Below are 57,671 nucleotides of genomic sequence, written 5' to 3'. Positions count from 1 at the left end.
CGCGGGCCATCGATGACACGTGTTGTGCGTGGCAAACTCGCGGGCGCCGATTGGAATGCGATGCGCTGGACCGACGAGGAAGTCGTCTTCGAGGCGCCCCTCGACACCTACCGCGACACGCAGTACCACTTCGGCTCCCGCATTGTCTTCGATCCGGAGGGCTTCCTGTATTTTGCCATTGGCGATCGCGGTGTGCAAGACGACGCGCAGCGCCTCGACAGGCCGAACGGCAAAGTCTACCGTGTCCGCCCGGACGGCTCGGTCCCGGCCGACAACCCGTTTGCCGACGAGGCCACGGCGATCCCCGGCATCTTTACGCTTGGCAACCGCAACCCGCAGGGCCTCACCGTAGACCCTCGGACAGGCGCCGTGTGGGCGGTCGAGCATGGGCCGCGCGGCGGCGATGAGCTCAACCGCATCGAGGCAGGCGCCAACTACGGGTGGCCCACGGTGACGTACGGCATCAACTACAACGGGACGGTGATCACAGAGCGCAGGCAGGCGCCCGGACTGCAGCAGCCCGTCTACTATTGGCGCCCCTCACCCGCGGTCGGTGGCACCGAGTTCTACACAGGCCGCCTCTTTGAGCGCTGGACCGGACAACTCTTGGTCACGGCGCTGGCTTACAAACAAGTGCGGCTCCTGACGCTGGAACGCGGCGATGCCGTGGGCGCGCGCGTCCTGCACGACGAAGTCATCCTGGAAGACTTCGGGCGCGTTCGCGAGGCCGTTAATGGCCCCGATGGAGCGATCTATGTCGTGACGAACGATCCTGGGCGGGTGCTGAGGCTGAGCCCCGTAGGTGGATGGGACCCGAACTGACGCCCGGCTTTTCTACCAAGCTTCGTCAGTGTACGACGTGGCGAGCCTCGACGTGTAAGCGTAGCCATCTAGGCTGGCAGCGACTTTTCCTCGGCCTTCTTTCCGCAGGTGGACGGGTACGAGCGGGAAGTCCGCATCCGTTCGGAACCTTCGAGGGCCTGTTTACGCTCTGTACTCTACGCCTCCAGCTTGCCGTGTCGATGCGTCTCTTTCTTCTCCTGTTCGTGCTCCTCGTCTCCACACCGGCCCTGGCGCAGTCGCCCGGAACGAGGACAATCCAACCAAACGACCGCGAGCGCTCGGACGACCGTACGGTGGCGGCGAAGTTCAGGCTTTCCGACCAACTGATGCGGTCCGGTCAAGCCGAACGCGCTATCGCGCTGCTGGAAGATCTCCAGGCCGACGACCCCGTGTCACAACCGATCTACCTCAAGCTCAAGTACGCCTACGTCCAGACGAAGCAGTACGACGACGCCATCGCGCTCGTGCAAGACCGCTTGAACCGTCTGGGTACCTCAGCGGAATTGCTGGGCGAACTCGGGAGCCTGCAGTTTCAGGAAGGCGACGCCGAGACGGCACGCGCAACTTGGGACCAGGCCCTCTCCCTCTCTCCCAACGAAACGGGGACGTACCGCGCGGTCTACGTCGGCATGACGCAGAACCGGCTCTACGAAGAGGCCGCTGCCGTGCTGGAACAGGGGCGCGCTGCACTGGGACAACCCTCCTTGTTTCGTGGCGAGCTTGCGCAGGTGTATGACCTGGCGGGCAACTATGCGAGCGTAGCCCGGGAATACCTCGCCATCGTACGGGAGCGCCCGGACCGCGTGCAGGTCATCAAAAACCGTTTCGCGCGCTCCCTCGACGACCCCGAAGCCGCGGCCGCCTACCGCTCGGCCATTGACACCGCCATCCGTGAGGCGCCGCTCGACCTCGTCTTCCGGGACCTGAGCGCTTGGCTCGCGCTGGAATTGGGCGACTTCCGCACGGCATTCAATGCGAGCCGGGCGCTGGACCGCTTGGGACTCCAGGACGGCCAAGCCCTGCTCGCCTTCGCGCGCGCTGCTCAAGACGCCGCCGATCCGTCAACGCCCAACAACGCGCCGGACGATGCGCTCTCGTTAGCCCAGGAGGCGTACCAACTGCTGCTAGAGACGTCCTCGGCTAGCCCCATCGCAGACGCGGCCCTGTACAGCCTCGCGACCCTCTACGAACAGCGGGCAGCGGCCGAGAACGAGCGTGCGTTCGACGCAATGGGCGATCGGGTTGTAGCACCCAATTTCGAGGCGGCGCTGGATAGCTACCGGCGGTATGTCCAGCAGAACCCGACCGGCCCCTTTGCCGAGAGCGCCCTGCAACGCAGGGCCGCGCTCCAGCAGACGGTCTTTCGCGACTATGCGCAGGCCGAAGCCCTGCTGCGCGACCTAGCCCGCACGTCTCGCGTCCCGGAGACTGTTGCCGAGGCCCGGCTATCGCTTGGCACCCTCGCGTTCCTGCGCGACGACCTCGCCCGTGCGCGGATCGCCTTCCAGCAGGTCGAGGAAGAAGTGCGCATCGGCGAGGCGGCCGAACGCGCGCGCCTGGAACTGGCTCGCCTCGATTTCTATGTGGGCGACCTCGACGGCGCACTCTCCCGCGTGCGGGCGATGAACGAGAACACCGCCACCCAGGTCGCCAACGATGCGATCACGCTGAAGCTGCTCTTGACCGAGCACAAAGGCCCCGACTCGGCAAACGTGGCGCTAACCACCTACGCCGAGGCCGCTCGCTACGCGCGACAGCAGCGGCCAACAGAAGCCCTGGTTGTCCTCGATCAGATGGCTGCGGACTTCGCCCAACACCCCATCGCCGACGAAGCCACGTTCCTCAGAGCCGAGGCGCTCCGCGAAGCCGGCCGTACCGACGAGGCCCTCGTCATTCTTGACGCCCTACCTGAGGCGTTTCCCCGGAGCTACCTCGGCGACCGTGCGCTCTTCCTGCGGGCGCAGATTCTTGAACTTGACCGGCGCGACCTCGACGCAGCACGGCAAGCGTACACGGATCTGCTGACGCGTTACCCCGGCTCCCTACTTTTGCCTGAGGCGCGGTCCCGTATCCGCGCCCTCCGTGGCGATGGGGTGTAGGGCCGAAGCGCCTACAGAGCGCTGCTTCCACATAGCACACCGACGTCTTCCATCTCACTGACAGCACCTCCGTTTGATGCGCGTTTTTCTCTTCCTTCTTGCGTTGCTCGTAGGCGCACTCCCGTTGCGCGCGCAGGATGTCCTCGTGCCGATGGACGAGGGCCAGACAGACCACCTGAAAGCATACGGGGCGATGTACTGGTACCTCGCGCAAGGCCACGACGCCGACTGGTTGCTCAACTACCGGGGGGGCTCGTTCCTGATGACCGAGGTGCCGGGCTTGCTGGACGAACTCCGCATCCGAGACGTAGCGTTCGAGTCAGTCTCGGCGGGCGCAGCGGCCCAAATCGTTGCGGAGGTCGAAGCCGAGGGATCGAACACGAGCCTGGTGCGGCTGGAAACGGCTCCCAAGGTGGCAGTCTATGCACCTGACCAGTCGTTGCCATGGGACGATGCCGTCACGCTTGTGCTCACCTACGCCGAGGTGCCCTACGACATGATCTACGACGCCGAAGTCCTCGACGGCGAGTTAGCCGAGTACGACTGGCTCCACCTCCACCACGAGGACTTTACGGGGCAGTACGGCAAGTTCTTCGCGGCCTATCGCAACGCGCCGTGGTACCGCGAGCAGCAGCGCCGCGCCGAGGCGGATGCCCGTGAGCGCGGCTTCGCCAAGGTCAGCGACCTCAAGCTCGCCGTTGCGCGCGGCATCCGCACCTACGTCGCCCAAGGCGGCTTCCTCTTCGCAATGTGTTCCGGTACCGACACCATCGACCTCGCGCTCGCGTCCCACAGCACCGACATCGTCCCTTCTGAGTTCGACGGCGACTCCGTCGACCCTGACGCGCTCCAGCAGCTCGACTTCAGCGGCACGTTCGCCTTCCAGAACTTCACGCCGAGCTTCAACCCCATGGAGTACGAGCACTCCGACATCGACGTCACGCCACCGCCTGCGCTCCGCAACCCCGCGACGGACTACTTCACGCTCTTCGAGTTCTCCGCCAAGTGGGACCCTGTGCCGACGATGCTCACCCAAAATCACGTCGCGAGTGTACGCGGCTTCATGGGACAGACGACCAACTTTAAAAAGGCGCTCGTCAAGCCCGGCGTAGTCGCCCTCGCCGAGACCCCAGGCCGCACCGAGGTGCGCTACCTCTACGGGCCGCTCGGCCAGGGCTTCTTCGCATTCTACGGGGGCCACGATCCTGAAGACTATCAGCACTTTGTGGGCGACCCGCCCACGGACCTCGCGCTGCACAGGAACTCGCCCGGCTATCGGCTCATCTTGAACAACATCCTGTTCCCTGCTGCTAAGAAACAGAAGCAGAAGACGTGACGCACGACACCGCCAGCCAACGAGTGATAGCGAGAATGGCCCCTCGATCGCTGACCGCTACGAAGGTGAGCATCGACACGGCAGCGGCCGCAGCGGATGCGTCGCCTGCCCGGCCTGGACCATGAGAGCTGAGCAGGAGGCAAGGGGCCGCCCATGCAACGAGCGCGTGTGATTGTGCTTGCTGGCACCCTCGGTGCTGTTGCACGCATTCACACGCGCTCGTCTCTGAACCGGGATCGATTTGCTGTGTGCAACCCTCCTGTGCATGGAAGGCTGTCTACTCCTATTTTGAACGACGTCGTTCCACCTCAGCCCCACAGTCCTATGCCTCGCGCCTCGCGTGTGCCTTCGTCGCGCGCTGAGACCGCTCTAGCCAACGGCACCTCGGCGAGTCTGCCGAGCGGCCCTGGGTCTCCTCTCTCAGGAGACGGCGCGCAAGAGGACGCACTGCCGTCGATTCACCTCAGCAGCAGGCCTTCGGTGCTCCTGGTAGGTGGCACGCTGAATCAGACGAAGATGATGCACCGGATCGCCGGGGCACTCGGCGAACGTGCACGATGCTGGTTCTCTCCGTTCTATGCCGACGGCTACGTACGCTGGCTCGCCGAACGAGGCATGCTCGACACCACCATCCTCGGCGGGCAGGCCAAAGCTGCCACGGAGCACTACCTCGCCGAGCACCACCTTCCAATCGATGACCGAGGCGCGAGCCGCGTGTACGATCTCGCTGTCATGGGCACCGACCTCGTAGTTCCGCGCAATGTAGGCGCGACACGCTTCGTCCTCGTGCAGGAGGGCATGACCGACCCGGAAGGCTGGCTCTACCGTATCGTCAAGGGGTTGCGTCTCCCGCGCTTCTACGCCAACACGGCGATGACGGGCCTCTCGCACGCCTACGATCGCTTCTGCGTGGCGGGCGAAGGCTGGAGAGACCGCTTCGTTGCAAAAGGCTGCGGCTCGGAGAAGATTGTCGTGACTGGCATGCCCAACTTTGACGACTGCGCGGCCCTGCTGGACAACGACTTTCCTCATCGAGGCTACGTGCTCGCTGCTACGAGCAGCCTCCGGGAAACGTTCAAGTATGAGGACCGCGGCGCCTTCATCCGCATGGCGCAAGAGGTTGCACGTGAGCACGGCAAGCCATTGCTCTTCAAGCTGCACCCCAACGAGGACCACGCCCGCGCCCGCCGTGAGATTGAGTCGCTCGCGCCGGAAGCGCTGATTTTCGAGCACGGGCACACCGACCACATGATCGCCAACTGCGACGTGCTTGTGACGCGCTACTCGTCGGTGGTCCTGGTTGCTGCGGCGCTGGGCAAGCACATCGTGAGCGACCTGGAGCCGGAGACGTTGGCTCGGCTGGCGCCGCTGCAAAACGGCGGGACCTCGTGCGAGGCCATCGCCGACGTGTGCCTGAAGGTATTGCAGGACCGGACGGTCACGGCCTAACCCATGGCAGGGACCGACACTCCGCAGCGGCCGATTTTGATCGCAGGCCTCGGCTCCATCGGACGCCGGCACCTACGCAACCTGGTTGCCCTCGGCGGCCCCCCGCCGCTCCTCTACCGCACTGGCAAGGGACAGGCGGGCGACCTCGACCAGGACGTTCCGACGATCTACGACCTCGGCGCTGCGCTCGCGCAGCACCCGCAGGCCGTCGTGGTGTCGAATCCGACGGCGCTGCATGTCGAGACGGCCCTTGCGGCAGCGAAGGCAGGGTGTCACTTGCTCCTCGAAAAGCCCATCTCGCACACGCGAGACGGCGTTGACGCCTTGCGCGGCGCAGTCGAGGCACGCGGGCTCACCGTGCTCGTCGGCTTCCAGTTCCGCCTCCATCCGACGCTCGCGCAGGTGCAGACGTGGCTCCTCGACGGCGCCATCGGACGGCTCGTCTCGGCGCAGGTGCACTGGGGCGAATACCTCCCCGGCTGGCACCCCGCCGAAGACCACCGCCTCGGCTACAGCGCCCGCGCTGACCTCGGCGGCGGCGTCATCCACACGCTCAGCCACCCACTCGACTACCTCCGCATGCTCCTTGGCAATATTGAAGGCGGCGGCGAGGTAATACGCGTCTCGGCGATGACGGCTCAGCAGGGCGGGCTCGGCATCGAGGTGGAAGACGTGGCATGCCTCACGCTCGGGCTCGCCAACGGCGCCATGGCCCAGGTCTACCTCGACTACGTGCAGCGCCCACCAAGCCACACGCTCCGCATCGTTGGTAGCGCAGGCCGTATCGACTGGGACAACGCCACGGCGACAGCTAGGCTCTACCGAGCTACCACAGGCTCATGGACTGAGGCGCTGCCAACCGACGGATTCGAGCGCAATGATCTCTTCCGAGAAGAGATGCGCCACTTTCTCGCCTGTCTTGATGGCTCTGAGTCCCCACGCTGCACGCTAGAGGACGGCGTGCGTGCTCTTGACATCGCGTTGGCAGCATACGAGTCGGCGGCCGCCGGTCGCATGATCGTGTTGGCCTAGCTCGCCTACGACGCCGCTACACACGGGGTGCGATCTTGGACTCGCCCCCCTCGCCAACAACTTCGAATGTCATGCCGCCACCGTCCCCCCTCCCCATGTTCGACGTCGAAGGCCGTGTGGTCATCATTACGGGTGGGGCCGGATTGATTGGAACCGCCTATTCGCAGGCGCTCTCCGAGGCTGGAGCGCATGCCGTCGTGGCCGACCTCGACCTCGACGCGGCTCAGCGTGTTGCTGACAGCGTCACCGGCGCTGAGGCCCTGGCCATCCACGTCGATGTCACCGACCCGGCCTCGGCGCACGCCATGGTCGAGGACTGCCGGTCCCGCTTCGGTCGCATCGATGCGCTTGTCAACAACGCCGCCATCGACCCGAAGATGGACAAGGCTAGCGCCGGCCAACATCTCGTCACGTTTGAAAACTACCCGGTGGACGCCTTCCGGCTATCGCTTGATGTGGGGGTCACGGGTGCGTTCCTCTGCACACAGGCCGTTGTACCGCTCATGCGGGAGGCCGGACGAGGCGTCATCGTGAACGTGGCCTCGACCTATGGGATGGTCGGTCCCGATCAGCGGCTTTACGTCAAAGACGACGGGAGCCATTCCATCAAGCCGGTCGCCTACTCGGTGAGCAAGAGCGCGATGTTCGGTTTCACGAAGTATCTCGCTGCCTACTTTGCCGACTCGGGACTCCGCGCCAACACGCTCACGCTCGGCGGCGTCTTCAACGACCACGACGACGACTTCACGACCCGCTACGCGTCCCGCACTCCGCTCGCCCGCATGGCTAGGCAGGACGAGTACGTCGGCGCGCTGCTCTACCTCGTCTCCGATGCCTCCGCCTACATGACCGGCGCGAACGTCGTTATCGACGGTGGCTGGACAGCCTGGTGAGGTTCGTTGGTTGACTGCTGAATTCTGATGTGACGAGGTCTCACACGATGGATACGCTTGCTTCTGGATCGAACCCTTCCACTCAATCATCGAACATTCTCGCGCTGATCCCGGCCCGAGGCGGGTCGAAGTCGATTCCGCGAAAGAATGTCAAGCGACTTGGCCGCCACCCCCTGATCGCATACAGCATTGCTGCCGCGCAGCAGGCGATGGTACGGCCAGGTAGCGCGATCCGGATCGTCGTCTCGACGGACGACGAGGAGATCGCCGAGGTGGCTCGGGCCTATGGCGCCGAGGTGCCTTTTCTGCGCCCTGCCGAGCTGGCGCGGGACGACACCACCGACTTTCCCGTGTTCGAGCACGCGCTCCGGTGGCTTGCTGAGCAGGAGGGCTACCGCCCTGACCTCGTCGCACAGCTGCGCCCGACCTCGCCGCTCCGCCCGCCAGGCTTGCTTGCCGATGCCGTAGCCGCGATGGCCGCGCGTCCGGACGCAGATAGCCTGCGCGCGGTGATTCCATCGATGCAAAATCCGTTCAAGATGTGGAAAATCGAGGGGGATGCCGGGGCCGCGACCCTCAGGCCCCTACTGTCCTCAGCGCAAGCCGGCGGGCATGCCGAGCCCTACAACCAGCCCCGCCAATCGCTTCCGTCGACCTATTGGCAGACGGGCCACCTCGACCTGATTCGTCCTGCGACGATCCTCGACCAACGGTCCATGTCAGGTCGCACGATTCTGCCGCTCGTGCTCGACCCGCGCTACCTGCACGACCTCGATACGCACCAGGACTGGCGGCGCACGGAAGAGGCGCTGGCGACCCGCGACCTGCCCGTCGTTCTTCCCGAAGATCATACCGACCGTGCTTTTGACCCGGGCACGTTTGATCCTCAGTCTTATGACCTCGTGGCGTTCGATTTCGACGGCGTGTTCACCGACAACCGGGTCTACGTCGACCAAGACGGCGTCGAGTCCGTCGCGTGTCATCGAGGGGACGGCCATGGGATTGGAATGCTAAGGCGCGCGGGCGTGGCCATGATCGTGCTCTCGACCGAAGTCAATCCCGTCGTGACTGCTCGCTGTCAGAAGCTCCGGCTGGAGGTGCAGCAAGGTCTCGGGCTACGTAAGGCCCAAGCCCTCCGAGCCGTCTGCGATGACCGGGGCATCGATCCTGCCCGCGTGTGCTTCGTCGGCAATGACGTGAACGATGCGGACTCGATGCGCCTTGCAGGCCTCGCTGTCGCTCCGAGCGACGCTCATACAGCGGTGCTCTCGCTTGCGGACTGGGTGCTGGGTGTGCCAGGTGGTTATGGCGCAGTCCGCGCCTTCGCCGACGCATGGCTCGCTCGACTTAACGCCGTACATTCCGCCTAGGACCCCACTCTTCGCCACCATCGCCACTCCCCCATGGACCGCATCCCCACCGTCGCTCTTGGCGAACGCCTCGTCGGCGACGGACAGCCCGTGTATATCATTGCCGAGATCGGCATCAACCACAACGGCAGCCTTGACCTGGCCAAACAACTGATCGACGCGTCGAGGGAGGCCGGCTGCGATGCGGTGAAGTTTCAGAAGCGTACGCCCGAGCTATGCGTGCCGGAGGAGCAACGCTCGAAGATGCGGCAGACGCCGTGGGGCTACATCACCTACTTCGAGTACCGCGAGAAGGTCGAGTTTGGCTGGGACGACTACGAGCAGATCGACGCCTACTGCAAGCAGCAGGGCATCCAGTGGCTAGCGTCGTGCTGGGACGAGGAATCCGTCAAGTTCATCGAGGCGTTTGACTCGCCCGCCTACAAAATCCAGTCGGCGGCGGTGACCGACGGCCCGCTCTTACAGGCGCTCAAGGACACGGGGCGACCGTTGGTCCTCTCGACGGGCATGTCCACGATGGAGCAAATCCAGGAGGCCGTCGACTTCCTCGAAATGGACCAGCTCGTACTATGCCATTCAACGAGCAGCTACCCGTGCGCGCCCGAGGAGATCAATCTCCGCATGATTGACACGTTGCGGGACGCCTTTCGGTATCCGGTCGGCTATTCCGGTCACGAGGTAGGTCTGCCTACCACTGTGGCGGCGGCAGCGATGGGCGCGTGCTACGTCGAGCGGCACATCACCCTCGACCGCGCGATGTGGGGGAGCGACCAGGCAGCCTCGGTGGAGCCCGGCGGCTTTAAGCGACTCGTGCACTACATCCGCACCGTCGAGACAGCCATGGGCGACGGGCAGAAGCGCGTTTACGAGAGCGAGCTCTCGTCGATGAAGAAGCTCCGCCGTTTCGCGCGCGTCTCGGATGGAATGACAGGGTGAGGTCCGCCGCCTAGCGGTTGCCGACAAGCGGCTGCTTGTGTACAGCCTCGGCGCGATCTTCGCTCATCTCTGCGTCGTCCATAGGGTCTCTGCCATCGATGCGCGAGGCCACAACGCGTTGGACCGTAGCCGCGGTGTTGGCCGCACCGAGGACGAGGATGAGTACGTAGTCGAGCGATCGCCACAAGAGCAACACAGGTGCTTTCAGTGCACCGACGATGAAGGCGCCGTAGAACAGCAAAAACAGGCCTTCCACCCCGCCAGCCCCGCCGGGCGTAGGCATGGCCAGTGCGATGAGCCAGAGTACGGCGGCGCGAGCCGCCGCAAGGAGCGCTGGTACGTCGGACACGAAGCTCCAGAGCACAGCCACGACCAATACATAGCGGCTCACGTTGGTGAGCGCTGCGTAACCAAGGCTCGCGGCATAGAAACGCGCCGAGCGTCCACGGAACCGAGCAGCCTGCGTCTCCAACCGCTCCATGACCCCCTGAATCTTCCCACGGAATCGCCTCAGCCCAGGCAGCCTTGTCACAGCGCCGATGGCGTTGCCCAACCACGCCGTGCGTACGATGGTAGCATAGGCTAGCAGGCTCGTCCACGCAGCCAGGCCGACGCTGTAAACCACCAGTACGCCAACTCCCAGATCGCTTGCAGTTGGAAAGAGCGGGACGAAGCTGCTCGCCAGCAGCACGCCGAATGCGATGAGGACATACCACACGTGGTCCATCACCATCACAAACACCAACAGCGACGCGGCCTCCCCGACACTTAGCACCGTGGACTTGCCGACCGCCGTGGCGGCGAGTGGGGCTCCACCTACTGCGGAAGGCGTAACGGCAGAGAAAAACTCACGGGCGAGGTACGACCTCGTCCCCTGCCACCAGGTCAGGCGCCGGTCGCTGAGGAGACGTACCCATGCTCCGCCGAACCCTAGGCGCGCCAGAGCTGCCCCCAACGCGACCACCACCCAAGGCCAGCGTATCGATTCGACTACGGTGCCGGCCAAGCCCGGCTCGTAGGTGAACCACAAAACCACCGCCATGGTAGCGAGGCTGACACCGAGAGGCAGCGCGGCCCTCCGCAATAGCGCTGCAGGTCTTGGAAGCGAGGAGGAAGCCACGTGGCTGGATAGCAAGACCGAAGGAAAGACGCGCCATCAACGAGCCAACAACTCGGAGCTTCCAGCAGGCCTGCATTTTCGCCGAATCGTTACCAGCCGCAGCTCTTTGCGTACAGTCTTAGACGAGCCGTTCTGACCCATCGTACGTCGTCTTACTCCGACGCAGTGTTTCGCCGGAGCTCCTGCTGACGGAAGAGTGCTGCACGCTGGACGAGTTCATTCGCGTGTTTCAGCCCCAGCTTCGTCTTGATGCTTTCGCGGTACGAATCGACCGTTTTCGCACTAACCTGCATGCGCTCTGCAACCTCGCGCGTCGCGAGGCCCTGGCCTAGCAGCTCAAACGCTTCGAGCTCGCGATCAGTGAGGCGCGACGTCGGTAGCATCACCTCCTCGCCATCGAGCGTCCGCTCGATCAGGTATTGCCGGAGCGAGTCGCTGTAGTACGTACGTCCGCTTAGGACGGTCTCTACAGCATTGAGGATCGTGGATGCAGCAACCTCTTTCATGACGTACCCTTGGGCTCCCGCTCTTAGGACGCGTTCGGCATACCGGCGCTCGTCGTGAATCGAAACGACGAGGATGCCCATTTCAGGTCGCAGCGCCCGCAACCGCTTGATGAGTTCCAGCCCGTGCATGTCCGGGAGGTTCAGGTCAACCACAACGAGGTCGGGGTTGGCTTCCTGGATCAGTTCGAAGGCCGTGGCGCCGTTTCCGGTCGTCCCGACTATCTCCAGCGCCGGGACACCAGCGAAAAGTCGAAGGTATCCCTCGCGGGTAATCGGATGGTCGTCTACGACGAAGAGGCTAGGCATGACTAGCTGGTGACGCAGCGCCCACCCGCTACATCAAAAGAGAAAGGGTGATTGCCCAGGAGTGGCTCCACAAGTCTACTTCTTCAAATTTGTGTATTCCAATATATGTATTTTTTGTATCAGCAGTGCACGAAAATTTATACCCCATATAAACTTATTACACTTATTACCCAAACACCATCAACTATGAATGACGCACGTGCTGTGCATGACGAGACGTGAACGCGCGCCAAGGTCCGTAGCTTCTCCTCATGCCTTCTCATTCCTCGTCGGCCTCACCCTGGGATGGCTCCCCGCGACGGATCGCCCCCCTCTTCGCAAGCGAGACAGACGCCGCCACCCGTGCTCCGACGTGCCTACCTACGAGCCTTCGCGCCCGCCTGCGCTTCACCGCGATGCTTGGGTCTGCCTTCTTGCTCATGGTGCCTTTTGGCCTTGGTATGGGCATAGACTCCCTCGTACGACCGGGTAGGCGCACCATCCTACGATGGTACCGCCGATGGGGCGGTGGCACCGCTGCCTGCGGCGGGATACGTGTCCATGTAGATGAACGTGCTGAGCTTGATCCCGCTCAGCCCGTTGTGTTCGTGGCGAACCACCAGGTAGCCATCGACATCCCGGTCATGATGCGTACCCTGCCCCTTCCGTTTGCCTTCGTGGCAAAGAGTACCGTGCGGGCACTCCCTGTTCTCGGTTTCTTTGCCCAGCGCACTGGTAGTGTATTCGTTGACCGATCGAATCCGCGTCGCAGCCTAGCCGACTTGGGGCGCGCCGCAGAACTATTACGGAATGGGAGGTCGATCCTATTTTTTGCCGAAGGGACGCGCTCGTTTGCTCCAGTGGTGGGACCGCTCCACTCCGGTGCCTTTCGCTTAGCAATCACGACGCAGGCACCGATTGTCCCGGTCACCTTGAGAAACACCTACCGTTTGGCTGACGAACGCGCATTTGCCTCCCATCCGGGTATTGCCCAAGTCGTCGTGGGGAGCCCTATCCAGACTCAAGGTCTGACTCGTCGCCACATTCCCATGCTCATGGAAACCGTCGCGACCATCATACGTGGGGAGCTCGCAGCCGAACACGACCACTGGGCAGCCAGCCAACACCCACAAGACACGTTCTAACCGCACCGTCTACTATGGCACTCAACCGAGCGGAAGTGCACCGTCTCGCCCGCCTCGCCCGGATCGCTCTCACCGACGAGGATGAACACCGGATGGCTGACGACCTCACGCAGATCTTGGCCTACGTCGAACACCTGCAGTCTATCGATACGGATGGGGTCCCACCGATGTCGCACGGGCTCGCAGAGAGCGACGATGCGTTGGCCGCGCGCTTGCGACCAGACGTCGTTTCACCGCGAGCAGGCCTCGCAGATGCGATGCGCAACGCGCCCGACTCGGACGGCACGTTCGTTCGTGTCCCCAAAGTGATCGACTAGCCCGGCTCGCACCCGCCTCCACCAGTGACTCGCCCCTTACCCCTACTTCGGCGTGTGCTTCAGCGCCTCCTGCCGTTTGAGACGACGCTGCGCATCCTTTCGGCAGGCTTCCTAGCACCCGATCGGGTTGGACTCCACGCGCCCATCCATCACCGCGTGCGATTCCTCCGCCAGTTCATTCGCCCCGGCGACGTTTGCATCGACGTGGGGGCAAATCTTGGCTACTTCACCGTGCCGCTCTCTAGGCTCGTCGGCAAGCGCGGACAGGTCTACGCGGTCGAGCCCGTCACCATCTTCGTAGACGTGTTGCGGGCCAACATCCGACGCTTTGGCATCGCAGAGCGCGTCACGGTGCTTCCGGTTGCGCTCGGTGCGGAGGACGGAGCAACCGTGCAACTGGCGACAGCAGAGGTGGGTGGTGTGGCTCGGCACGGCATGACTCGGGTCGTACCTGAAAGCGCACGCAGTGCCTCCGCGTTGGTCTACGATGCACCGATGCGCAGGCCGGACTTGCTCTTCGCGCACCTGGACCGCCTCGACTTTCTCAAGGTAGACATTGAGGGCTTCGAGACGGAGGTGATGCCGCTCTTTGCTCCACTCCTGGAGCGGCATCGGCCGGTGCTCGAAATCGAGGCAGGCAGCTCTGAGAGCATGACGGTGTTGCGCGCACTCTGTGAGCCTCTGGGCTATGCTGCGTGTACGCTCCACGAAAACGGCCTCGTCCCGCTCGACGAAGCGGCGCGGCGTGGGATTCCGGAGGACGCGGAGGTGTACTTTTGGCCGAGCGGTCGCAGGTCCTAGGTCGCGGTCCACGATGGGCCACACGAAGCTGAGGGGCCTGGATCGTTGGACTTCCTCGCCAGCCCTCTCGCCTCGCTCCCTAGCTCGTGGCTTCGAAACGCTCCCGCTCCCGCAAGAAACGCGCTGCAACTCCCTCGCGCGCGGCGGCTACCCCGCAAACCGTCCGTCACCCAAAAGTCAGGTCCGCAACAGGGACCGCGAGGCTGGCGATGTGGGCCGACCGGCCGGTCTGGGTCCGCGACCTCCTCTGCCTAGGCCTACTTTTGCTCATTGCGGTGGTGTTCACCTGGCCGACCACCTTCGGCGGACAGGCGCCGATCCCAACGGACGTGGAGCAGTATCGCGGCATGGCGGAGGCAATGCTGGACTACGAGGAAGCGACCGGAGACGATGCGCTTTGGGCACCCAACCTGTTTGGAGGCATGCCCGGTTACCTGATCCACTACAAACAGGAAGCCCCGCAGTTAGACGACCTCCCCCGGCTCCTACGCATGGGCGGCATGTGGCCCGTGCAGTACCTCTTCGTACTCATGGCTGGGATGTACGCGCTGCTCGTCTTCCTGACGCGTACCCGGCTTGCGGGCCTTGTGGCTGCCGTTGCGTTTGCCCTGACGACCTACCTCCCAATCATCATCGTCACCGGGCACAACACCAAGTTTATCGCCCTGGCGTACGCTCCGTGGCTCTTGCTGGCGTTCGCATTCGCGCTCAACCCGAGCGACAAGAGAGGCTGGCAACGCTGGGCGGTGGGCGCTCTCATTTTCGCCATTGCATTGGCCATCAACCTACGAGCAAAGCATGTCCAGATCACCTACTATGTGGCCTGGATGCTGGGCATCTGGTGGGTCACCGAGGGCATCGGCGCGGTCCGCGAGGGGCGAACAAAGACGTTCGGCCTCGCTACGGCCGCGCTCGCCGTTGGCTCAGTGCTGGCATTGCTGATGGTAGCGCAGCCGTTCCTGCTAACCTTTGAGCACAAGGCCTTCACGATTCGCGGTGCCGTTGCAGGCGATGGAGGCGGTCTCGCTTGGGAGCGCGCGATGGCGTGGAGCCAAGGCGCCAGCGAGCTTCTGACACTGGTCGTAGCCAATGCCTTCGGCGGGAGTAGTGTGTCGAATACCTTCGGCGGCGGCGATGGGACCTACTGGGGGCCCAAGATTTTCACGTTTGGGCCGCACTATGTCGGTCCAGTGGTACTTGTGCTGGCGGCGCTCGCGTTGTGGGGCGTCCGCCGGCGCACGGTCTGGGCGATGGGCATCAGCGCAGGCCTGATGACGCTCTTCTCGCTGGGCGAATACCTCCCCCTCCTCAACCGGCCACTCTTCGATGTCTTTCCGCTCTTCAGCGCGTTCCGCGTCCCGGAGACGTGGCTGTCGGTGGTCGCCCTGGCGCTGGCTGTGCTCGCAGGCTACGGCGTCTACTACCTCATGCGACGCGAGCCAACCCCGGCCACCGAGCAGCACAAAACCCGCTCGATCTACGTCACACTCGCGGTCACCGGAGGCTTCTTGGCCGCAATCTGGCTGGGCGGTACGGCGCTCCTCGACTTCGAGCAAGACAACGAGCGCACGCGCATCGTTCAGGCCATCGCGCAGCAGAACAACGTCGCGCCGACCGATCCGCGCGTCTCCGATGCCGCCAACCGCGTGCTCCGTGAGTCGCGCGCCGAACGTGTCGACCTGTTTCGCGCTGACTCGACCCGCTCGGTGGTCTTCTTCCTACTTTTCGGTGCACTTCTCATCGCCTATCGGATGCGCACGCTCCCGCCTTGGACCATCCTTGGCGTACTTCTCCTCGTCCTCGTTGACCTTTGGGGGGTCGGTCAGCGCTATTTCAACGACGCCGTCCCGCAACTCCGCTCGAAACGGGAGTTGACCGCCGACCTGCGCGCCTACGATTTCGACCGGTTCATTCTCCGGCAGGTCGAAGTGGCTGGGGGAGCGGGGCACTTTCGCACGCTACCTGAGGCACTGAACCCGAGGAATTCGGCGCGCGAGGCGTTCTTCTACGAGTCCACCGGCGGCTACCACGGCGCCAAGCTCGCGCTCTACCAAGACTACCTCGACGAGATTCTCTACGAGCCCAACGGCGCGCTCAACGAGAATGGCCTCGACCTGATGAGCAATCGCTTCGTGGTCGCGCGACGACCGATGCCCGGGCTTAATCCCGTCTATCAAGACGAGTCCACGGGCTTGCTCGTGCTGGAGAATCCCGACTACCTCCCGCGCGCCTTTCTTGTCGGCGACACGGAGGTCGTGCCGGATGACGACGCCGCGATTGCGCGGCTCACGGACAACCGCTTCGAGCCCCGTGGCACCGCCGTGCTCACCGAGGCCGACGCGGCGATGCTGCCGGACGGCTTCACGCCTTCGCCGATGGTCGTACTGCCCGACTCGACGGCAGCCGGCTCGACGCTGACCGCGAGGGTGACGCTGGAGCGCTTTACGCCCCGCGAGATCGTCTGGGAGGTACACACCGACGCGCCGCGCCTGCTCGTGGCGAGCGAAGTCTATTACCCCGCCGGCTGGACAGCAACCGTGAGCGACGAGCCAGCGCCCATCGTGCGGGTGAACCACCTGCTTCGCGGCGTTCCGATCCCCGAGGGTCAACACATCGTCCGCATGCGCTTCGATCCACCACTTCATGAGACTGGCTACCGCATCAGCTTCCTGGCGACGCTCTTCGTCTATGGCAGCGTGCTCGGCCTCGGCGCGTGGGGCTGGTATCGCCGCGGCCGGGGGTAGGTCGGGGGCCGCGACCATCGTGGCCCGCCGGCGATACTACTAGCGCGAAGCCGCCAGCAGTAGCCGTTGCGAGCCGATTACCTGGTCGCCGCTTCGTGCGAGCACCACGTAGACGCCCGCGGCGAGCGCGCGCGTGTCGAACGCGAGCGTGTGGCGTCCTGCGGCAAGCCGCCCGGCGTGTACCACCGCCACTTCGCGTCCGAGCACGTCCATCACCGTCACGCGTATGGCGGTCTCCTCGGCGAGCGCTAGCGGGATCGTCATCGTGCCCGCTGCCGGGTTCGGATAGGGCGCGTCCAGCACCGCTCCGCTCGGTGCTCCCGGCGGCGTGGCGCTCTCCTCGCTCACGCTCACCGACCCGCGCGTGCGCCACACGCCCGCGTCCGTTGCCGCCACCAACCGCCCCCGCCCGTCGATGAGGAGTTCGTTGACCTCGTAGCGCCCGAAGCCCTCGGCCGCCTCCGTCCACGACTGGCCTCCGTCCACGCTGTAGGCGAACGTCCCCTCCGTGCGCTCAAGCGCGGCCCACAGCGTCCCGTCCGCCGCCACAGCCACGTGCGGGTTCGCCTCACCTTCGATGTACTCGTCGTCGGGGAACGTGTAGAGCACCGACCAGCTCGCACCGCCGTCGCGGCTGACGAGGATGCTCGGCAGGTCGTTGGAGGTCGCGTAGAGCGTGCCGTCAGGGCCTTGGGCGAGCCGCTCCCAAATGCGTCCGGGTACGCCGCTTCCCTCCGACCACGTCACGCCCCCGTCGTCCGAGTACCGGATGCGCCCCAGGAACCCCACCACCACCCGTCCCGCGTGCGGACCCGCTCGCAACTCCGTCACGCTGTACGCGTCCCGGAAGCCCGTCCCTCCCCAGTCTGTGCGCCGGCTCCACACCTGCCCCCCGTCCGTGCTCGCCCACAGCACCCCGCCCACCCCGGCGGCGAAGAGCACGCCCCCCAGCGACGGGTGCGCCGTCTGGCAGAAGTCGTTTACCCCCGCCCGCAGCGGCTCGTCGCCGAGGCCGTCGCCGTCGGTGTCCTCCTCGGCGCGCAGCCACGTCACGCCGCCGTCGGTGGAGTAGCTCATCCCCGTTGTGGCGAAGACGCCGTCCGGCGATACTGAAAGTTGATCATCGGGCCCCGGGTTGATGGTCTCGTTGTAGGCGGGGCCGAAGAAGGGCTGATCCGGCGCGAGGCGGAAGATGTTGACTCCTGCAGACATCCAGAGGGTGTCGCTGTCTTGACGAAGCGCGATGGCATCGGTCCGGGTGAAGCCGTTGGAGCGGTCGGCTCCGGCGCCGAGCGAGTCCCAGACCACGGGGAGACCCTGCGCGCGCGCGTAACCGCCCACCAGGAGCAGCAGCGCGCAGGCGATTGCGAGCGGTCCCGTCCGCCTCATCGCACCACCGTCAGCCGCGTGGTCGTCGCGCCGCTAGGCTGCTCAGCGCGCACCACGTAGACGCCCGCAGCGAGCGAGCGCGTGTCGAACGCGAGCGTATGGCGGCCTGCGGCGAGCCGCCCGGCGTGCACCACCGCCACCTCGCGCCCAAGCACGTCCACTACCGTTACGCGCACGACGGCCTCCTCGGCGAGCGCCACGCCCACCGTCGCTCGTGCACCGGCTGGGTTCGGCCACACCGTCACACTTTTCTGCGCTGGCATCGCCCGTGCCGTTGCGCCACCAGCGCGCGCAGCACCTGCTGGAACGCGTCCCACCACAAACGCGAACGCCTCGCGTGCCGCAGCCGTCGCTTCGTGATCCGGGGCTAGCGCAGCCAGCTCCGCCCACGACGCCTCCGCCGCGGCGAAGTCCTCGGCGTCCATCCAGGCATAAAACGCGGTCTCGGGCCCTACGATTTGCGCCTCAAGCATCGGGTCTTCGTCCCCAAAGATGGCCGTGTCGAAGACTGAACCACCGAAATCAGCCGCACGGAGCGAGGCCGTTCTTACGGTAAGGTCTGCTGCCACCGCCACGGCCGCTTCGGTCTGACCGAGGTCGGCGAGCGCCCCGGCGAGTGCTGCCAGCGCCGCGTGCTCGTGTACCGCCCCGCGCTGTCGCGTTTCCCCGTCAAGGAATCGCAATGTCTGGCGCTGAGCCGGCGCGTCGAGCTCGGACGTAAGCCGCCCAAGCCGCGCGAGGCTGCTCGTAGCCTCGGGGGTGCCAGGGTAGCGGCGAGCAAGGTCTGCGAACGCGAGCGCCGCCTCGTTCGTGCGGCCCTGTGCGCGCAGTGCATCAGCCTCCGCGAGCGCGTAGAAGGCTTCTGCCGACGCCCCCCCCTGACGTGTAGGGACGCTGTCCACATCCTCAATCGTACATCCCTGTCCGAAGGTAGGTTCGTCCAGACAGTATGACGTGTAGAAGAAAGCGCCGCCGTTCGACGCGTTGGGAACAGGCTCCCCGCCGCCCCAGAAGTCGGCGTTCATGAAGAGGTCGGCCCCGCTTCCAAAGACCCTTACTTGAGAGGCATCGTTGTCGCGGATAGTGTTGAAACGGTGCGCGTTGGCTCCTCCCGCGTTGATGGTCGAATTGCTGTTGATGCGCAAGCCTTCGCGATCATTGGCTTCGACGAGCGCATAGCCGTCGGTAGCGGCGCTAGCGCAGAAGGGCGCGCTGCAGCCGCCCTGCTCTCCCAGGATGGCTGTACCACGCGAGGCCGCCAATATCCCGCGCAGCCCGTTATCTGATATCTCCGCGGGGAAATTCTCCTCAGCTTGGCGAATGAACGCGGTAGCGCGGTTGAGCACAGAAATGCCGTCACCAAGGTTGTTGACGAACCGACTGCTTCGCACACGCGCCGTTGCCCGGTTGACTAGGCCTAGTCCTCGTCCAGTCATATCGCGCACCTCGACGCGCTCCATGTCAAGCAGTGTGTTTTGCCCATACGCATAAATCCCACCGACGCCCGAGCCAATTGGAGTCGTGATACGCAAGTCGTTCATAACCACGCTAGCGTTGTTGAGCGACACGGCATAGTCGTCAAGACACGCACCCGTCCCGCATGGATTGCTTACGCCCGTGATGCTACCGCCGGACAGGATACCACTGCTCCCCGACTCAAAGCGAATGCCGCCCCAACCATTGCCATTCTGCGCTTGGAACGCCACACCGCCGGCATCGAACGCACCCTCGACTACGATCTGAGCACCGTTTGTGAACTCGTAGTCGCCTGCTCCTCGCAAGCGAAGAGTCTGGTTAGCAAGCACACGGAGGTCGTCGCGGAAGACAATGTCACCACCCACTGGTACGTCGATCCCGCCCCACCCTTGCGTTGGGTTGGCAGCAGCTAGTGTGATGCCGGATACATCCAACTTCCAGTCTACTACAAGCTTGCTACCCGGCTGGAAGGACATGGTCTGCCCGGGTAGATCCCAGACTGTTAAAGCTGGGTTAAATGAACCATTCTGTCGGATCACTACATCTCCATTCATGAACGTCCAGTCACGTAGACGGGGTGTTACGAAGTCGGCAGGGTCATCTGTTGTGGGAGGATTCAGCAAATCGTACGCACCCGTTTGCGGCGTCCAGAAGACTGGCCAGTCAAGATTTCCAGTTCCCACGACTGCTTGGACTTGCCTGATGTTGTAGGGAAGAATCCAACGTTTCTGGTCGTCTCCCGTGAACACCTCCTCGATTCCTCGAAATGTGTTTTGTGGTGGCAAACCAAACTCCCCGGCAAATCCAAACGGTGACGACCAAAGTTTGGTGCCGTCGTATATCAACCGTAGATCTTGCTGCTCACCGGTGATGTTCGGACAGTAAAATTCGTAGCCGTTGGTACGGTCAGGAGCCGCACACGCCCTATACGTATATCTGTACTCGACCCCGTTCTGATCGGTGATGATGAACGTGAGCATCCGAGACGCTGCCGTGGTTCCTCCCAAGTCTGCAACTGGGCGCGGATAGTTCACGACACCATCGCCAGTCTCGGCCGACCAGTTTGAGTTCCCGAGGGAGGTGTCCGCCTCCGTAATCAACGAGGTGTGCGCTAGGCCGCCTTGTTCGCGCCAGACTTGTATTGACAAAGCTGGAGGGGTGTCGCTAGGGTCTTGGTCGATGATACACAGGATAATCTCAATCCCAGATATCCCTCGGCAATCCCACGTGCCATCTGGATTCACCCCAGGCGGCGACCACGCTTCCTGAGCGAAGCTGTAGGGCGCTCTTCCCAAACAAAACACAGTGAGAACGAGGAACAGGTGTGCAAGCGAGCGTATCGAAAACGGCACAAATGACCTCAGACAGGAGTGAATAGCCTTGAACTGACCGACTAGCGGCCGGGCAAACTATCGTACTGTCAGGCAACGCACACTTCAAAGGCACATCTGTGTCCCCTGCACGCGAGAGGTAGTGCAAACATGAGTGCGTAGACTGGTTCAATGGATCCAAGTCTTGCAAAGCAACACCATCAAGATGACGATGAGGCGTCACCCAACATCAGTCTGTCGGTAGCCAACGTTCATTCCCGCGTGATCATCACGTTCGTCACGGAGCGTGCGTAGGCCCCGAAGACGCCGAGACCGCCCTCGATGTTGGTGGCGATGTTCGGGATCTCGCCCGGCGAGAGCGTCGTCGGCTGAAACTGCGCCGCCTGCGTTGAGATGAAGTCGCTCAGGGCGTCGTCCACAGCGCTTGCTGCGAGTTCGTGGAAGCCGTAGAAGCTGAACGCCAGCCACGGCACCGACACGTCGAGCGTCCCGTCGGCGTTCTCGATGTAGCGCTCCTCGTTCAGCAGCGGCGAGGCACCAAAGACGGCCTCCTGGAGAAACTCGCGCCGGTCGTTGAGGTCGTCAGGGTCCTCTGCGTCGAACTCGTCGTAGATCGCGCGCGGGAGCGGCGTTAGGTCGTCAGCATTAGGGTTGCCGACCTGATCTGCGGCGAGGATGGAGAAGATGTAGATCGTCTGCCGCCCCGGAAACGAACTCGGTGTCACGCGGACGGTCGGCTGCTCCTCGACCGACTGGTAGGTCGCCGGGCTGAACGGTGCGCGGACGGTCGTGAACGTATCGGGCACCACCGTCTCAGCACGGATTGGGTCGAAGCCGGGCACGTCGATTAGCAGCCTGTAGCGGGCGTTCGGCACGACCTCGGCCACGCCCTTTTCAGAGTTGGGTAGGTATCGTCCAGGACGCCCCGAAATGAAGTAATTCACGACCTCGGCTACGTCCCCGTTGCCGTCAAGCCGCTGCAAGACAACGGTCGCATCGTTGACATCGCGCGCGACATCCGGGTCGAACACCGCGTCGATAGGCACCGTTGTCGAGAGCAGGACCGGTGGCACGGGGGCCAGGGCCTCCATGATGGCCTCGACCACGATCAGGTCTTCGTAGGGGTCGTTGCCGTAGGTGTCGCACGAGGCGAGGCTCACCGCGAGCACGGCGCACAGGGTAAGAACGAGGGTACGCATAGGGCTGTCGGCATTCAGCGGGGAAGCAATCGCGCGTTTGATGCAGAGCTCGGCGGACTCGGCATCGGGTGCCCGCGAGATCCGCTCGGCGCTTGTCGCTGCAGCTAGAAATCCAGCGAGAGGGCGATGTTGGGGAGGATCGGGAGCTGCTCGACGGCCGACTCCTCGACGGGGTTGGTGTCGAAGCTGTAGGTGTAAAACCAGACGTTGCGCCGGTTGTAGAGGTTGAGCACCTGCAGCGTGAGCTCATAGTCGGCGAACCCGAAAAAGCGGCCGGTCTTCGTGAAGCCCACGTCCACGCGGTGGTAGGCGGGCAGCCGCTCCGTGTTGAGGAGCGGCGAGTAGAGGCCGTTGAGGTCGTTGCTAGAAAACGGGTTGTTCTGAAGGCTGAAGCGCGCCTGCGGCAACGTGTAGGCCTGCCCGGTCTGGTAGATGCCGGCGGTCGTGAACGTCCAGTCGCGACCGATGTCGAGGTCAAGCACGAGCGTCACGTCGTGGAGGCGGTCGAATTTCGGCGGGTAGAAAAGAAACTCGCCGGTGTCGGGGTCTTCGTTGACGCCGGGGAAGAGCCCGTCTTCGGGGAAGCGGCGGCGCGTGGTACTCAGCGTGTAGCTCGCGAGGCCCGTGACCCGCCCGACCTGCTTTTCGGCGAGCAACTCGATGCCGTACGCGTAGCCGTCGCCCACGCGGAAGAGGTCGCGGTAGCTGAAGCCCGCTGCGTCTTGCAGGACCGGGTTGATCTCGAAGAGGTCGTCCATCGAGCGGTAGTAGATCTCCGCGTCGAACGCGTAGCCGCGCGCGGGCTTCGTCTTGAGCCCAACGACGACCTGGTCGGACATCTGCGGGTTGAGCCCCGTGTCGGTCATCACCCACACGTCGAAGCCGGAGAAGGACTCGTTGGAAATGAGCGAGAGGAACTGCGAGTAGCGCCCGTAGGCGAACTGCAGCACGGCGTTGTCGCCGAACTTGCGCTCCAGCTGCGCGCGAGGTTCGAGGCGGACGTACTCGCCGGAGCCGTGGTAGCTCACACGCAGCCCCGTCGTCAGCTTCCAGTTGGCTGTCGGGCGGTAGACGGTCTGGCCATAGGCCTGGAGGTAGTTCGCCTGGAGGTCCGAGAGAAACGACGGCTGGTTGTCGAAGGTGTCTTCGAGGAAAAGCGACAGATTGCCTGCCCAAACGCCCACCATCGTCTCGAAGCGCGCGCTCGGCAACCACTCCAGGTCGGAGCGCAGTGAGAAGTCGGTGGCGGTGTTGTCGCGCGTGAACTCGGTACCCGCGAACTGACCGATGGGGAAGTTGAAATATTGCGAGGCGGTCGCGTTCGTGCGGATGAAGACATTCTCGGAGAGGATGCGCGTATAGCCGAGGCTGAGCGTGCGGTTGCCGTAGTCGAGGATGAAGCGCGCGTCGTCGAAGATGGGCACGTCGACGCGGTCCTGGCCGAGATAGGTCGAGATCGAGAGCTTATCGCGCGGGGTGAGGTCGAGCGCCACGCGGGCGTTGACGTCGTAGAAGTAGTAGCTGTCAGGGATGCCCGTGAGGTCGGCCGAGCGCAGGGCTGCCAGCAGCGGTTCCACCGTCGAGCGACGCGCCGCGACGAGCCACGAGCCGCGCGCGTTGCCCACCTTGAGCGGCCCTTCGAGGCCGACGCGCGAGGCGAGGAGCCCCACGCCGAGGCTCGCGTCGAACTCGTTGCGGTTGCCTTCGCGGTTGTAGATGTCGATCACCGAGCCGAGCCGCCCGCCGTAGGGAGCCGGGTAGCCGCCCTTGTAGAGCCGCACGTCCTTGATGGCGTCCGTGTTGAAAATCGAGAAGAAGCCGAAGAAGTGCGTCGGGTTGTAGACGGTCGTGTTGTCGAGGAGGATGAGCGTCTGGTCGGGCGAGCCGCCGCGGATGTAGAGCTTCGAGGAGAAGTCGTTGGCCGCCTTCACGCCAGGCAGCAGTTGGATCGAGCGGAAGAGGTCGTTTTCAAACGCCGACGGGATGCGCTGCACGAGCGCAATGGGCACCTGCTGCACGCCCACGGCGCGCTCTTCTTCGATGGGCAATTCGGCCTCGACGGTAACCTCCCCCACGATGGACGCCTCAGGCTCCAGGTCGATGTCGAGGCGGCGCGTTCCGGCTTCGAGGGTCAGCGTGCGCGTCTGGTCGGCATAGCCGATGTAGGAGAAGCGCAGCGTGACCTCGCCGGGCGCAAGTCCGGATAGCGTGTAGAACCCTGACGTGTTGGTCGTCGTCCCACGCGTCGTGCCCGCGACAGTGATGGTCGCCTGGATGAGCGTCTCTCCAGAGCGGGCGTCGCGGACGTAGCCGTTGACGGTCGCCCGCTGCGTTGGGGCGCGCTCGGGCGTGCTCTGTGCGAACCCGGGCGGTGCGAGGAAAACGAGGGCCAACGTCAGCGCGAGGAGCGCGCGAGTAGAAGACATGAGGCAGAGCGGAAGAATAGCGCTCCAGGTGGAGAGGCTCCACCAGAGAGGAACGCTAGCACAAAGAAGAGCCAGAGCGAGGAGATGCCAGAGCAGCTGACGCGGTTAACGGAGCAGCCGCCACCGGGTTAGCCGTAGTTCGTGAAGGTTGCGTAACGAACGTCGGCAACGGTGGGTCGCCTCCATGAACGATTAGACGGTCGCAACAAGCGACCCGATGGCAGAGATCACGCGCCTCAACGCGCCCACCCCCTATCTTTGCGCGGCCAACCCCCCACCACCTTGCGCGACCGTCTGCCCTTTTCCATGCCGACACGTCTCAGCGTCTTGCTGAGCCTCGCGCTCCTCGCCGCCTGCGGCGACGCGACAGTGCCAGCCCCTTCGCCGGCCGCGCCTGATTCGACCCGCGTCGAGACCGCCGCGTCGGACTCGGCTGCCCTGGCCCGGCTGGACTCGCTGCGCGCCGCTGCTGCTGCTGGCAACTCGCTGGCGGAAACGGGCCTCGACTCGATGCTCGCCGAGCTCGACCTCGACGCGGTGACACCGGGCTCCACCGCACTGGATACCGCCGCGGTCGGCTCGGCCGCCGCGGACGCCAGTACTGCAGATGCCAGCGCACAAGACGCTGCTGCACCCAGTGCCGACAGCGCCGCCGTGCCAGCGCCATCCCCGGTGGCTGCTGCGCAAGCCACGCAGCCCGGCATGGCACCTGCCACGGCGCAAGACGACCGCCTGGCCGAACTCGAGGGCAAGATCGATTCCTTGACGGCCCTCGTCGGCCAGTCGTTACAGCAGCAACGGCAGGCCCGGGCCGCCGTCTCTGACTCGCTAAACCTCGCCGAAAATGCCCAAAACGTCGCCAAAGCGGCACGGGACACGGTCGGACGCCTCGGGTGGAAGATCTTCTTCGCGCTGATCGTTGGCATCACGGCGTTCTACCTGATTCGGCTCGTCACCTTCATCCTCGACACACTGGCGGCACGCACGGCCGAGCGGCGGCTCTTCTACAAGCGACTCATCCCGATCCTCCGCATCGGCATCTGGATCTTCACTGCCTACGTCGTAATCAGCACCATCTTCGGGCTGGGCACCAATGAACTCGTCGCCGCGGGCGCGGCGCTTGGCGTCGCGATCGGCTTTGCCGCGCAGGATGTGCTGAAGAACATCTTCGGCGGGCTCATCATCGTCTTCGACCAGCCGTTCCAAGTCGGCGACAAAATCGCGGTGGGCGGCACCTACGGCGAGGTCGTCGAGATCGGCCTCCGCTCGACGCGTATCGTCACGCCGGACGACAACCTCGTCTCCGTCCCGAACGCGCAGGTGGCCGACAGCCAGGTGTCGAACGCCAACGCTGGCGCGCTCGACTGCCAAGTGGTCACCGACCTCTACCTCCCCGGATGGGTGGATGTCCACCAGGCTAAGCAGATCGCCTACGAGGCCGCGGCCACGTCGAAATACGTGTATCTCGACAAGCCCATCGTGGTGATCTGCAAGGACGCGTTCAAGGAGACGTTCCTGCTGCACCTCAAGGTGAAGGCCTACGTCCTGGACACACGCTACGAGTTTCTGCTCATGAGCGATGTCACGGAGGCAGCGAAGGATGCCTTCCGCAAGGCTGGCTTGCTCGAACCGATGCCGGTGCGGTCCTACCTGGTGGAACCAGATACGCCACCAACGGCTGCCGATCCCAAGACTACGTCGGCCCGTGGCGACGGGGCGACCCGCCCGCAGAGCGCCCCTGGTACCGTCTAGCCTTCAGGCTGCGCCCACCCTATCGCCCTCATGGACGACGTTCATATCCCTTCGGAGCCCCAGGCGCGCAACGCCGACCGCCTCGCCGTCTGGCTCACCGCCACCGACGGTTTCGCTCGCGCGCACCTATCCACCATTCGCGCATCCCTAGATGCGACCGTGTGCACCCCGCTGGTCGTGCTGTTGACCGACCTCGGCGACGCGCACCGCGCGCACCTAGACACACTCCCGACGGGCACAGATCAAGCGCTCCCGGACCGCCGCGCGCTGTGGGCGATGCTCACGCGGTATCGCGTCCTCGTGGAGGAGCAGGTGCTCGCACCGATTCAGGAAGCCCTTGCCCAGAGAAACGTAGCCGAGCGGGTCGAAGCGGCCGCGTTTTCGCCGTTTGGACTGCTGCAGGGCTTCCCCGCCGACATCCCAGGCCGGCTGACGCGCCGGGAGCCCGACGACTTGTTGCACCCTACCCCGGGCGACTCCACGCGTATCCGTCTGCGCAAGACGGTTGCCCAGCAGCGCCGAGCCGTCCGTTCGCAGCAACGCACCCTCACCAACGGACTCCGTACGCTGGTCCGGAAGGAACCGCGCCCTGCTCCGTTGCCTGAGCAGACCGTCCACCTCCGGGCTCTCCTCGACTACCACGCCCATGTGCGTCTCGCGGGCGTCTTCGCGTCCCTGCATGAGGCTGCTCAGCAGAGCATAGCCACAACCCTTGCCGATGTCACAGAAGCGCTCGACGGGTGGCTGCACGCCGTACTGCGCGCCGAGGCCGCGCTCGACCGGGCCATGCTGCACGACCTCGAGCTAGCCTGGCCGGACGAGGTAGTCGTGCGCGTGACGAAGGGTGCTCGCGCGGAGGACGACCTCGCCGCAGCCCTCCCTACGGATCCGCTTTCTGAGGACGAAACCGCCCTCGTACGCGCAGCACTCGACACTGCGCTGGTGCTCCAGCGTGCCCTCGATGATGCCCGTACGCTCGACGTCGCGCAGAGGTGTACCGAAGCCCACGCGGCACTCGACGCGGCTCATGCCGTGCTTCAGAACGACATCGACCGTAGCTCGTCGTACGGGCTACGGCCGGCGCGGATGCTCCCCCCCGAACCCCAGCGACCTGCCACGAGGGCCGCGGTGCGGGCGCAAGACTGGAAAGACTGGTACCCGAAACTGGGCGCACGGCTCGCACTCATGCGCACGCTTCTGGACTTGCGCGCCCTCATGCTTGCCGAGCTCGATGGCCTCGTTGGCCGGGTGGGTCAGAGCGGCCTGCGCCCCGTCCTCAGCGCCGTGCAGGACGTGGTAGACGACCTCCTAACACTCAGTCAGGCCGCCGAAGACGCCTGCCAGACAGCCGCCGCCGACGACGATGTCGCGGGGCTGACCACGGCGCTACGGGCGCTGCTCGGCGAAGCCGTAAACAAGACCGAGGGGCAGCTGGTCCGTCGCCTCCAGACGAGCAGCTTGTCGTCCGCGCTCGAACGCGGCCTCGCCGCGGCTGAGACCCGCATCGCCGATGCCGTAAACGCGCTACCCGAGCATCTGTCGGTCGCGGCAGACCTAGAAGACCGCCCGCTCGATCCTACCAAGAAAGCAGAACGAGCCGTCGTGCGCCCGATGGCACGCACCGTTCTGGACCAAAGCTTCCTCGCACGCCTCGGGGAAGGCGGGGAAGCGCTCAAGCAGCCGCTCTTCCGCGTTCTCGCCAAGGCCGAGGAGGTCCAGTCGGCTGTCCATTACAATCTCGACGCCGCGCTTGAAGAACTAGGCAGCACGCTTCCGGAGAGCACCAAGACGGTTGCCCCATCCGTAGTGCCAGGCGCGGAAGATGGAAGCGAGGTGGACCTGCTCGCCATCGCTCCGGCGAGCGTAGAGGATACGGCGGAGGACGAGTTCGACAGCAAGGCGACCACGAGTGAAGTGACGGGTGAGGTGGGAGCGGAGCCGCCACGCACGGCCAAGCCGTCTGCATCCACTCCACCGGCAACGCCAGGCTCAAGCACACCAAGCGACCTGGAGGCTAGTGGATCCACTGGCGAATCGGACACGGTGTCAGCGGCTGAGCGCATTGCCTCTGCGCGCGAGCTAACGGTGGCGGGCCTCGCGCGTGCAGCAGAGCGGCTGGCAGGCATCGTGGAGCCGCTGCACGATCCATGGACCGGGTTTCTCGGTCAGGCTACCCAGATTTTCGAGCGACGCTGGGGGATGCTGCACCAGCGCATCGAGGTAGCGGGCGTGGAGGGGCAGTTCATGGACATGAAGCTGCGCGTCGCCGACGAGGGCGCTCGGATGGGCCGAGAGGCCCAGAACCGTTTGCGCATCGTGGGCAAGCGGGTTGCCTCCGAGGCCCGGCGGCTATGGAAGCAGGCCGTGTCGCTCATCCGGCGGGGACAAAGCGCAGCGGGGCTCACCCAGAACGTAGCCGCGCGGCAAGCTACGCTGGATGCCCTTGGCGAGATCACAACCATCCGGCAGCGTCTCCCACTCGTCTACCGTCGTTTGTTCTCGTTCGACCCAATCGCCGACCCGTTGCTGCTTCAGGGGCGCGACGCCCAACTAAAGACGTTGGATGGCGTACTTAATCGGTGGCAAGCACAGCAACCCTCCAGTGCGGTCGTGGTCACCGGCCCGATGGGCGGGGGCGCGACCTCGTTCCTACGCGTAGCTGCGGGCACACTTCTGACCGGCCTTCCGGTACACCGCGTCGATCTTATCGAGCGCCTAGCCGACCCCGACCGCCTAGCGCTTGCGCTTGCTGAAGCATTCGAGATCGACTTGTCTCAGGACGAGGACACGAGCCTGTCGCGGCTGGGACGGTTAGAGCGACACCTCCTCGCGGGTCCAGATGCACCGAGACGCGTGTGCCTTCTGGAGCACCTCGAGCACCTGATGCTCCGGACGGGCGGCGGCCTCGCCCCGTTGGAGACGGTCCTGACGTTCCTCAGCCGTACCGATCACCGCGTTCTCTGGCTAGCCACGATGAACGAGTCGGCCTGGCGCTTCGTAGCTCGGACCGCGCCCGCACTCACGGGCCTGGTGACGCCGCTCCCCTTGCCCTCCCTGGACCGAGCTGCCCTCGAAGCGCTGATCCTCAAGCGCCACGCTCGCAGCGGCCTCCCGCTCACGTTCGACGAGCCGCAGGCGCCCGCGCCCCTCCTGGTACGTCGCCTCAAGGGAGCCAACAACGACGCCACGCGGCAAGACCTGCTTCGCGCCGACTACTTCGACCGGCTGGCCCGCGCCTCTGGCCGCTCCATTGCGCTGGCCCTCTTCTACTGGCTCCGCAGCCTCGACTTCGAGTCGGCCGACGACCACCTCACCGTCCGCTCTCTTCCACCGCTGGATTTCGGCTTTCTTGCGGGCTACGACCTGCCAAGGGCGTTTGCACTGAAGGCGTTACTTCAGCACGGTACGCTCACGCTGAGCGAGTACCAACGCGTCTTCCGCTCCACGCCGCGGGAGGGCTACCTCCTGTTCGAGTCGCTGGCGAACGAGCTACTCATCACGCGTGCCAACGGCACCACCAACGGCGCGGCGCCGGGCGCACCGGTGGGGGTGCGCCTCGGGGAGCGATACCGCATCCACCCGCTCTTGGTGCACCCCGTTGCTGAAGCGCTCCGAAGCCGGAACATGATGTAGAAGCACCCCGAAACCTGTCGGCCTACGCTTGAAATCAGGATGGTGCGGACGTGTGCGCCCCCCACACCGCCCGTCCTTACTGCTCAGTCAGCGTTTTCTTGAGTTGCTGGATCGTGTCCACCGGCGTCGGGTCGACGCCCTGGAGCATCGCGAGCCAAAAGGAGACGAAATCGCCAAGTTGGAGCAGAGAGAACATGCGGCCGAGGCGCGTTGAGCCGTCGGCTGAGGCCTCGTTCCACGACGCCACACTGTCGCCGAGCAAGCCTTGCGTGATCGTCATGCGCTTCTGGATCTGCGCGTGATCGCTCTCGTCGCGAAGCACCACGACAGCCATTTGCTGCGAAATCGACACAGGGGCCGCCTCGAAGCCCATGATTTCGTTGTGGTTGAGCTCGGCAAAGAGATTGCCCACTGCCGGCGCCTTTGCGTTCTCATGGATTTGGGTGCGCCAGCGGAGGTTGACCGCCTCCAGAAAACCCGTACCGCTGTAGATCACAGCCAGCTTGCCATAGAGCACCTCCGCGAGATCGAACGCGGCGTTGCCGTCGGTGTCGGCCATGCGTTCCGCGCGCGCGCTGGCTTCGCTGAGGGCGGCGTCGAGAGCGGCATCGGGCAGGTCGGTCATGCCCAAGGCGCGCGCAAGACGAAGCAGCACCGAGAACGAGTACCCGAGTGCAGCGCGGGGCTGCAAGCCGCCCGGCACAACAACGTGGGCGAGGTTGTGGGCCTTTGCCTCGTCAAGGAGCGTCCCGCCTGTGGTGACGCAGAGTACGGTCGCGCCGCGATCGAGGGCCTGGCGGAAGGCCGAGAGGGTCTCCTCGGTACCGCCGGAGTAGCTCGACGCTACGACGAGCGTCTTCGGCCCCACAAACGCGGGAAGTTCATAGCCCCGGACCACCGACATGGGCACCGGACTGGTCGCCTCGCAATAGGTTCGTGTGAGGTCGCCACCGATGGCTGATCCGCCCATGCCGCACACAACGACCGCGTCGAAGTCGGTGGCCGACCAGCTAAGGCCTTCTACGGAAGCGGCCCGGGTCCAGCCTTCGCGGAAGTGGTCAGGAAAGGCACACACAGCCCCGAGCATATCGTCGGGGTCGAGGCGGTCGAGGGCAGCGGCGAGGTCGAACGTTGTCGTGGATTCCATCGGAGAGAGACAGAGGCGAGAGCGCGGGTAAGCGAAGCCAGCCAGAGAGCCGGGTCGTAGTGGTGGGGCAATCTACGTGCCCGTAGCCCCAGATCGCGTTCACCTGGCTGCCTCCGTCAACCGGAACGCGCCGCCAGCGTCTCCTGGACAACCTCCTGCACGCGTGCCGTCGTGAACGGCTTGCCGAGATAGCCGTCGAAGCCGCAGCGCAGGAACCGCTCGCGGTCGCCCGGCATCGCGTAGGCCGTCACCGCCAGGATCGGCGTGTTCTCGTACCCCGAAAGGTCCCGTAGGGCGTTGAGCACGTCCACCCCGTCGCGTTTCGCCCCGAGGTTTACGTCCATGAGCACGAGGTCGTACGCGTGGAGCTGTGCCAGACGCAACGCGTCGGTCTCGCTCGCCACGGCGTCGAGACGGTAGTGCGGGCCGAGGGCATAGTGCAGCATGCGCTGTGCATCCGCACTGTCCTCCACAGCAAGCACGCGGGCTTCCGAGGCGTCCTCGGCACCGACCTCCCCTCCACGTTGTCCCTGTCGGTCGTCGTTCACGGGTGCGATCTGTGGCTCTCCCTCCACGCTCGGGAAGGTGACCGTAAACGTAGCGCCCGCCCCACGCACGCTTTCCACGTCGATGGTTCCCTCCATGAGCTCGACGAGCCCGCGCGTGATGGCGAGGCCGAGGCCGCTCCCTTCGTGCGTGCGTGCGATGCCCGTAGACTCCTGGGAAAAGCCTTCAAAGATGAAGGGCAAGAAGCTCGGACTGATCCCGATGCCCGAATCGCGCACGGCGATGTGCACCCCTCCGTCGCGCTCTGACAGCGTCACCTCGACGCCACCCATTTCGGTGAAGCGGATAGCGTTGTCGAGCAGGCTAGCCATGACACGCTGAAACAGCGTGGGGTCGAGGATGGCTCGGGCCGATCGTTCGGGCATGTTCAGCTTTACGACCAGCCCTTTCTCGTCGGCGGCGGCAGCGTGCAACCGAATCGCCTCGCGCACCTCGCGACCAACGTCGAGGTCGGCGGCGCGCACCTCCATGATCCCTGCCTCCAACGTGGCGAGGTCCAATATGCCATTCAGCAGTCGGAGAAGACGGGTCCCGCTCCGTTCGATCACGCTCACCATCTCGCGCTGCTCGTCCTGAGCCGACTCCGCCAGCAACGCCGAGAAGCCAATGATGCCGGTCAGCGGTGTCCGGAATTCATGGCTCATGTTCGACAGGAAGCTCGCGCGGAGCTGCATCATGGCCTCGGCCTGTTCGCGTGCGGCGACGAGTTCGCGCTCGCGCCGGTGCTGCTCGGTAAGGTCGCGAAGGCTGCACCGGATGAGCGGGGGCGCCTGGCTGAGTGGGCTGAGTCGCAGTTCGCAGACGATGTCGCCCCCCTCCGCGTCGCGGCAGGTCCATTCTTCCGTGAGCGCATGCTGGCTGGCCTGCTGCAGCAGCATCGTCAACCGATCTGCAGAGACGACGCCACCGGGCTGCCAGGGCGGGCTGATGATGTCGAGCGGCTGTCCCAGAAGCGATTCGGTAGCGCGGCCGAGTAGTGCTCCGGCGTTCTGGTTAGCCTGCACGATGCGCCCTTTATCGAGGTCCACGACGAGGATGGCTTCCGGCGCCGTCTCGACGAGGGCTCGGTGGAGTCGGTCCTTGGTGCGCGCCTCGCCCTCGGCAGCACGCTGCGCGGTAAGGTCGATCCCGATCAGGTGCGCGGCGTCGCCGTTGTCGTATTTGTGCGCCACCACCATCAGGTGACGTGCCACCCCGCCGATGGAAGGTGCGAGGTCGCACGTCGCCTGCTCCTCGTCGCCCGCGAAAAACTCCCGGAGGAACGCCTCCAGGGTGTGCCCAGCGCCGAGGAAGTCGATGGGTTGGTTGATGAATTCGCCCGGTGACAAATCGAAGAGCGCCGCAAGCTGCTCGTTCACTTCGAGGTAGCGAAGGTCGCGGCTCACACGCGAGATGGTGCCGGGCAGCCCTCGCATGAGCGACCGCAGCCGGTCGTGTGTGCTGCGGAGATCGTCGGTGGCGTGGTGCAGTGCGGTGACGTCCTCTGCGGCGCCGTAGACGCGCTCGGTGACCCCGGCGCGTGCCACCGGCTGTGCCCAAAACCGGATCCAGCGGACGCCCTGACTGGGCGTCACGATCCGGATCTCTCCGTCGATGCGCTGACCCGCACGGAGGTCGCGGGCGAAGCCTTGCGCTTTCGACTCGTCCTCCGCAAAGATGTAGCGGCAGACGTCGCCATCGCCTTCTTCGAATTCAAGGAGGCGCTGAAGCGCGGGATTCACCCACCGCAGGCTTAGCTGGCCCTGATCGTGCGTGTGGAGGTCGAAGGCCAGCCCCGGTGTCAGCTCCGAGACGGCGCGGTAGCGCGCCCGCTCCTGCCGGAGCCATTCAACCTCACTGCGGAGTTGGTGGAGCTCGTCCGAGGGAAGCCGCACGGCACCAGAGGCGCCGAGCCGAGCTGTGGCAGCGAACTCAGGAAGCATACCTGAAAGAGATGGGGTGAGCGAGGCGCTGCGAGAAAACAGCGGACTGACGGGGTACACTGCATTTATCGTCCGTTGCGCCGCCCGCTTAAGGACGAACCACGCGACGACTGAGTATCTTGCCTGCTCTCTTCTCCGACCTCCCAGCGCATGCTCGATCCCGCTTTCGTCCGCCAGCATCCTGACCGCGTTCGTACCGCCATGCGAGACAAGCGCGCAGGCGACCCGGCCCTCGTCGATGCGTTCCTGGCAAGTGACGCAGAACGCCGGGAGTCGCAGACGGCTTTGCAGGACGTGCAGCAGCGGCTCAACGAGACGAGCCGCCAGATCGGCCCGCTCATGAAAGCGGGAAAGCGCGAGGAAGCCGCGCCATTGCTCGCGCAGTCCAACGAGCTCAAAGCCCAGAAAAAGGCCCTCGAAGACGCCGCTCGTGTTGCTGGCGAGGCCCAGCAGCGGCTCATGCTGGAGTTGCCCAACGTCCCACATGAGAGCGTTCCTGTGGGCGCGACCGATGAGGACAACGTCGTGGTGGCCGAGGTCGGGCAGAAGCCCGACTTCAGCGCCTTCAGTGGGGACTTTCAGCCGCTGCCGCACTGGGAGTTGCTCGACAAGCACGGCCTCGTCGATTTCGAGCGGGGCGCGAAGGTGGCCGGTGCAGGCTTTCCCTTCTACATCGGGCAAGGCGCACGCCTGCAGCGGGCGCTCATCCAGTTCTTCCTCGACCAAGCCGTTGCGCACGGCTACATCGAGATGCAGCCGCCGCTCGTCATCAACGAGGCTTCGGGCATTGGGACTGGTCAGATTCCCGACAAAGAAGCCATGATGTACGAGGCCGAGCGCGACGGCCTGTTCCTCATCCCCACGGCCGAGGTGCCCGTCACCAATTTCTACCGCGACGAGATCTTCGACGCGGACGCATTGCCGGTAAAGTACGTCGCCTACACCCCGTGCTTTCGCCGCGAGGCGGGCTCCTACGGCAAGGACGTGCGCGGCCTCAACCGGCTCCACCAGTTTGACAAGGTAGAACTCGTTCAGTTTGTGCGGCCCGAGGACAGCTACGACGCCCTCGAAGCACTACGCCAGGACGCGGAGCGGGTGCTCGACCTGCTCGAACTTCCCTTCCGACGCCTCCTGATGTGCACGGGCGATATGGGCTTCACACAGGCCAAGAAGTACGACCTCGAGGTGTGGAGCGCGGGGCAGGCCCGCTGGCTCGAAGTGTCGTCGGTGTCGAACTTCGAAGCGTTTCAGGCGCGGCGGGCGCTGATCCGCTATCGCCGCGAGTCCGGGGCCAAGCCCGAGCCGATCCACACACTCAACGGCTCTGGGCTTGCGCTCCCACGCATCGTGGCGGCGCTTCTGGAGAATGGCCAGCAGCCCAACGGCACCATACGCCTGCCCGAGGTGCTCCACGCATACACCGGGTTTGCCACAATCGGAGCATAGGTCTGCTCGCGAGCGGTCCGCACCGTGCAAACGGCTCAGGTTTTCCTGCCAGGAACGTCACACGAGCGTTCCATCGAGCAGCGTCAAAGCCCGCCCAGCGAAGACGGTGGGAGGTTTGATCGGAGGTCTATGTCCCCGCTTCTCTCGCCCCCATAATGGCATCCCGCCATGGACCGCCGCTCGTTCCTAATTCGTCGTCCTGCTACCCCGGCCCTGTCGCCGATGCCCGCGGGCTCGCTCGCTCCGTTTTCCTCGACGGCTGACGCGCCGTGGGACGAGCGCCGGATACGCCACCTCCTCCGCCGGACCGGCTTTGGCGCGACCGTGCTCGACGTGGACGCGTTTCGGTCTTCGTCGGCGCAAAACGCCGTCTCCCAGGTCCTCGATGCCGGGCGTCGGGCGCCCCTGCTGACGACCCCCGACTGGGCTGAACTCGACCGCCCCGAGCGCGGCACGTCGGCCTACAGCCAGTACACGTCCGACAACCGACGCTGGCGGCGCGAATTCGAGCTCGACCTGCTGAGCAGCTACTTCGCGCCGACGCTGCGCGACAAGCTGACGGTGTTCTGGCAGAACCACTTCGTCGCGTCCGTCTTTCGCTACGACCTCGCGCGGCACGCCTTCGTCTATGTGCAGACCATCCGCACGCATGCGCTGGGCAACTTCAAGCAGTTCGTGTTCGACATGGGCCTCACGCCTGCGATGCTGATCTTCCTCGACGGGATCAGCAACGCGGTAGGCATGCCGAATGAGAACTACGCTCGCGAGTTGATGGAGCTGTTCACGATGGGCCTCGAAGGCCCCGACGGGTCGCCCCACTACACGCAGGACGACGTGCGTGAACTCGCCCGGGCGCTCACCGGCTGGACCGTCGACCCGCGCACGCTCGTCGCCGAGTTTGACCCGGCCCGCCACGACAATGGCGCGAAGACGCTCTTTGGCCGCACGGACCAGTTTGACTATGCGAGCGCGATCGATTGGCTGTTCGAGGCCCGTGCGGACGCGATTGCACACTACGTCTGCACGCGGCTCTACGAAGCCTTTGTCGCGGCACCGGCCAACCCTGCCCACGTCGAAACGCTCGCCGCGCAGTTCAAGACTGACTGGGCCATCGACCCTATTGTCGAGCGCCTCCTGCGGAGCGAAGCCTTCTTCGACGCTGGCGTGATCGGCGCACAGGTCTCCGATGCGGTGTCGTTCCTGATCGGCCGCTATCGGGAGACCGGCACCAGCGCGTTGCCGGAGAGCCAACTCGGCAAGCTCAGCCTTCAGCTGGAGCGGCTGGAGCAGCCTTACTTCCAGCCGCCTAACGTCGGTGGTTGGCCGCGCGGACGCGGCTGGCTGACAACCGACTCCCTCCCGAGGCGGTGGACATTGACCGCGCAGAACATGAGCGGTGTGCTCGCCAACGTGCAGGCGCTCGCGCTGACCCTCCCCGACCCGTTCGATGCCCAGACTCTCGCCGTTGATCTCGCGCGTCACCTGCTCGCGGTACCACTCAGCGAAGCGGACGAGCGCGTGCTCGGAGACATCCTCTTGGGAGGCCTGCCCTCGTATGAGTGGAATCCGTCCGACATGGGCGTCCGCCCCCGTTACCTCGCGCTGCTGAGCCACCTCGCCGAGCTTCCCGAATTCCAGCTGACGTAGACGCCTGCTGACCTGCTCGACCGCCTGCTCGATCGCCCTGCACCCAGCCGCTTGCCTCCACACCCATGTGCGACCATCATTCCCTCCATCGCCCCCGCGCCATCGCGCTAGAGGACGGGCACGCGCATGACGCTGACCACCGCATCTGGACGCGGCGCGACTTCCTCGTACGCTCTGGACTCGCGGCCACGGCAGGCGGCATGCTGCTCGGCGGCACCCCGGTACGGACGCTCGCGCAAACGCCCTTTTTGCACCACCTCGCCGGGCTCGAAACCGACCGCGTCCTCGTCCTGATCCAGCTCAACGGGGGCAATGACGGCCTTAACACCATCGTCCCAGTCTCGAACGACCTCTACTACCAGGCGCGCCCCACGCTCGCGATCCCACAGGCGAGCACGCTTCAGCTAACTGATGATTTCGGGCTCAACGCCGAGCTTGGTGCGCTAGAGGAACTCTGGGGCGACGGCAAGATGGCCGTCGTTCAGGGGGTTGGCTACCCTGACCACAACCTCTCGCACTTCCGCTCGACAGACATCGTCGCGACGGCGGACACGGAGTCAGGCACGACCGGCTGGATGGGCCGCGGCCTGCTGGAGGAGTTTCCTGACTACGAGACGAATCCGCCCCCGGCGCCGCCCGCCGTGCAGATTGGCGCGTCCGTGCCCGTGCTTTTCCAGGCGGAGAGCACCAACCTGGCGATGACGTTCGCCAACGCCCAGGCCGTCGAGCGCGTCGCTTCCGGCGTGGCGGCTTATGACCCGGACGATGTTCCGGCGACCCGCTTCGGCGAGGAACTCGCTTTCGTCCGGGCCCTGGCGAACGCATCCGTTATCTACCGAGAGGTCATCCAGCAGGCGTATGAAGCGGGAGCATCGGCCAATGCGCCGGACTACGGCCCGCTCTACGAGATGCCGAAGTCGCTCGCAGCCACGGCACGGCTTATCAAAGGACGCCTCGGCGCGCGCGTCTACCTCGTCTCGCTGGACGGCTTCGACACGCACGCGCGTCAGGCCAACGTGCACACGTTTCTGCTGCGGGCGCTCGGCCAAGCGGTCGACGCTTTCATGAACGACCTCCGCGCCTCCGGCGACGCTGAGCGCGTGGTGGTGATGACGTTCTCCGAATTTGGCCGCCGGCTCGCGGAGAATGGCTCGGGGGGGACAGACCACGGCACAGCCGCACCAACCGTCGTCGTGGGCGACTCTGTGAACGGGGGGATGTTTGGCGGCTTCCCAGACCTCACGGCGCTGGACGACAAAGGCAATCCGGCCAATACCACAGACTTTCGCGCGCTCTATGCGACCTTGCTGGAGCGCTGGCTCGGCCTCAGCGCCGACGCCACTGCGGACGTGCTTGGCGGGACCTATGAGGCCCTCGGCTTCCTCGACGCCGACGCATCGCCGCCCGACCCGACGCCGCCGCCTGACCCGACACCGGAGTTCGTCCGCTACTCATCAGCCTTCCCCAACCCGTTCCGCCAGCGCTCGTCGCTCGCGTTCTCGCTGGAAGAGGCCACCGACGTTGACGTGGCGCTCTACGACACCGCCGGCCGGCGGCTGCGCACGCTTAAACGTGGCGTTCTCGACGCGGGGCGCCACCCCATCACGGTCGAGGGGTCGGGGCTCGCCGCAGGGACCTACTTCGTGCGCCTGGTCGCCTTCACGCAGCCGCTTCGGACCGAGCATACGTGGACGGTGTCGCGCGCTTGACGCAGTCGCCCTCGCTGATCACGCAGCTGGCGACACTGTTGCGTGGCTTGGCAACGTGATCACGAAGCACGTCCCCTCGTCTAGGATGCTCTCGACGGTCAGCGCGCCGCTATATCCTTGGACGACGATGTCGTGGGCGAGCGACAGGCCGAGTCCGGTCCCTTCGCCCGTCGGCTTCGTGGTAAAGAACGGTTCGAAGATGTTGGCCTGAACCGACTCCGGGATACCCGACCCGTTGTCTTCGATACGGATCTCTACGTGCTTGCCCGCTCTGACCGTGGACACAGACACTGCGGGCGTGTACGACGCGTCTGCGGAAGCGGCCCGCTCTCGGGTCGCGTCGAATGCGTTGTCGAGGAGGTTGGCGAGCACACTCCCGAGTTCGCGATGGGCGACGAGCACGTCGCCCGCCTCTTCTGCGAAGCTCCAGTCTAGCGTCACATCGAAATCGGGGTGCTGGGCGCGCAGGCTGTGGTAGGCAATCTCGGCATATTCCCGAACGAGCGGGTTGAGTGCCACCGCCGCACGCGTGCCCTCCCCGCCCCGGGCCAACTCCATCATGCGCCGCACGATGGCATCCACCCGCCGTCCGTGCTTGTCGATCTTTGCCGCACACGCCTTGAGGTCGGCGAGCAAGGCTGAGCGCTCGTCGGGATCGCTTTCAGCTTCGAGCTCGGCGACGAGCTCCTGCGAGAGCCCCGCGAAGTTGGTGACGAAGTTGAGCGGGTTTTTGATCTCGTGCGCGATCCCGGCGGTGAGTTGCCCGAGCGACGCCATCTTTTCGCTCTGGACGAGCTGCGCCTGCGTGCTTTGCAGGTGATCGAGCGCATTCGTGAGCTCCGTGTTGGCGACGTGGAGCTCCTCGCCCCGAGCTTCGAGGCGGCGCGTCTGCCAATAGACTCGACGCGCGTACCGCTCCAGCGTGTAGCTGGCGGCCATCCCGACCACGTTCGCAACGAGCAGTGCCGCGCCCTGCTCCAAGACGTCGAGCCCCGTGGCGACAGGATGCATGGACAACTGAGCGAGGTACGCTGCCGAGATTACGGCGCCCACGAGCGCCGCATGCACGAAGCGCATGCGGATAAGGACATGCACGAAGAACAGCAGCACGATGATGCCTGGGTGGGTGGAGAGCGTCCCAGCGAGCCCCCAGTACCAGCCCACGGCCACCAACCCGAGCCCCGTGACGAGGCTTGCCAGCGCCACGACTGGCGTGAACAGCCGTTGCGCTCGCCTCGCGAACAGCACCGAAACGATGCCCACGAGTGTGACCGCGGTCCCAATGCGGAGGCCCCACAGCGTGCCCGCGTACTCGGGCGCTACCCGGGCGTCCACGAGGCCGTAGGGCACAAGCATCCCGACGCCGAGCAGCAGCAACCATCGCACCTGCCGCCCCATGCGGGTCGTGTAGCCCGTCCAGAACGCACGCTCGGTCGCGGCGTCGGCGAACTGAAGGGTCAACGGATGCAGGCGCATGGCATCCATGAGCGCGGCGATGCGGGTCGGACAATCGGAATGCTCCCAAGGAAGCAATGGTACCCCCTCTGGCGCAAGACGACGACGGACGCTACTACGTGGTCATCAACACTCGGCGATCCGCACCGATACGTTCACCGCCAGGCCGCCCTGCGAGGTCTCCTTGTAGCGATCGCTCATGTCAGCGGCGGTCTGCCGCATCGTCTCGATCACCTCGTCAAGCGTCACCTTCGCCTGGGTGGGGTCTCCTTCGAGAGCAAGCTCGGCCGCGTTGATCGCCTTCACGGCGCCCATCGTGTTGCGCTCGATGCAGGGGACTTGCACGAGGCCGCCTATGGGGTCGCACGTGAGTCCAAGGTGATGCTCCATCGCGATCTCGGCGGCCATGAGCGCTTGGGGGACAGTAGCACCACGCGCCTCGGCGAGCGCCGCCGCCGCCATCGCACTCGACACGCCGACCTCGGCTTGGCAGCCGCCCATGGCCGCGGAAATGGTCGCCCCTTTTTTGAACAGCGTGCCGACTTCCCCGGCCACCATCAGAAAGTCGAAGAGCGCGGCCTCGGACACTGGTTCCTCGGCGAAGCACACGTGGTAGAGCAGCACCGCGGGGATAACGCCCGCGGCGCCGTTGGTAGGGGCTGTGACCACACGCCCGAGGTTGGCATTCTCTTCGTTGATGGCGAGGGCGAATGCGCTGACCCACCTGAGCACCTGTTGAAAGCTCCACGTTCGAGACCGGATCGCCGCGATCCACTCCTCGGCATGGACGTAGGGTCGTGGCTCGCCCGCTCCCAGCCCGAAAAGCGTCCGGTTGAGCCTCGCCGCACGGCGCTGTACGCCCAGACCTCCGGGCAACGTCCCCTCGGTATGGCACCCGCGGTAGGCGCCGTCGCGCATCACGTGCCAGATTTGGCGCAGCCGAGCCTCCACCTCGGATAAGGACCGCCAAGCCTGTTCGTTGGCGCGTACCATCTCGGCGAGCTTCAAGCCGTCACGGGTGCAGTGTCCCAACACGTCAAGGGGTCTACGCCCGGGGTAAGGAAGGCTCACCTCAGCTCCGCTATCCTCCGTCTCTCCCGCCTTGACCACGAATCCGCCTCCCACGGAATAGTACACCGACGCGCAGGTGCGATCACCAGCTGCGGCCGTACACCGCATTCCGTTCGCGTGCCCTGCGAGGCGCTCGGCCTTGTTGTAGGCGATGTCGGACACAGGGTCGAAGGGGATCGCAGGGGCCCCGCCCAGACTGATTCGTTGGTGGCTATGGAGGTCGGCGATGAGGGACGGGATGCGCTCGACAGGCACCGTTTCCGGATCCAACCCGAGGAGCGCCAGGCAGAGTGCCTGGTCAGTACAGTGGCCGCGGCCGGTGAGCGCGAGCGATCCATACAGGTCGATGTGTACGCGCTCGACCGTGTGGAGCGGCATCTCCTCGGCGAGTTCGCCGAGCCAGCGCTGAACGGCCCGCCACGGGCCCAGCGTGTGTGAACTCGACGGTCCGACGCCGACCTTGAGCATGTCGAAAACGCTAAGGGCTGGCATGGCCGAGGGACCGGATGGGGACGAAAGGCTGTGGCAGTGCTGAGCAGCATGGAACGTACGCTGCGACGGCCTCACTGCGCGGGCTTGGTGTTGAAACGAGCGTTTTCAACAGCCCTCAATGCCACGCAGCGGGACCGTCTTGTGTAGGGCATAGCCCCAGAAGTATGCTAGGCCTTTCGTTTGTCGGGAGGCGTCTGCCCTCCCTGTTGGCTGTCCCCTCCGCCATGCGCTTGTCTCTGTACGAGGTCCCCCTTCGTGTCCTGGTCGTGCTGGTCACGGTCCTGGCTGTCACGTCAGCCAACGCCCAACTCTACGTCGCTCCAGACGCAGAGCCTGATGGCGATGGCTCGGCGGCACGTCCCTTTGCGTCGATCACCGAGGCTGCGACCCGGGCCCGCCCCGGCGACACGATCCTCCTGCGCCGCGGCGTCTACTACCAAGCCATCTTCCCGAGCGTAAGCGGCACGGCCGAGGCGCCGATCGCCTTCCAGCCCGCCCCGGGCGCCGAGGGCCTCGTGGTCATTTCCGGTGCAACGCCGATCCCGGACGGCTGGACGAAAGAGGGCGACACCTGGATCTGGCGCTGGACCGAGAGCGGTCTCGCGGAACGGGGCATCCCTTGGCCGTCGATGGGCTATCCGCCTTTCAACACCGACGAGAACGGCAACCCGCTGGCCAACCCCATCGCGGAAGCGCACGTCATGAATCGCCTCCTCCTCGTCGCGCAATCGGGCGAGCCGGTCTCAGGTGCGCTGGCTGACGAGGGCCCCGCGGGCGTGGCGCTCTGGGATGGACACCCCCTTCTCCCCGTCGCCACACGCGCCGACGTCAGCGCGAGCATGGCTGACCCTGGCATGCAGCGCTTCGGCTCATATTTCGCCGAGTTTGACCCCGTCACCGGCGAGCCTACGCTCTACGTCCAGTTCCACCGCGCGATGAACGACCGGCCGCTCACGGACATCCGCCCGATGCTCGGCGTCCGCCCGTCTGGCTTTCAGCCTGACGTAGATGCCGGGGCCGAATTCCTGTTCCAGCGCTGTGGCTCGCCGGACTCGCCGGGCCACTTTCTCGTGCGCGACCTCATCTTCCGGCACACGAACAACTACCCCACGCAAGGCTCCATCTGCCCCGGGAGCGCAGGCTCTCGCTTCGAATATGTCACCACGGAGTTCCACCCGGCCATCGGCTTCCAGATGGGTGCCGACCGGACAAATGCCGGTAGCGGACACTTCGTGGAGCACAGCGTCGCGCAGTACAACGGTCAGATCGGCTTCGAGGGCGTCTGCAACGACTGCTATTTCATCGACAACACGGTCCGCTACAACAACGCACGGGGCTACGACATCGGCTGGGAAGCGGGGGGCATGAAGCTCGTCTTCTCGTCGCGCAACCTTGTCCGTCGGCTCCGCGCCGAGGGCAACCGGGGGCCTGGCCTGTGGTTCGACACGGACGCCTTCGACAACGTCGTCGAGGGCAGCTACTTCCTCGGCAACTGGTTCGCGGGCGTCTTTCTCGAACTCAACGCGCAGCACAACCTCGTCCAGCACAACGTCGTCGCGCGCACCGTCCGGCCGAGCGTCTTCGCCACCGATGCCTCGGGCTCAGGCCTCCTGCTCCAGGCCGTCTCGAACAACGCCCTCGTCTGGAATACTATCGTCAACAACGAGGGCAACGGGCTCTACATCCGCGACCTCGCCGAGGTTGACGATCAGGTCCACAACTCACGGGTGGACAACAACCTTATCCTTGGCAACGCGACCCTCTCAAACAGGCCCGACCTCGGGTTCATCGGCGGCGAGGGCTACGAGATCCAGCTCGAAAGCCGCCGGCTAGCCGTCGTGCGCACCAACACGCTGCGGGGCAACCACATCCTGTCGCACGAGGGGGATCCGGCCGACGCCTCGCACGCAGCGTTCGCTATCGCCGCCCTCGACCAAGACTGGATCTTTGGCACAACCAACGACCTCGACCAGTGGCGCTCGACGATGGGCACGGATGCCTCGGACGCGAATGCGCTGCTCCCCTGGGACGATGCGGCCTACGACGATCTCTGGCAACCTGACGCGTGGGGGCGCTATACCTTCGACGCAGACCCGCGCACGGCGCTCGATGCACCGCCGTGTGCACGCGCCGACTGCCTACCCAGCTGCTATGCCTATGCCGGGGCCAACCCCGACGCCGTCCGCACGACGTTGTTCGATGCCGACGACGCGGACGAGGCCTGCGCGCGCCTGACCGACACGGACGCGCCGCCGCGACCCACGACTGCCCTCACGCTCGGAGCACCCTACCCCAACCCCTCAGCCGGCCTCGTCCGGGTCGACCTCGCGCTACCCGCTGGGGCCGAGGCTCGCCTCGACGTGCTCGACGTGCTTGGCCGGGTCGTTCGGACACTGGCAGCGGTGGCTGAACCGAGCGTCGCGGTGGACCTACGCGGACTCCCTCCTGGGTTCTACGCGCTTCGCCTAGAGGATGCGCGCACCGGCGCCGTCCGCACGACGCCGGTGGTGGTGATCCGGTAGCCGTCTTCAGGGCTAGGGCATCTTCGCACGGCCCGCGCGGGGTTCTCCCGGTTTCTTGACGGAACGCGTTCGAGAGATAGCGTTTGATTGCACGGTTCACTCCCACCCCACTTGGCCCGCCCATGAGCGTCCGCGCGAAGGTCCTGCCCGCACCTGACACGAGCTTGTCCGATGCTCGGACAACGTTGCTGGACCTGAAGGAACTGCTCAAGCCCGGCATCTCGCTTTTCGTGGTCGTCGTGGCCGCGGCGAGCTACCTCGTTGGCTTGGGAGCCACGCCTATCGACATGAGCACGCTCGTGGCCCTGCTCGTTGGTGTGTTTCTGACCGCAGGCGGCAGCGGTGCGCTCAACCACCTCATCGAGCGGAAGCACGACGCGCAGATGCGTCGCACGCGGGACCGACCGCTGCCCGGCGAGCGCCTCGGTCTCGGATTCGTGGCCGCATACGGCACGGCGCTCGACCTCGTGGGCCTGAGCATCCTCTGCATCTGGGTGAACCACCTCACGGCAGGCCTTGCGTTGATGACGTCGCTGGGCTACCTCTTCGTCTACACGCCGCTGAAACGGCGCTCGGCCTGGAACACCATCGTGGGTGCCGTGCCAGGCGCGCTGCCGGCGCTCGGTGGCTACGCTGCCGCGACCAATGGGATGGGGGCCGGGGGCTGGGCCCTCTTCTCTGTCATCTTCCTTTGGCAACTGCCGCACTTCTACGCGCTCGCGTGGATGTACCGCGAGGACTACGAGCGCGGCGGCTTCCGCATGCTCCCTGGACTCGACCCGACCGGCACGACGACGGCGACCGCGGCACTGGGGGCCACCCTCCTTCTCCTCGTAGCAGGCGTTGTCCCTACGGCACTCGGACTGACCGGCTGGGTCTACTTCTTCGGCATGCTCGCGCTGGGCGTCTGGTTCACCATCCCCGCGTTTGCGTTCTTTCGCGAGCCGTCCAATCGCAGCGCGAAGCACCTCCTGCTCGCCTCGATCCTCTACGTGCCGGTGTTTTTCACCTTCGTGGTCGTCGACTACTTGCTCCGCTTGTATCTCTAGGCGGTGCTCGATGTCGTGACGAGATCCACGTACGTCCTGTGCACGCATGATCCAGCCCCGACCTGCTGCCGATCGCTCGGCGTCCCCGGCGTTCGAGGCCACTGACCTCGTCTATCGGTACAGTGATCACACGGCCCTCGATGGGCTGACCTTCTCGGTCCCAGCGGGCTCCACCTTCGGCCTCCTCGGACCCAACGGAAGCGGCAAGACGACGCTGTTTCGGATCGTCTCGACATTGCTGCGACCGCTTACTGGCACGGCGGCCGTCCACCAGCACGATTGCGCAAACCAGCCGGGCGACGTCCGGCGGATGCTTGGCGTGATCTTCCAACAGCCCGCTCTCGACGCGGAATTGACGATCACCGAGAACCTACGCGTGCATGCGGCGCTCGTCGGCATCCCCCGCGACGAAGCGGACGGGCGCATCCACGCGATCCTGGACCAGTTCGACCTCGTGAGCCGGGCCGATGACCGCGTCAAGACGCTCTCGGGAGGCCTTGCCCGACGCGCGGACCTCGCTCGGGGATTTCTCCACCGCCCCAAACTGCTCCTCCTCGACGAGCCGACGACGGGCCTCGACCCCATCGCGCGGCGCGACCTCTGGGACGCCCTCGCCCGACTGCAACGCTTGGAGGGAACGACGCTCCTCATCGCCACGCATTTGATGGACGAGGCCGAGCGCTGCGACGAGGTCCTGATCCTCGACCGAGGTCGTGCCGTCGCGCAGGGAAGCCCCGAGTCACTCCGCGCGACCCTCGGTACGGAAGCTCTCTGGCTGGACTCGGACGACGCCGACAAGCTCGCCGACCTGCTTACCGATCGCCTGGGCCTCACCGCGCACGTGCTAGGCCGCCGCGTCCTCGTCGATCACGACGACCCCGCTTCGATGATCAGCCGGATCTACGAGGCCGCGGGCGACCGCATCGTGGCGGCGACCGTCCGGCGCCCCACGCTGGAAGACGTGTTCGTCGCACGAACGGGTGAACGCCCTGCTTTTTCGGTCGCTGCTTTTTAACTCCGTCGGCACCTGCTCTCCCCCGAACGTCAGACCACCTTCATGTACCGAGTCGTCCGCGCGCTGTGGCAGCGTGAGATTCAGAAGTTCCTCCGCGACCGCGCGCGCATCGTCGGGGCGCTCGTGCAGCCGCTCGCGTTCTGGGTGCTGCTCGGCCTCGGCTTCTACGACTCGTTCCAGATGCCCGGCGGCGGCGACGTGTCGTATCTGGAGTACCTCTTCCCCGGCATCGTCGCGCTGATTTTGCTGTTCACGGCCATTTTCTCAACGATCTACATCGTGGAAGAGCGGCAGACGGGCCTGTTGCAGGCGGCCCTCGTGGCGCCTGTGTCGCGCCTCTCGATTGTCCTGGGTAACCTGGCTGGCGGTGTCACGCTCGCGCTGGCCGAGGCGCTGTTGTTTCTGCTGCTAGCGCCCCTCGTCGGCCTGACGCCGAGCGTGGTCGGCCTGCTAGTGATCGTGCTCGCCAGCGTTTCGATGGCGACGGCGTTCACGGCCCTCGGCTTCACCATCGCCTGGCGGCTCGACACGACACGCGGCTTCCACGCGATCATGAATCTGGTGCTGCTCCCGATGTGGATCCTCTCGGGCGCCTTCTTCCCGCCGGAGGGCGTGCCGATGGCGGTCCGCTGGGTGATGTACCTCAACCCTGCCTTCTACGGTGTGGCGGCCCTTCGCGATGGCCTGTACCTGCCCGATGCCGCCCCGAGCGCGGCCGGGCTTCCGACAAGTCTCGCGCTCGGCTTATCCGTCGCGTTTGCTGCGGCGATGGTCGGCCTCGCCGTATGGACGGTGCAGCGACGCTCCACCGTCGCCGCCTGACGCTCGGAAGAAGCCAAGAACGCGGATCGTGCGTCCTCGCGATGGGTTTGTGGAGGCATGGCACCTGACTCTTCCCCCCTCGTCGATTTGAAGACCCTCGATCGCGACGGCCTCGCGGCCTTCGTGGCGGAGCAGGGCTGGCCGTCGTTTCGCGCGAAACAGCTGTTCGGCTGGCTCTACGGCAAAGGGGCGACCCACTTCGAAGCGATCACAGTATTGCCGAAGGCAATGCGCGAGCAACTCGCCGCAGTCGCGTGCATCGGGACGATCGAGGAGGTGCAGCGCCAGGTCGCCACGGACGGCACGGTCAAGCTGCTCTACGCGCTGAGTACGGGCCGCCGCGTTGAGAGTGTGCTTATTCCAGACTTCGACGAGGCCACCGGCAAGGCCAAGCGGCTCACGGTCTGCGTGTCCAGCCAAGTCGGCTGCGCGATGGGCTGTCACTTTTGCGCGACGGGCCTGATGGGCTTCCACCAGAATCTATCGCCCGGCGAGATCCACGACCAGGTCTACCATCTCAACACGCTCGCGCTCGAACGCTTCGGCAAGGGCGTCACGAACGTGGTGTTCATGGGCATGGGCGAGCCGCTCCAGAATTATCGCAACGTCGTCGCGGCCACTCGCCTGCTCACCGACCCCAACGGGCTCATTCTGAGCTCAAAGCGCATCACGATCTCGACGGTCGGTCTCGCCCGACGCATACGCACCCTCGCCGACGACATCGCGGCCGGGACTGCTCCGCCCGTGCGCCTCGCGATTAGCTTGCACGCGCCTACGGACGGGCAGCGGAGCGCCATTATGCCCGTCAATCGCTCCGAGAAGACCGACCTCGCGGCGCTCAAGGACGCCGTCCAGCATTATACCCGGACCACAGGCCAGCGAGTGACCTACGAGTACTGCGTCTTCGCCGACCGCAACGACCAACCCGAGGACGCCCGCAACCTCGCCCGCGTGGCGCGGTGGGCGCCCAGCAAGGTGAACCTCATCATGTACAACCCCGTCGAGGGCACGGCCTTCACCAGCACCGATGAGGCGGCGCTCAACCGCTTCATCCGTGTGCTCGTGGACGAGGGCGTCCGCGTCACGGTCCGCCGCAGCCGCGGCCAGGACATCGACGCGGCCTGCGGTCAACTCGCTGTTCTCGACGGATGACGTAGGTTTGCCTGCCCGGCTGACGCGCGCTGCTGATGGCGCGTGCGCCACGACCGCTCCGACCCCCCCACTCCCCGTTTCTCCGGCTCCCACTCGATATGGCCGTCAAATCGTATCCGATGAGCACCGCGGACGTCACGTGGCTCCGCATGGAAGCCCCGACCAATCCGTTCACGATTTCTGGGGTGCTCTTGCTTGGTGAGACGATGGACATCGAGACGATGCGCCGCATGGTGAGCAACCGGCTGCTCGTCTTCGAGCGCTTCAAGCAGCGCGTCAAGGGGCGACACGCGACCCCGCGCTGGGAGAAGGACCCGCACTTCCACATCGAAAAGCACGTGCACGAGGTAGCGCTGCCCAACCCTGGCGGCAAAGCCGAACTGCAAGCACTCGCCAGCGACCTCCTCAGCACGCCGCTCGATTTCGGCAAGCCGCCGTGGGAGATGCACCTCGTCCAGAACGTCGACGGCGCGAGCGCCATCATTGGGCGCATCCACCACGTCTACGGCGACGGCATCGCGCTCATCCACGTCCTGCTCTCGATGACGGATGAGTATTTCGATCCTGAGCGTGGCTCGAAACCCGGCGGGAAAGGCAAGCCTTCACCGCTGACGGCGCTCTTCAAGCCTGCGATGCATGCGGCCGGAGCGACGGCCAAGGTTGCGGGGACGGTCGTCGGCGACACGGTCAAGATGGCCGTCAACCCGAGTCACCTCTTCCACCGGGCGAAGCAGGCCATGAGCCTCGGCGGCACGCTATCTCGGCTCGCGCTGCTCCCCGAAGATTCGCCGACGCGGTTCAAGGGCGAGTTGAACTCGCTTAAGCGCGTGGCGTGGTCGAAGGAAGTCTCGCTCGATGTCGTGAAGCGGATTGGCGCGGCCAACGACGCCAAGGTCAACGATGTCCTTCTCACGGCGGTCGCCGGCGCGCTCCGCCGCTATCTCACCGCCCAGGGCGACCCCACGGACGACGTGCAGATTGGTGCGGCGGTCCCAGTCAATGTGCGCCCGCTGGAAGAGGCCTACAAGCTGGGCAACTACTTCGGCATCGTTTTCCTGATGCTCCCGGTGGGCGTGGAGGACCCGCGCGAGCGACTCGCGATCCTGAAAGCGCGCATGGACCGCATCAAGGTGACGCCGGAAGCGCTTGTGATGCTCGGGGTGCTTCAGACGGCGGGGGCCGCGCCGCGCGTCCTCCAGGACAAGCTCCTCGACATCCTGAGCGCGAAAAACTCGGCGGTGATGACCAACGTCCCGGGTCCCCGCGAGCCGCTCCACTTCGAGGGCATCGAGATGACGGGGATGATGTTCTGGGTGCCATGCTCCGGCAGCATCGGCATGGGTGTGAGCATCCTCAGCTACGCAGGCGGCGTGCGCCTCGGCATTGCCACGGACCGCGGCGTCGTCGAAGACCCAGAAACGCTCGCGGCGCTGTTCGACACGGAGTTTGAAGAGTTGGCCGCTGAGTTTGCGTAGGTTCGGCGCTGTCGTTTTCGTCGTCCACTTACAATCTGGCCCACCTCAGTGCGCTCTAGTCTCCTGCTCTCTTTTTGCGTTCTCATCCTAGCCTTGGCCGGGTGCGCGTCAACTTCCACCGAGTCGCGCATGCTCACCGACGCGACGGTCTCGATTGAGCGGCTGGCCGTGATGCTCGACGTGCCGGATACCGCTATGCGAGAGGGCATGGTGAGTGTCCTCCGCGAGTCGCTGAGCGCTGACAATGTCGAAGTCGTCGTTGTTGAAACCTCGCGGGACCCACGGCCCGAACGAATTGCTCAGATCGGTGCGAACGCTGACGCCTCTGCCGTGCTCTTTGCAGGGACGACAAGCATGTTGCTCGGCGATGAGACGGTTACGGCGCAGACCCGCTTCGGCGAGAAGGCGGCAGCAACGCAGGCGTTCACTATCAACTTGACGCTCTACGGCGTCGACGCGCAGCGCCGGATCTGGACCGCGACGACGTCGTCGCAAAAGAAAGGGCGAGGCCAGCGTACCGAGATCGGCCGCGAGGTCGCACAGAGCGCGGTGCAAGCAATGCGTGACGACGGGCTGCTGTCGCCACGATGATGCCCCCTCGCGTAAAAGTCTGCTGCATCGGCAGCGTTGTAGAAGCACGCCTAGCCATCGAGCACGGAGCATCGGCGTTGGGGCTGGTGTCGGCGATGCCGAGCGGGCCCGGCGTCATCAGCGAGGCTCTGATCGCCGAAATCGCCTCGACTGTGCCGCCGCCCGTCGGGACGTTTTTGCTCACATCGAGCACGGACGCCACGCACATCGCCGCGCAGGCGAGGCAGTGCCGCGTGAACACGCTCCAACTCGTCGACGCTGTCGAGCCTGCGACTTACACGTACCTGCGCACCGTGCTGCCCGCGACCAAGCTGGTCCAAGTAATCCACGTCGAGTCCGAAGCAAACGTGGCAGAAGCCGCCCGCGTCGCGCCTCACGTGGATGCACTCTTGCTGGACTCGGGGCGGCCCTCGGCGACGATTCCGGAGTTGGGTGGCACAGGACGGACGCACGATTGGTCGCTCAGCCGCCGCATCGTGGAGGCCGTGGACACGCCGGTGTTTCTTGCGGGCGGCCTGCGCGCCTCCAATGTCGGTGAGGCGATCCGCGCCGTGCGCCCGTTCGGGATCGATCTATGCAGCGGGGTCCGCTCAGACGGAGCCCTCGACCCCGTGAAACTCGGCGCCTTCTTTCAGGCGGTCTGCGAGGCCGCCTGAGGTACCAGTGGTGCTCACACCACGCAGTCGAGCGCATCGAGCGCCATGTGGATGAGCAGGCCGAGCGCGACGAGCCACCCCCAGCGGGCTAGCTGCTTCGTTTGCGCTGACTTAGATATACGGGCGACGTAGAGCCCGCCGGCTAGGAGCGAAACGTAACTAACAATTGCTGGGTGCGTGTGCAGGGGATGGAAGCCGATAGAGCAGCGCGCCGGATCGTAGATCGGGTCTGCCAGCAGGTGGTCGGCATCCACGATCATGGTACCCACCAGCACAACGAAGGTGGTACGCCACCCACGGCGATCAATCGCCACGGCAACGACGAGTGGGACGATCACGTGCAATGCGATGTGGATCATCGAATCGAGTATGTTCAGGGCCGTAGCAAATGTGGCGTCGGCACTCGAGACGCTGTGTTGGGGCCCATCCAACCCGGTAGGCTTCGCGCTTGTGATGGTCTAGCTTGTCGTACTGCCTCGCTGTTCTGTACCTCCCATGCAACTTCTCGACACCAGGGTGCCTTCTGACTTTCCGCCGTCGCTGCGGGTGGAGCGCGTCGGCATGGATCGGTTTGCCGAGGTGCGCGCGATCAACGAGGCAATCTTTAACGAGGCGCGAGTCATCAACCAACTTGACCGCCGAGACTTGGTCATGCTGCTGGCCTCGTTGAACGACACGCCGGTCGGCTTCAAGGTGGGCTATGGGGAAAACAGGACCACGTTCTACAGCGCGAAGGGCGGTACGCTTCCGGTGTGGCGTCGGCGAGGGCTGGCGCAGCTTCTCCTAGCCGAGATGATGCAGGAGGCCCGGGTGCTCGGGTATCTCGTGTTTGCCTACGACACGTTCCCGAATATGCATCCGGGGATGACCGTCCTCGGGCTAGCGCAGGGATTTCGCGTCACCGCCGCGGGCTACAATGCCTCATACCGGGACTATCGCCTGCGCTTCGAAAAGGAGTTGGGATAGCCCACGCCGTCGTCTAAAACAGCGCGTAGATAAACGGCGCCAGCGGGTTACCGCCCACGGCAACGAGGATGGCTCCGAGAAGCAGCAGGATCACGACGATCGGTGCGAGCCAGAATTTTTTGCGGACCTTGAGAAACTCCCAGAACTCCCGGATGATGCTGACTTTGCTCATGGTGGTGTTGTCTCGGTAGCCTACCTGGTCGGTTTTCACGCGTAGCGGAGCGAAAGCTACGGACACGCGCAGGGCGCAACAACGCGGCGACGCTGGCGTAGGGCCGACTCTGAGTGGTCTACCCTGCACCGCTCGACCTATCGGCCTCACCTCTCCTTTCCTGCTTTCGCGTGCGCTTCTTTACGGAATTGCTCGAAGGCCTGCGCATCGCCATGCAGGCAGTCTGGGCCAACAAGCTCCGCGCGCTGCTGACGACGCTCGGCATCATCATCGGCATCGCCACCGTGACCACGATGTTCACGGTCATCAACGGGATCGAGCAGGGCTTCGACCGGTCGATGGACATGCTCGGGACCAACGTCTACACCATCGAGCGCACCCCGGACGGGTTCGACAACGACTGGTGGAAATACCGCAGCCGGCCGCGCATCCGGGAGGAGTTGGCGTACTACATCGACGACCGGAAGTCGGAGAACCTCGAGTTCGTCACGCCGGTGAGCTATGCCGGTTTCCCTATCCAGTACCAGGACCGCCGCATCTCTGGCACCTTTGCCCGCGCTGCCACGCCCGCGCTGGCTGACATCAACAATTTCGAGCTCGACGCGGGGCGGTTCTACAACGAAACGGATTACCAGCGTGGCCGGCCGGTGGCCGTCATTGGGATGGGCGTGGCGAACGAGCTCTTCCCTATCGAGAACCCCATCGGCAAGCGCATTCGCGTCGGCGGGCAGCGCCTGGAGGTGATCGGGGTGCTGGAGGAGCAGGGCAAGTTCCTCGGGCTGATCTCCTTCGACGAGCAGGTAATGCTCCCCCTGACCACGTTTAAGCGCCTGTACGATTCCGACCCATACATCGAGGTGCAGGCGAAAGCAGCCTCGCCGGACGTGATGGTCGCCGCGTTCGACGAGCTCACCGGTCTCACCCGCGCCTTCCGTGGCCTCGATGCACTCGACGACGACAACTTCGCGATCCAGAGCACGGACGCTTTCGAACAGCAGACCTCTGGCGTGAAGGGCGCGATCTACGGCGTCGGGCTGTTCCTGACGGCGCTCTCGCTTCTTGTCGGCGGCATCGGCGTGATGAACATCATGTTTGTCTCCGTAAAGGAGCGCACCCGCGAGATCGGCATCCGCAAAGCCATCGGGGCGCCGCGCCGCGCCATCCTCACCCAGTTTCTGATCGAGGCGGTCGTCGTGTGCCTGTTGGGCGGCCTGATCGGCGTTGGGATCGCCGCGCTGGCTGCCATGGCGATCGACCAAGTATTCACGGCGCAGCTTTCTCCGGCCACGGTTGGCCTCGCCTTCTCGATTTGTGTGGGCGTGGGCGTCGGCTTCGGCTTCGTGCCAGCTTGGACTGCGGCAAAGGCTCGTCCCATCGAAGCACTTCGCTACGAATAGACGCAGCATGAGGTGTGTTGCAGGACGTTGACGTGCTTCTGCCAGCCTTCTCTCCTCTCCTGGCTGTGATGCCCGACCCCGCATCCACCACTGACTTAGAACTTCAACCTCCTACTTCGCCGTGTTTTTCGAGACGATTCGGATGGCGCTGGAGTCGCTGCGGACCAACAAGCTCCGTAGCGCGCTCACACTTCTCGGCATGGTGATCGGCGTCTTCTCGGTGATCGCCTCCGTGACCGCCGTGCAGGTCATCGACGACTACTTCACCGACGCCTTCGCCGGTATCGGTTCGACGACGTTCTTCGTCCAGAAGTACCCAGCGATCAACTTCGGCCCGACAGACGAAAGCATCCGGAACCGCCAGGACATCACGTATCCGCAATACGAAGAGCTCCTCCGCCGTGCCCGCCTGCCCGCCTCCTTGGGCCCCGACGAAACGTTCGAGTGGGCCACCAAGGTGAGCTACACCGGACCCAACGGGACGATTGAGACCGCTCCGAACCTACAGCTTCGCGGCGTCAACGAGGAGTGGGCGATCAACAACGGCTATGATCTCGACGACGGGCGTTTTCTCTCCAGCGACGACATTCGCTACGGACGGCCGGTGATTGTGATTTCGCGGCCGGTTGCTGACGAGTTGTTCGAGTTCGAGCAGCCCATTGGTAAAATGATTGCCGTGCAGGGTCAGCGCTTCCAGGTCGTGGGCCTCCTCGCCGAGAAAGGCGCCATCCTCGGCGACAACCAGGACAACCGGCTGCTCGCCCCGATCACAACGCTCTTCGGCGCATTCGGAGGGCTGACGACTCGCAACATCTCCATCGACGTGCGCGCCCCCAGCGTGCAGATGCTCGACGCCACGATCGACGAGGTGGTCGGCCACATGCGCGCTATCAGACGGGTGCCGCCGCAGAACGAGAACGATTTTGAGGTGATCACCAACGACGCACTCTCCGGGCCGTTTGAGAGCTTCACGAACGGCCTCACGCTCGGCGGCGTTTTCATCGGCATGATCGCCTTGCTTGCTGCGGGCATCGGTGTGATGAACATCATGCTCGTGAGCGTGACGGAGCGCACCCGCGAGATCGGCATCCGCAAGTCGCTCGGCGCGAAGCGGAGCACGATCCTAACGCAGTTCCTTCTGGAAGCCGTGTTTTTGTGCCAGATCGGCGGCCTCGTGGGTATTGGTCTCGGCGTGCTTGGCGGCAATGCAATGTCACTGCTTGGCGAGAGCCTTACGCCCACGTTTCCGTGGATGTGGGCGTTTATAGCCGTGCTGGGGGTGACGGTTGTCGCCCTCGCGTTTGGCGTGTTCCCTGCCTACAAGGCTGCCCGGCTGAATCCCATCGAAGCCCTGCGGTATGAATGAGCACGCCTGTGCCTGCGTAATACGGAAAGGAGAACTCGCGTCTATGCTTCATGCCTGCTTCGAAGCACCCCGTGAACTTGCCACGGAGGCTTCGGTCTTAACATTGACATAGCAACCGGCGCGGTGCTTGCGTGCATACTCCTGCCACGCCCCTGACTTGCTGCCGCGCTATGTCTCCGCTGCTTGACGCCTCCTCTACCCTCGACGTGCCGCGCTCCCCGCGCTCTGTGACGCCCCCCGTCGTATCGCCCCGCGCGGTATCGGCACGAGTACCTGCTACCGCGTCCGAACTTCCAGGAGGTCCGGAGGTGTTGGAGGACGAGCCGACGTTGGAATCGGTACCCGATATGACGGGTACGCGCCCGCTCGGCTACCGCGTGGCCAACGCGCTCAGCTTCCTGATCAATCCGCTGGTGCTGCCGCCTACCGGATTCGGTCTGACTCTCGCCCATTTTGGGGCCTCGGGGGGCGAAATCGCCTGGATCGTGACGGTAGGTGTCGTCTTCTTCGGTGTCGTACCGCTGGCCTACATCGGGTGGATGGTGACGACCGGCCGGGCTCGCTCCGTCGAGGTGCGCGAACGCGATAAGCGTACGGGGCCGCTTGCCGCAGGCATCATCGGCTACATCATGGGCGTCGCCCTGATTGCGACGACAGGACAGACCGCCGTGCCGCTATTGGTGGCCCTAGCCTTGACGTTTCCCGTCAACACGATCCTGGTCCTCCTGATCACGCTCAAGTTCAAAATCTCGATCCACGTCACGGCAGTCGCCGGGTTCGTTGCGGGGCTGCTCTTTGTCACCCTGGTTCCGTGGGCAGGCCTTCCGGAGCCCCCGTTTCTCCAACTTGGCCCCGTCCTGGCCTGTGGCTTCATGCTGCCGCTCATCATGTGGGCACGCGTCCACGCCAAGGCTCACACGGTGCAACAGGTCGTGCTCGGCGCAGTCTTTGGAACGCTGCTACCGCTGTCGGAGCTATGGCTCGCGTGGCATTTTGGTTGGCTTGGCTAGACGGAAGCAGAGCCTATTGGCGCACCTAGCCAGGTATCCCTCTTTTTCTCCCCGGTCAGTCAGGGGGACTGCCGTGTATATTTCGCGTCGTACGGATTCCTCCACCAGCTAGGTCGCGTCTGCTCGTTCGATACCGTCCTCTTTGCTCAGCAATCGCAGCCCATGGCTGCATGACGGTATGTCTCCGGTGCCTCGACGTGATGGTCGCCTCGGCTGGCCCGCACGCCCCCAGCGTGCTTTCGGCCTTGCCTTGGTTATGCTTGCACCGCTCGCAGGTGCCGCGCAGACCACAGGTGAAATCGTCGGGCGCGTCACCGAGACCACCGGTGGCCCCATCCCCGGCGCCACCATCCTCGTCACGGGCACCAACTACGGCACCGCCGCCGAGAGCGACGGCACCTACGAGCTCGTCATCCCCGAGGGCCGCTGGTCGATCACCGTCTCCGCCGTCGGCTTCGCGGCCGTGACCGACTCCGTCATCGTCGAGCGGCGCGCCCAGGTGCGCTACGACGTGGCCCTCGCCCCGAGCGACGCGACGCTGGGCGAGGTGAGCGTGGTCGCCGAGCGCACCAACGACGCGGGCGTCTACAGCATCGACGCCGAGTTCCTCGAGGATATCCCGCAGTCGCTCGCGGACGGCCTACGCGCTGTGCGTGCCCCAGCTGGATCGCTGCCCTTCGCCGATGTCTTTCGTGGGTGGTATCTCGATGGCCGCGTAGGCCCTTCCAACCTGCCACCCGGTCGCCAGACGGCGGAAATGCGCTCTACCGTTGGCGCGCTCCCCGCCTACGCCACGCAGTTTTAGCCCGGCCCCCTGACGCGCTACACCTCGTCTCGACCGCTTTCCTACCTTTGCCGCCCTCCATGCCCACCAAACGCAGTCCTCGCCTGCTTTTCGACGGAATGAACCACGCACTCACCCAGGCGGTGCGCGCCTGTAGCCTCGTCCTTTCCCTGCTCGCACCGCTCACGGGCTGGGCGCAGATCAACGGCGAAATCGTCGGGCGCGTCACCGAGACCACCGGTGGCCCCATCCCCGGCGCCACCATCCTCGTCACGGGCACCAACTACGGCACCGCCGCCGAGAGCGACGGCACCTACGAGCTCGTCATACCCGAGGGCCGCTGGTCGATCACCGTCTCCGCCGTCGGCTTCGCGGCCGTAACTGACTCCGTCATCGTTGAGCGGCGCGCCCAGGTGCGCTACGACGTGGCCCTCGCCCCGAGCGACGCGACGCTGGGCGAGGTGAGCGTGGTCGCCGAGCGGACCAACGACGCGGGCGTCTACAGCATCGACGCGGAATTCCTCGAAGACATCCCGCAGCCGCTCGCGGACGGCCTGCGCGCTGTAAAGGTGCTGCCGGGCGTCGTCTCCAACAACGAGACCTCGAACGAGTACAGCGTGCGCGGCGGCGGCTTCAACGAGAACCTGTACTACGTCAACGGCTTCGAAATCTTCAAGCCGCTGCGGACACGGCAGGGCGAGCAGGAAGGGCTCGGCCTCGTCAACCCCGACCTCGCCGACCGCCTTACGCTCTACGCCGGCGGTTTCCCGGCGCGGTTCGGTGGCAAGCTCTCGTCGGCGCTCGACGTGCGCTACGGCCTTCCTGACGAGCAGGGGTTCACCGGCTCGGCATTCACGTCCACCCTTGACGCTGGAGGTGCCGCTCGCGGGCGAGTCGGTAAGCTCGGCGCTGCGATCGGTGTGCGTACGGCTCGGGCGAGCCGCTTCTTCGAGAGCCAAGCGCTCGAAGGCGAGTACGACCCCGAGTTCAACGACGTGCAGATGCTCTTTGGGTATGACCTCGCGCCAGGCCACCGCATCGAAGCGCTTGGGATGTATGCGGCGCACCGCTTCAGCCTCGACCCGCAGAGCCGCGTGTCCAACTTCGGCATCTTCCCCGCCATCACGTCGGTGCGGCTTGACTACTCCGGGCAGGA

The 57,671-nt window shown here is 65.0% G+C and carries 42 protein-coding genes (2 of these 42 only partly in view); 30 read left to right on the top strand and 12 right to left on the bottom strand.

The genetic code is table 11. The features are described 5' to 3' along the window. The 8 genes from AAFU51_01595 to AAFU51_01560 form a co-directional block, all read left to right on the top strand. Positions 1 to 822 carry the 3' portion of a PQQ-dependent sugar dehydrogenase gene (locus AAFU51_01595; protein MEO1569938.1) on the top strand. Its footprint begins 717 nt before the window's first position, so 822 of the gene's 1,539 nt are visible here — the last part of the coding sequence; its start codon lies beyond the left edge, outside the window; the stop codon is at positions 820 to 822. A gap of 200 nt (positions 823 to 1,022) precedes the next feature. After that, on the top strand, positions 1,023 to 2,942 hold the full coding sequence (locus AAFU51_01590; GenBank protein MEO1569937.1) for a tetratricopeptide repeat protein: 1,920 nt from the start codon (positions 1,023 to 1,025) through the stop codon (positions 2,940 to 2,942). Positions 2,943 to 3,018: 76 nt separating this feature from the next. Beyond that, positions 3,019 to 4,278: an asparagine synthetase B gene (locus AAFU51_01585; GenBank protein MEO1569936.1), complete on the top strand. Its 1,260-nt coding sequence runs from the start codon at positions 3,019 to 3,021 to the stop codon at positions 4,276 to 4,278. Between the two features lie 324 nt (positions 4,279 to 4,602). After that, on the top strand, positions 4,603 to 5,727 hold the full coding sequence (locus AAFU51_01580; GenBank protein ID MEO1569935.1) for a hypothetical protein: 1,125 nt from the start codon (positions 4,603 to 4,605) through the stop codon (positions 5,725 to 5,727). 3 nt (positions 5,728 to 5,730) lie between these two features. Next, on the top strand, positions 5,731 to 6,759 hold the full coding sequence (locus AAFU51_01575) for a Gfo/Idh/MocA family oxidoreductase (GenBank protein ID MEO1569934.1): 1,029 nt from the start codon (positions 5,731 to 5,733) through the stop codon (positions 6,757 to 6,759). A 95-nt stretch (positions 6,760 to 6,854) separates the two neighbouring features. Then, positions 6,855 to 7,652, top strand: a complete 798-nt coding sequence (locus AAFU51_01570; GenBank protein ID MEO1569933.1) for an SDR family oxidoreductase — start codon at positions 6,855 to 6,857, stop codon at positions 7,650 to 7,652. Positions 7,653 to 7,699: 47 nt separating this feature from the next. Next, positions 7,700 to 9,022, top strand: a complete 1,323-nt coding sequence (locus AAFU51_01565; protein MEO1569932.1) for an acylneuraminate cytidylyltransferase — start codon at positions 7,700 to 7,702, stop codon at positions 9,020 to 9,022. 33 nt (positions 9,023 to 9,055) lie between these two features. Further along, on the top strand, positions 9,056 to 9,958 hold the full coding sequence (locus AAFU51_01560) for an N-acetylneuraminate synthase family protein (GenBank protein MEO1569931.1): 903 nt from the start codon (positions 9,056 to 9,058) through the stop codon (positions 9,956 to 9,958). A 10-nt stretch (positions 9,959 to 9,968) separates the two neighbouring features. Here AAFU51_01560 and AAFU51_01555 read toward each other — a convergent pair whose 3' ends face one another. Beyond that, positions 9,969 to 11,000, bottom strand: a complete 1,032-nt coding sequence (locus AAFU51_01555) for a lysylphosphatidylglycerol synthase transmembrane domain-containing protein (protein ID MEO1569930.1) — start codon at positions 10,998 to 11,000, stop codon at positions 9,969 to 9,971. A gap of 230 nt (positions 11,001 to 11,230) precedes the next feature. Beyond that, the gene (locus AAFU51_01550; protein ID MEO1569929.1) at positions 11,231 to 11,890 is read right to left on the bottom strand and encodes a response regulator transcription factor; all 660 of its coding nucleotides are present in this window, start codon (positions 11,888 to 11,890) and stop codon (positions 11,231 to 11,233) included. A gap of 1,138 nt (positions 11,891 to 13,028) precedes the next feature. Here AAFU51_01550 and gatC point away from each other — a divergent pair. From gatC to AAFU51_01535, 3 genes are all read left to right on the top strand, one after another. Continuing rightward, positions 13,029 to 13,331: an Asp-tRNA(Asn)/Glu-tRNA(Gln) amidotransferase subunit GatC gene (gene gatC, locus AAFU51_01545; GenBank protein MEO1569928.1), complete on the top strand. Its 303-nt coding sequence runs from the start codon at positions 13,029 to 13,031 to the stop codon at positions 13,329 to 13,331. A gap of 54 nt (positions 13,332 to 13,385) precedes the next feature. After that, positions 13,386 to 14,132, top strand: a complete 747-nt coding sequence (locus AAFU51_01540; GenBank protein ID MEO1569927.1) for an FkbM family methyltransferase — start codon at positions 13,386 to 13,388, stop codon at positions 14,130 to 14,132. A 209-nt stretch (positions 14,133 to 14,341) separates the two neighbouring features. Next, positions 14,342 to 16,876 (top strand): YfhO family protein, encoded by a 2,535-nt coding sequence (locus AAFU51_01535; protein MEO1569926.1) that lies wholly within the window; start codon positions 14,342 to 14,344, stop codon positions 16,874 to 16,876. Between the two features lie 39 nt (positions 16,877 to 16,915). Here the strand turns inward: AAFU51_01535 and AAFU51_01530 are convergent, their stop codons facing one another. The 4 genes from AAFU51_01530 to AAFU51_01515 all read right to left on the bottom strand — a co-directional run bounded on the left by AAFU51_01530 (position 16,916) and on the right by AAFU51_01515 (position 24,697). Next, positions 16,916 to 18,184, bottom strand: a complete 1,269-nt coding sequence (locus tag AAFU51_01530) for a T9SS type A sorting domain-containing protein (protein ID MEO1569925.1) — start codon at positions 18,182 to 18,184, stop codon at positions 16,916 to 16,918. A gap of 77 nt (positions 18,185 to 18,261) precedes the next feature. After that, the gene (locus AAFU51_01525) at positions 18,262 to 20,217 is read right to left on the bottom strand and encodes a T9SS type A sorting domain-containing protein (protein MEO1569924.1); all 1,956 of its coding nucleotides are present in this window, start codon (positions 20,215 to 20,217) and stop codon (positions 18,262 to 18,264) included. 1,106 nt (positions 20,218 to 21,323) lie between these two features. After that, positions 21,324 to 22,271: a DUF4249 family protein gene (locus AAFU51_01520; GenBank protein MEO1569923.1), complete on the bottom strand. Its 948-nt coding sequence runs from the start codon at positions 22,269 to 22,271 to the stop codon at positions 21,324 to 21,326. 104 nt (positions 22,272 to 22,375) lie between these two features. Then, positions 22,376 to 24,697, bottom strand: coding sequence for a carboxypeptidase-like regulatory domain-containing protein (locus AAFU51_01515; GenBank protein MEO1569922.1), 2,322 nt, complete (start codon positions 24,695 to 24,697; stop codon positions 22,376 to 22,378). 306 nt (positions 24,698 to 25,003) lie between these two features. On the opposite strand from AAFU51_01515, the gene AAFU51_01510 reads away from it, so the two are divergent. Together AAFU51_01510 and AAFU51_01505 are read left to right on the top strand one after the other, a co-directional pair. Then, entirely contained in the window at positions 25,004 to 26,449 is a 1,446-nt protein-coding gene (locus AAFU51_01510; protein ID MEO1569921.1) for a mechanosensitive ion channel family protein, read from the top strand. A gap of 30 nt (positions 26,450 to 26,479) precedes the next feature. After that, a complete protein-coding gene (locus AAFU51_01505) occupies positions 26,480 to 30,082 on the top strand; it encodes a hypothetical protein (GenBank protein MEO1569920.1) in 3,603 nt (1,200 codons plus the stop codon). A 76-nt stretch (positions 30,083 to 30,158) separates the two neighbouring features. Here the strand turns inward: AAFU51_01505 and AAFU51_01500 are convergent, their stop codons facing one another. Both AAFU51_01500 and AAFU51_01495 read right to left on the bottom strand, forming a co-directional pair. After that, a complete protein-coding gene (locus AAFU51_01500) occupies positions 30,159 to 31,229 on the bottom strand; it encodes a bifunctional phosphoglucose/phosphomannose isomerase (GenBank protein MEO1569919.1) in 1,071 nt (356 codons plus the stop codon). Positions 31,230 to 31,345: 116 nt separating this feature from the next. After that, positions 31,346 to 33,718: an ATP-binding protein gene (locus AAFU51_01495; protein MEO1569918.1), complete on the bottom strand. Its 2,373-nt coding sequence runs from the start codon at positions 33,716 to 33,718 to the stop codon at positions 31,346 to 31,348. A 150-nt stretch (positions 33,719 to 33,868) separates the two neighbouring features. Between AAFU51_01495 and serS the strand changes: the two genes are divergently transcribed. The 3 genes from serS to AAFU51_01480 all read left to right on the top strand — a co-directional run bounded on the left by serS (position 33,869) and on the right by AAFU51_01480 (position 38,520). After that, positions 33,869 to 35,164: a serine--tRNA ligase gene (serS, locus tag AAFU51_01490; GenBank protein ID MEO1569917.1), complete on the top strand. Its 1,296-nt coding sequence runs from the start codon at positions 33,869 to 33,871 to the stop codon at positions 35,162 to 35,164. 168 nt (positions 35,165 to 35,332) lie between these two features. Then, on the top strand, positions 35,333 to 36,811 hold the full coding sequence (locus AAFU51_01485) for a DUF1800 domain-containing protein (GenBank protein ID MEO1569916.1): 1,479 nt from the start codon (positions 35,333 to 35,335) through the stop codon (positions 36,809 to 36,811). A 65-nt stretch (positions 36,812 to 36,876) separates the two neighbouring features. Continuing rightward, entirely contained in the window at positions 36,877 to 38,520 is a 1,644-nt protein-coding gene (locus AAFU51_01480) for a DUF1501 domain-containing protein (protein MEO1569915.1), read from the top strand. 18 nt (positions 38,521 to 38,538) lie between these two features. Here AAFU51_01480 and AAFU51_01475 read toward each other — a convergent pair whose 3' ends face one another. Both AAFU51_01475 and AAFU51_01470 read right to left on the bottom strand, forming a co-directional pair. Next, positions 38,539 to 39,996 carry an ATP-binding protein gene (locus AAFU51_01475; GenBank protein ID MEO1569914.1) on the bottom strand — a complete coding sequence of 486 codons (1,458 nt, stop codon included), beginning with the start codon at positions 39,994 to 39,996 and terminating at the stop codon, positions 38,539 to 38,541. A 105-nt stretch (positions 39,997 to 40,101) separates the two neighbouring features. Continuing rightward, positions 40,102 to 41,538: an L-serine ammonia-lyase gene (locus AAFU51_01470; GenBank protein ID MEO1569913.1), complete on the bottom strand. Its 1,437-nt coding sequence runs from the start codon at positions 41,536 to 41,538 to the stop codon at positions 40,102 to 40,104. A gap of 224 nt (positions 41,539 to 41,762) precedes the next feature. On the opposite strand from AAFU51_01470, the gene AAFU51_01465 reads away from it, so the two are divergent. The 8 genes from AAFU51_01465 to AAFU51_01430 all read left to right on the top strand — a co-directional run bounded on the left by AAFU51_01465 (position 41,763) and on the right by AAFU51_01430 (position 50,820). After that, positions 41,763 to 44,060 (top strand): right-handed parallel beta-helix repeat-containing protein, encoded by a 2,298-nt coding sequence (locus tag AAFU51_01465; protein ID MEO1569912.1) that lies wholly within the window; start codon positions 41,763 to 41,765, stop codon positions 44,058 to 44,060. Positions 44,061 to 44,182: 122 nt separating this feature from the next. Beyond that, positions 44,183 to 45,109 (top strand): heme o synthase, encoded by a 927-nt coding sequence (gene cyoE, locus AAFU51_01460; GenBank protein ID MEO1569911.1) that lies wholly within the window; start codon positions 44,183 to 44,185, stop codon positions 45,107 to 45,109. Positions 45,110 to 45,155: 46 nt separating this feature from the next. Then, positions 45,156 to 46,124 (top strand): ABC transporter ATP-binding protein, encoded by a 969-nt coding sequence (locus AAFU51_01455; GenBank protein MEO1569910.1) that lies wholly within the window; start codon positions 45,156 to 45,158, stop codon positions 46,122 to 46,124. Positions 46,125 to 46,166: 42 nt separating this feature from the next. Continuing rightward, a complete protein-coding gene (locus AAFU51_01450; GenBank protein ID MEO1569909.1) occupies positions 46,167 to 46,946 on the top strand; it encodes an ABC transporter permease in 780 nt (259 codons plus the stop codon). Positions 46,947 to 47,003: 57 nt separating this feature from the next. Continuing rightward, positions 47,004 to 48,098 carry a 23S rRNA (adenine(2503)-C(2))-methyltransferase RlmN gene (gene rlmN, locus AAFU51_01445; GenBank protein ID MEO1569908.1) on the top strand — a complete coding sequence of 365 codons (1,095 nt, stop codon included), beginning with the start codon at positions 47,004 to 47,006 and terminating at the stop codon, positions 48,096 to 48,098. A 98-nt stretch (positions 48,099 to 48,196) separates the two neighbouring features. Further along, complete coding sequence (locus AAFU51_01440; protein MEO1569907.1) at positions 48,197 to 49,573, top strand: wax ester/triacylglycerol synthase family O-acyltransferase; 1,377 nt, start codon at positions 48,197 to 48,199, stop codon at positions 49,571 to 49,573. Between the two features lie 129 nt (positions 49,574 to 49,702). Continuing rightward, positions 49,703 to 50,164 (top strand): hypothetical protein, encoded by a 462-nt coding sequence (locus AAFU51_01435; protein MEO1569906.1) that lies wholly within the window; start codon positions 49,703 to 49,705, stop codon positions 50,162 to 50,164. Next, positions 50,164 to 50,820: a phosphoribosylanthranilate isomerase gene (locus AAFU51_01430; protein ID MEO1569905.1), complete on the top strand. Its 657-nt coding sequence runs from the start codon at positions 50,164 to 50,166 to the stop codon at positions 50,818 to 50,820. Before AAFU51_01435 ends, AAFU51_01430 begins: the two co-directional genes overlap by 1 nt. 14 nt (positions 50,821 to 50,834) lie before the next feature. Here the strand turns inward: AAFU51_01430 and AAFU51_01425 are convergent, their stop codons facing one another. After that, positions 50,835 to 51,179 (bottom strand): DUF6122 family protein, encoded by a 345-nt coding sequence (locus AAFU51_01425; protein ID MEO1569904.1) that lies wholly within the window; start codon positions 51,177 to 51,179, stop codon positions 50,835 to 50,837. Between the two features lie 136 nt (positions 51,180 to 51,315). Between AAFU51_01425 and AAFU51_01420 the strand changes: the two genes are divergently transcribed. Continuing rightward, positions 51,316 to 51,786, top strand: a complete 471-nt coding sequence (locus AAFU51_01420) for a GNAT family N-acetyltransferase (protein ID MEO1569903.1) — start codon at positions 51,316 to 51,318, stop codon at positions 51,784 to 51,786. A gap of 13 nt (positions 51,787 to 51,799) precedes the next feature. On the opposite strand, the gene AAFU51_01415 is transcribed toward AAFU51_01420, so the two are convergent. Continuing rightward, on the bottom strand, positions 51,800 to 51,958 hold the full coding sequence (locus tag AAFU51_01415; protein ID MEO1569902.1) for a DUF5989 family protein: 159 nt from the start codon (positions 51,956 to 51,958) through the stop codon (positions 51,800 to 51,802). Between the two features lie 170 nt (positions 51,959 to 52,128). On the opposite strand from AAFU51_01415, the gene AAFU51_01410 reads away from it, so the two are divergent. The 5 genes from AAFU51_01410 to AAFU51_01390 form a co-directional block, all read left to right on the top strand. Beyond that, positions 52,129 to 53,355 (top strand): ABC transporter permease, encoded by a 1,227-nt coding sequence (locus tag AAFU51_01410; protein MEO1569901.1) that lies wholly within the window; start codon positions 52,129 to 52,131, stop codon positions 53,353 to 53,355. 121 nt (positions 53,356 to 53,476) lie between these two features. Further along, the gene (locus AAFU51_01405; GenBank protein MEO1569900.1) at positions 53,477 to 54,721 is read left to right on the top strand and encodes an ABC transporter permease; all 1,245 of its coding nucleotides are present in this window, start codon (positions 53,477 to 53,479) and stop codon (positions 54,719 to 54,721) included. Positions 54,722 to 55,068: 347 nt separating this feature from the next. Then, on the top strand, positions 55,069 to 55,731 hold the full coding sequence (locus AAFU51_01400) for a hypothetical protein (GenBank protein MEO1569899.1): 663 nt from the start codon (positions 55,069 to 55,071) through the stop codon (positions 55,729 to 55,731). Between the two features lie 256 nt (positions 55,732 to 55,987). Then, positions 55,988 to 56,536, top strand: a complete 549-nt coding sequence (locus AAFU51_01395) for a carboxypeptidase-like regulatory domain-containing protein (GenBank protein MEO1569898.1) — start codon at positions 55,988 to 55,990, stop codon at positions 56,534 to 56,536. 59 nt (positions 56,537 to 56,595) lie between these two features. Beyond that, on the top strand, positions 56,596 to 57,671 hold the 5' end (the start) of the coding sequence (locus tag AAFU51_01390) for a TonB-dependent receptor (GenBank protein ID MEO1569897.1). It continues 1,459 nt past the right edge of the window; the window shows 1,076 of its 2,535 coding nt (coding positions 1–1,076); its start codon is at positions 56,596 to 56,598; the stop codon falls past the right edge of the window.

The sequence above is a fragment of the Bacteroidota bacterium genome (genome assembly GCA_039821555.1).
GTDB lineage: Bacteria > Bacteroidota > Rhodothermia > Rhodothermales > Rubricoccaceae > JBCBEX01.
The sequence above is the reverse complement of the archived record's forward strand: the minus strand, read 5'-3'. Positions and strand labels throughout refer to the sequence as shown.

Coding starts and splice junctions, on each gene's coding strand:
- AAFU51_01585 (MEO1569936.1), top strand. CDS start 3,019: ATGCGCGTTTTTCTCTTCCTTCTTGCGTTGCTCGTAGGCGCACTCCCG.
- AAFU51_01555 (MEO1569930.1), bottom strand. CDS start 11,000: ATGGCGGTGGTTTTGTGGTTCACCTACGAGCCGGGCTTGGCCGGCACC.
- AAFU51_01435 (MEO1569906.1), top strand. CDS start 49,703: ATGCTCACCGACGCGACGGTCTCGATTGAGCGGCTGGCCGTGATGCTC.
- AAFU51_01550 (MEO1569929.1), bottom strand. CDS start 11,890: ATGCCTAGCCTCTTCGTCGTAGACGACCATCCGATTACCCGCGAGGGA.
- AAFU51_01500 (MEO1569919.1), bottom strand. CDS start 31,229: ATGGAATCCACGACAACGTTCGACCTCGCCGCTGCCCTCGACCGCCTC.
- AAFU51_01505 (MEO1569920.1), top strand. CDS start 26,480: ATGGACGACGTTCATATCCCTTCGGAGCCCCAGGCGCGCAACGCCGAC.
- AAFU51_01395 (MEO1569898.1), top strand. CDS start 55,988: ATGCTTGCACCGCTCGCAGGTGCCGCGCAGACCACAGGTGAAATCGTC.
- AAFU51_01415 (MEO1569902.1), bottom strand. CDS start 51,958: ATGAGCAAAGTCAGCATCATCCGGGAGTTCTGGGAGTTTCTCAAGGTC.
- AAFU51_01560 (MEO1569931.1), top strand. CDS start 9,056: ATGGACCGCATCCCCACCGTCGCTCTTGGCGAACGCCTCGTCGGCGAC.
- AAFU51_01485 (MEO1569916.1), top strand. CDS start 35,333: ATGGACCGCCGCTCGTTCCTAATTCGTCGTCCTGCTACCCCGGCCCTG.
- AAFU51_01480 (MEO1569915.1), top strand. CDS start 36,877: ATGTGCGACCATCATTCCCTCCATCGCCCCCGCGCCATCGCGCTAGAG.
- AAFU51_01465 (MEO1569912.1), top strand. CDS start 41,763: ATGCGCTTGTCTCTGTACGAGGTCCCCCTTCGTGTCCTGGTCGTGCTG.
- AAFU51_01455 (MEO1569910.1), top strand. CDS start 45,156: ATGATCCAGCCCCGACCTGCTGCCGATCGCTCGGCGTCCCCGGCGTTC.
- AAFU51_01565 (MEO1569932.1), top strand. CDS start 7,700: ATGGATACGCTTGCTTCTGGATCGAACCCTTCCACTCAATCATCGAAC.
- gatC (MEO1569928.1), top strand. CDS start 13,029: ATGGCACTCAACCGAGCGGAAGTGCACCGTCTCGCCCGCCTCGCCCGG.
- AAFU51_01495 (MEO1569918.1), bottom strand. CDS start 33,718: ATGCTTCCTGAGTTCGCTGCCACAGCTCGGCTCGGCGCCTCTGGTGCC.
- AAFU51_01515 (MEO1569922.1), bottom strand. CDS start 24,697: ATGTCTTCTACTCGCGCGCTCCTCGCGCTGACGTTGGCCCTCGTTTTC.
- AAFU51_01525 (MEO1569924.1), bottom strand. CDS start 20,217: ATGTCCTTCCAGCCGGGTAGCAAGCTTGTAGTAGACTGGAAGTTGGAT.
- AAFU51_01580 (MEO1569935.1), top strand. CDS start 4,603: ATGCCTCGCGCCTCGCGTGTGCCTTCGTCGCGCGCTGAGACCGCTCTA.
- AAFU51_01575 (MEO1569934.1), top strand. CDS start 5,731: ATGGCAGGGACCGACACTCCGCAGCGGCCGATTTTGATCGCAGGCCTC.
- cyoE (MEO1569911.1), top strand. CDS start 44,183: ATGAGCGTCCGCGCGAAGGTCCTGCCCGCACCTGACACGAGCTTGTCC.
- AAFU51_01420 (MEO1569903.1), top strand. CDS start 51,316: ATGCAACTTCTCGACACCAGGGTGCCTTCTGACTTTCCGCCGTCGCTG.
- AAFU51_01440 (MEO1569907.1), top strand. CDS start 48,197: ATGGCCGTCAAATCGTATCCGATGAGCACCGCGGACGTCACGTGGCTC.
- rlmN (MEO1569908.1), top strand. CDS start 47,004: ATGGCACCTGACTCTTCCCCCCTCGTCGATTTGAAGACCCTCGATCGC.
- serS (MEO1569917.1), top strand. CDS start 33,869: ATGCTCGATCCCGCTTTCGTCCGCCAGCATCCTGACCGCGTTCGTACC.
- AAFU51_01535 (MEO1569926.1), top strand. CDS start 14,342: ATGTGGGCCGACCGGCCGGTCTGGGTCCGCGACCTCCTCTGCCTAGGC.
- AAFU51_01590 (MEO1569937.1), top strand. CDS start 1,023: ATGCGTCTCTTTCTTCTCCTGTTCGTGCTCCTCGTCTCCACACCGGCC.
- AAFU51_01430 (MEO1569905.1), top strand. CDS start 50,164: ATGCCCCCTCGCGTAAAAGTCTGCTGCATCGGCAGCGTTGTAGAAGCA.
- AAFU51_01450 (MEO1569909.1), top strand. CDS start 46,167: ATGTACCGAGTCGTCCGCGCGCTGTGGCAGCGTGAGATTCAGAAGTTC.
- AAFU51_01425 (MEO1569904.1), bottom strand. CDS start 51,179: ATGATCCACATCGCATTGCACGTGATCGTCCCACTCGTCGTTGCCGTG.
- AAFU51_01510 (MEO1569921.1), top strand. CDS start 25,004: ATGCCGACACGTCTCAGCGTCTTGCTGAGCCTCGCGCTCCTCGCCGCC.
- AAFU51_01520 (MEO1569923.1), bottom strand. CDS start 22,271: ATGCGTACCCTCGTTCTTACCCTGTGCGCCGTGCTCGCGGTGAGCCTC.
- AAFU51_01400 (MEO1569899.1), top strand. CDS start 55,069: ATGACGGGTACGCGCCCGCTCGGCTACCGCGTGGCCAACGCGCTCAGC.
- AAFU51_01475 (MEO1569914.1), bottom strand. CDS start 39,996: ATGCGCCTGCATCCGTTGACCCTTCAGTTCGCCGACGCCGCGACCGAG.
- AAFU51_01470 (MEO1569913.1), bottom strand. CDS start 41,538: ATGCCAGCCCTTAGCGTTTTCGACATGCTCAAGGTCGGCGTCGGACCG.
- AAFU51_01570 (MEO1569933.1), top strand. CDS start 6,855: ATGTTCGACGTCGAAGGCCGTGTGGTCATCATTACGGGTGGGGCCGGA.